The organism is Nocardiopsis mwathae, from assembly GCF_014201195.1.
GTDB lineage: Bacteria > Actinomycetota > Actinomycetes > Streptosporangiales > Streptosporangiaceae > Nocardiopsis_C > Nocardiopsis_C mwathae.
On record NZ_JACHDS010000001.1, the window covers coordinates 5,505,926 to 5,563,139 of the forward strand.

Consider the following 57,214-nt stretch of genomic DNA (forward strand, 5'->3'; position numbering starts at 1 on the left):
GTTGACCAGAGCGGCATCGGAGAGTGGGACGGGGACCGCGACGATGATGTTGATCGTGCCCGGCCTGATCGATTCGGTGCCGCCTGCCGCTCGGGCATGCCCCAGCCGGGCCTCGTCCAGGTCGCTCGGCGCGGCGGCCCAGGTGGGGCGGCCGATGCCGACCGTCGCGACCGCTTCCACCCCGCCGTCGGCCGCGAAGGCGGCGTTCGTGACGTCGGCGGCCGTCATCAGGCCGACCCCGTGGCCCCGGAGCCCCGCGGCCCTCGCGATCTCGGCGAGGTGGTCCCGCGGGTCGGTGCGCCGGTACCCGCCAGGGACCTGTGCGTTGACGACATAGGACCGCGAACCCAGACCACCGCCCAGGACACCCGACGACAGCATCCGCCACCCCGGGCCGGCGTCCCACACCAGAGCTGGCAGACGGTGGCCGCCTTCCCGCCGGTGGACGAGCGATGTATCCAGGAGCCGCCTGTCGGGAAGGTCGGGAAGGTCGGGAAGACCGGCCCGGTCGGTGAAGATGTCGCCCACGTGCACCCGAGAACTCTAGACGGACACCGTCCCGCCCCGGCCCCCGCCCCACGGCAAGCGGGAGTGGGGGCCGGGGCGGCGTCGACGGTGACCGACGGAGGCCGGGGACGGCGCGCGGGCCGACCGGCTACTTGAGCAGCTGGCGGGCCATCACCAGGCGCTGGATCTGGTTCGTGCCTTCATAGATCTGGGTGATCTTCGCGTCACGCATCATGCGCTCCAGGGGGAAGTCCTTGACGTAGCCGGCGCCGCCCAGGAGCTGGACCGCGTCCGTGGTGATCTCCATGGCCGCGTCGGAGGCGTAGCACTTGGCGGCGGCGCCGAAGAAGGAGAGGTCGGCGTCGCCCCGCTCGGACTTGGCGGCGGCGACGTAGACCATCTGGCGGGCCGTCTCCAGCTTCATCGCCATGTCGGCGAGCATGAACTGGATGCCCTGGAACTCGGCGATCGCCTTGCCGAACTGCTTGCGCTCCTTGACGTAGGCGACCGCGTGGTCGAGTGCGCCCTGGGCGATGCCGATGGCCTGCGCGCCGATCGTCACACGGGTGTGGTCCAGGGTCCGCAGCGCGATCTTCAGGCCCTCGCCGACCTCGCCCACCAGCCGGTCGCCGGGGATGCGCATGTCGTCGAAGAACAGCTCGCGCGTGGGCGACCCCTTGATGCCGAGCTTCTTCTCCGGCTCGCCGAGGGTGAAGCCGGCATCGTCGTCGTGCACCACGAACGCGCTGATGTTCCGGCCGCGGGGGCCGTCCGGGTCGGTCACCGCCATGACCGTGTAGTACGTGCTGACGCCCGCGTTGGTGATCCACGACTTCTGCCCGTTGAGGATCCAGTCGTCGCCGTCGCGCTTGGCCTGGGTCCGCATGCTCGCGGTGTCGGAGCCGGCCTCCCGCTCGGACAGGCCGTAGGAGAACATCGCCTCGCCGCGCGCGACCGGCGTCAGGTAGCGCTGCTTGACGTCCTCGGAGGCGCCGAGGATGAGCGGCATCGTCCCCAGCTTGTTGACGGCCGGGATGAGCGACGAGCTGGCACAGGCGCGCGCCACCTCCTCGATGATGATGCAGGTCGCCAGCGCGTCGGCGCCGACGCCGTCGTAGGCCTCGGGGATGTGCGCGGCGTGGAAGTCGGTGGCCAGCAGGGCGTCGTAGGCGGCCTGTGGGAACGCGCTGTGGGTGTCGACCTCCTCGGCGTGCGGGGCGATCTTGTCCTCGGAGACGGCGCGGACGGCCGCGCGCAGTTCCTCGTGCTCTTCGCTCGTCTTGAACAGGTCGAAGTCGCTCATCGGCTCCCGAGCCTCCCTTGTGGCACTACGTGCCTCATCCTGGCATCCAGTGTCACAATACGGGGTGAACGGAGATTCCGCACCCGTCCGTCGGCTAGGTTCGGCGCGAGCGGCACCGAACACGGTGGGCGCGGAGATCACCACGGGCGTGGGGGAGGAGCGGCGCGTGGCGCAGCCGGATCGGCCGGGCACGGAGCCGGCGAAGGGGGGCGGCCGCGGCGGCATGCCCGCCCGCCACGATGTGGTGGTCGCCGCCGTGCGCCTTTTCGAGTCCGAGGGCTACGAGGCGACGACGATGGACGACATCGCGGTCGCATCGGGGGTGAGCCGCCGGACCCTGTTCCGCCACTTCGGCTCCAAGGAGGACATCCTCTTCTCCGGCCACGACGAGCTCTTCGCGACCGTGGCCCGCCACCTGCGGTCCGCGCCCGACGACGACCCCGTTTCGACCGTCCGCGCCGCTGCCCGCATGGTCTTCCAGGGGTATGTGTCCACCCCGGAGATCACCGTCCCCCGCTTCCGCCTGGTGCGCGCCGTCCCTCGGCTGCGCGACCGCGAGATCGCCATGACCGCCCGCTACCAGGCCGCGTTCAGCCGCTACCTGGCGCGGGGTGAGACCGAGGGGGTGCGGGTGCTCGCGGGCGAGGCGCTGGCGGCCTCCGTCATCGCCGCGCACAACCATGTGCTGCGCTCGTGGCTGCGCGACCCGCAGCGCCCGGTCCCCTGGGCGCGGTTCGACCAGGCGATGGACTTCGTGGCCCGCGCCCTCGGCGCGGCCCTGCGCAGGCCGGAGACTCCCGGCGGGGCCGCCGAGTCCGCCGAGTCCGCCGAGTCCGTTCTGGTCGCCGTCTACCCGTCCTCCCTGGGCGGTGAGGACGTCCTGCGCCGCGTCCGCGCGGCGCTGGAACCCGAGGATCCGGACGCCTGAACCGGATGCCTGAGAGCGCCGTGTCCGTCCCGCTACGCTGGCGATATGGCCCACCGGCACCCGATGAAGCTGAACGCGGAACACGTGACGCACAGCGAAGCGCGCCGCCTCCTCCGGGCTGAACTGGCCAACTGCGGCGAGTGCAGAGTCGTGCTCGACCGCTCGGCCCTGCGGGACCTCGAACCCGACGGGGTCTTCGACTCCCTCCTCCACGGATTCCTGGGCAAGCGGTCCGAGCAGTGGCGCACGCGCCATTCCCGCTACCCCGTGACCCTCTACGGCCTGGCCCCGCCTCCCGAGGCGCGCTTCCTCAACCTGCCGACACAGGAGGTGGCCCGCCTGTGCGTGATCGAGGGCCGGGCGGGTGACAGATTCGACACCGGGGCCGCACTGGGGGAACTGCGCACCCTGTCCGACGGCGACCGCGCGCTGGTGCTCGGCGACGTCGTGGACGGGATCCTCGAAGACGAGGGTTGAGGAGGGGCCCGGGGCACGCCCTCACCGCGCACCCGCGACGCGCGCATAGGCTGGTCCGATGCGGTGCCGAACACGGCCGGCACCCGCGGATCCCGACTCCCGCGTTAGGGTGGATCTCCTTGGAAGGGGCGGCGATGTCGCAGCCGGCTGCTCACATGCAGATCGGTGAGGTGGCCGAGCGGACGGACCTGTCCCTGCGGACCATCCGCTACTACGGCGAGGTGGGGCTGGTCGTCCCATCGGCGCGCTCCCGCGGCGGCTTCCGGCTCTACACCGAGGCCGACGTCGGGCGGCTGCTCCTCGTCAAGCGGATGAAGCTGCTGGAATTCAGCGTTGAGGACATGGGCGAGCTGCTGTCCCTGCTCGACCGCCTCGCCGAGGGGGCCGAAGCCGAGGCCGAGCACGCCGCCCTCCTCCACCGCCTGGCCGGGTTCGAGTCGGTCGTGGAGGAGCGGCGCGCCGCACTCCGCAGGCGCCTGTCGGTCGCGGAGGAGTTCGGCGGCCTGCTGCGCGACCAGCGCCGCCCATTCGAAACCCAACCTGCGAGCGAGGAGACGGAACGCCGGTGAGCGTGACAGCGGACAATATGACCCAGCACAGCGGCCAGACCGCGGCCGAGGCCGGGCGGCGCCGGACCTTCGCGGTGATCTCGCACCCGGACGCCGGCAAGTCCACGCTCACCGAAGCGCTGGCGCTGCACGCGGCGGCGATCTCCTCGGCGGGCGCGGTGCACGGCAAGGGCGACCGGCGCGGCGTCACCTCCGACTGGATGGAGATGGAGCAGGCGCGCGGGATCTCGATCACCTCGGCCGCCCTGCGCATCGACTACGGCGACTGCGTGCTCAACCTCCTCGACACCCCCGGTCACGCGGACTTCTCCGAGGACACCTACCGGGTGCTGTCCGCCGTCGACTGCGCGATCATGCTGCTGGACTCGGCCAAGGGCCTGGAGCCGCAGACGCTGAAGCTGTTCGACGTGTGCCGGGCGCGCAGGATGCCGGTCATCACCTTCGTCAACAAGTGGGACCGGCCGGGCCGCGAGCCGCTCGAACTCCTCGACGAGATCGAGCAGCGCATCGGGCTGCGCCCGACCCCCATGAACTGGCCGGTGGGCATCGCCGGGGACTTCCGCGGCCTCATCGACCGGGCCAGCGGCGTCTACACCAAGATGCACCGCACCCCGGGCGGGGCGACCCGTGCCGTCGAGGAGGAGCTGACCGCCGAGCAGGCCGCCGAGGTCGAAGAGGAGACCTGGGTCCAGGCGAGCGAGGAGATCGAACTGCTGGAGGAGATCGGCGCGGGCTACGACGAGGAGTCCTTCCTCGCCGGAGAGTCCTCCCCGGTGCTGTTCGGCGCGGCGCTGCCCAACTTCGGGGTGTCGGCCCTGCTGGACACCCTGGTGTCGCTGGCGCCGCCCCCGGGCGACCTGCTGGACGCCAAGGGCGAGCCGCGCCCGGTCGGCGCGCTGTTCTCCGGACAGGTCTTCAAGATGCAGGCCAACATGGACAAGGCCCACCGCGACCGGATGGCCTTCGTCCGGGTGGCCTCCGGCCGCTTCGAGCGCGGGATGGTGCTGACCCATGCCGAGACCGGCCGCCCGTTCGCCACCAAGTACACCCAGGCGGTGTTCGGCAGCGAGCGCAGCACCATCGACACCGCCTACCCGGGCGACGTGATCGCGCTGATCAACGCCCAGGCGCTGAGCGTGGGCGACACCCTCTACGAAGGCCAGAAGGTCGTCTTCCCGCCCATCCCGAGTTTCGCCCCCGAGCACTTCGTGGTCGCCCGCGCCCTGGACTCGGGCCGCTACAAGCAGTTCCAGCGCGGCATCGCCCAGCTCGACAGCGAGGGCGTGGTGCAGGTGCTGACGTCGGACGTGCGCGGCGAGCAGGCGCCCGTGCTGGCGGCGGTCGGGCCGCTCCAGTTCGACGTCGTCAAGCACCGCATGGAGGAGGAGTTCCGGGCGCCGGTCGAGCTGTCGCACCTGGACTACTGCCTGGCCCGGCGGACCGACGCCGAGTCCGCGCCGACGCTGCACGGGCTGTCGGGCGCGGAGGTCATGAAGCGGCGCTCGGACGGCGAGCTGCTGATGCTCGTGCACAACAAGTGGCGCCTGCGCGTCATCGAGCGCGACCATCCGGACCTGACCATGGAGCCCCTGCTCGCCGGGGGCGTGGAAGAGCCCGCCTAGCGCGCGCTCCACGGTCGCGATGATCACGGCCCCGGGGGGCGGTTCCGACGGTTTCGTCCGGCCGAGGGCCACGGTCATCGCGGACCGGTGCGCCGGGGCCGACGCTCGCGATACTTCCTGGTGCCGTCGCGTTGGCAGCCCCGTTCGCCGGGGTACCAACCGAGGAGTAACGTGAGGACGCGCGGCCGCCACTTGGGTGGTCAGGGGGTTGACGCCGACCGCCGGACCACCGGGGACGGACCGCACCGAGTCGTCTGGTCGGCGGGCGGGAACGGTTGACAGGCGATCGCACGACGAGCCGTGTCCTGGGTATCCCTCTGGGGAGCCCGGGTGGCTCGACGGTGATCGGATCTGTGAACCGTTCCCGTCCGCGACCGTGCGCACGCGGTCACTACGCCTCTACCGGGGTGTGACAAATACGGCAAATATTTCTCGATTCGGCAATTCTCCGCCAGTTGACGCTGTGTCATGCGTCACCTGTTAGCCGGTTCGTGACAATTGTATGATTTCGTTAAACGCGGAGTTTATTAAAACCGAACATTGTCGACACCGAATACGAGGGGCCAGGCGCTACGGCCCTCCCGCACACCCGCGACCCCCGCAAGTCTGGAAAGGTTGGCTCGGCCATGAGCGATGACGGCAAAGAGCGCACGGTAGAGCTGCGGTACGACGGCGGCGAGCAGAAGCTGCCGCTGCTGACCGGCACCGAGGGCGACCAGGCCTTCGACGTGAAGACCCTGCTGGGGACGGCCGGGATGGTCACCCTCGACCCCGGGTTCGGCAACACCGCGTCGTGCCGGTCGGAGATCACCTACATCGACGGCGCCGCCGGGATCCTCCGCTACCGTGGCTACCCCATCCAGGAGCTGGCCACGGGCAGCTCCTTCCTGGAGGTGTGTTACCTCCTCATCAAGGGCCGACTTCCGGAAGCCGCCGAACTCAAGGAGTTCGCCGACGAGCTGCGCTCCAACACGGAGCTGCCCGAGGGCATGCCGGCCATGATCGACGCGTTCCCCCGCAACGCGCACCCGATGACACTCCTGGCCAGCGCCGTCAACACCCTCTCCGCGTTCTACGCCGACAGCGTCGACCCGCAGGACCCCGCGCAGGTCGACCTGGCCACCACCCGGCTGCTCGCCAAGCTGCCGACGATCGCCGCGCGCATCTACCGCAACTCCATCGGCGAGGCGCCGATCGCCCCGGACCCCTCCCTCGACTACGTCGAGAACTTCCTCAACATGACCTTCGGGTCGGCCAAGCCCGAGGGTGAGGTCGGGGAGCTCTTCGCCAAGGCGATGGACCTCCTGCTCATCCTGCACGCCGACCACGAGCAGAACTGCTCGACCGCGACCGTCCGCGTCGTCGGCTCCTCCCAGGCCGACCTCTACGGCAGCGTCTCCGCCGGCATCAACGCCCTCTTCGGCCCGCTGCACGGCGGCGCCAACCAGGCGGTGCTGGAGATGCTGGAGCAGATCCGCGACACCATGGGCGGCGACCTCGACGCGTTCCTCGCGCAGGTCAAGGACCGCGAGAGCAAGACCCGCCTGATGGGCTTCGGGCACCGCGTCTACAAGAACTTCGACCCGCGCAGCCGCGAGATCAAGGGCCTGGCCCGCCAGATCCTGGACCGCCAGGAGAGCCCGGACGAGCTGTTCGAGATGGCGCTGCAGCTGGAGGAGAAGGCGCTGGCCGACTCCTACTTCACCGACCGCAAGCTCTACCCGAACGTCGACTTCTACACCGGCGTCATCTACCGGGCGATGGGCTTCCCGACGTCCATGTTCACCGTGCTGTTCGCGATCGGCCGCCTGCCCGGGTGGATCGCCCACTGGCGCGAGCAGCTCAACGACCCGGCGACGCGCATCTCCCGCCCGCGCCAGCTCTACGTCGGTCCCGCGCAGCGCTCCTACCCCGGGCGCGCCTGACCCGAGGCGGCCTGCGGCACGCACCGGCCGGTCGACCGGGACCCTGCCTCGCGGTGACGGGGGCGCCCTCGGCGCTTCCCCGTCACCGCTTTCTTCATCCACATCCGGTCGCTTTGGGTGACTTTTTCCCTTCGGCTGGTGATCCTTCGGCCGTTCCCCGGGCACAAGCACCACCGTGTGGCCGCGCTCCGTCGATGCCGGCGAAGAGCACCGAACACCGCCGGTCGTTCGGTGCTCTTCGCCGGCATCGACGGAGCGGAAGGACATCGCACACAGGGTGCGATGAGGACGGGGGAGACATGCTCGACTACCTGGCACGCCACTGGTGGGTTCTCACCGTGCGCGGCGCGATCGCGGTGCTGTTCGGCCTGTGCGCCATCTTCTGGCCCGACCTGACGCTGATCCTCCTCGCCATCTTCTTCGGCGCCTACATCCTGGTCGACGGCCTGTTCGCGGGAGTCTCCGCCTTCCGGGCCGAGTCGGGGAACCGGGCACCCTTCGTGGTGGCCGGGATCGCGGGTATCGGCTTCGGACTGATCGTCCTGTCGTGGCCGCAGATCACGGTCGTGGCGATGGCGCTGCTGTTCGCGGCGTGGGCGATCGTCACCGGCGTCTTCCAGCTCGTCGCGGCGGTGAAGCTGCGCAAGGAGATCAGCGACGAGTGGCTGCTGGTCCTGGGCGGCGTGCTGTCGGTGCTCTTCGGTGTGCTGGTCGCCCTCATGCCGATGGTCGGCGTCGTGGTCATCGCCTTCGTGATCGGCGCCTACGCGATCGCCACCGGCGTCCTGCTCATCGGCCTGAGCCTGCGGGTCCGCAAGGCGGACAAGGCGATCCAGGCGCACCGAGCGGGCGAGGTCGGCGGGACCGCCGAGGGCGGAGCCCCCGCCTGACCGGCGGCGTGCGCCCGCGGCCGGTCCGCACAGGCCCCCGGCCGCGCTTCTCGACGCGCCCCCATGCCCGACGACTACATCCGCGGATGTAGGCGCGGTGACCTCCCCAGGCCGACGCGCCGTCGCCGCCAGCTCGCTCACGCTGGGAGCCGCAACCGCAAGAGCGAGAGTGGGGAAGGGGACGTCAGCGATGCAGGTCCTACGTGTACTGGGCGCGGCACTGCTCGGCGCCGTCGGCGGGTTCGTCCTGGGGATCGTGGTGTCGGAGGCCATCGCCATCAGCGCCTTCATGATCGCCGGCGGGGCCGAGTGGATGCGGGTGTTCCGGTTCATCCCGGGGGCCTTGGCACTCGTCGGGCTGGTCGGTGCGCCCCTGCTGGTGCTGCGCACCCGCCGGGCCGACGTATCCGGTAGGTCCGGTGCGCCCGGTGAGACCCCCGGGCGGTGAGCGGCGGCGCGGCGCCGGTTCGCCGAGCGACGGATCGGTATCGTCGGGACCGCCCTGCACCGTCCGTCCCGTGGAGAACCCGACCCATGAGGCTCCCACCCTCTCGTCCGGAACCGGGCGGACGACTCGACCTGCGGCTCGGCGGTCGGCTCACCGGCACGATGATGGACATCGCGTCGGCGGTGGGCGCACTCGCGGTCATGCTCAGCGGGGAGCTGTTCACCTCCGAGGCCACCGCCGAACCGATGCGCGCGGTGCCGCTGCTGCTCCTCCTGGCCGGGGCGGGCTCGCTCGCCGTGCTGAGCCGGTTCCCACCGGTCACGGCGGTCGTGCTTGCCCTCGCCACCCCGCTGTACTACATCCTCGGGCCGGTCGACGCCTGGACGGGGTGGTTCGCGTTCGCCGTCGGCGTGTTCCGCCTGGCCGCCGAGAGCCACCGGCCCTCCGCCATCACCGCCACGGCCGGGGCACTGGCCGTCTTCTCCGCCGGGGAGATCATCGCGTTCCAGCCGGCCAGGTCGCTGATGGTGCTGGCCTGGCTGATCGTCGTCCTCGCGGCCGGGGAGCTCGCGCGCAGCCGACGGGCCTACCTGCGCGAGGTCGAACAGCGGGCGGTCGAGGCAGCGCGCAACCGGGCCGAGGAGGAGCGGCGCCGCGCCACCGAGGAGCGGCTGCGCATCGCGCGCGAGGTGCACGACGTCGTCGCGCACAGCATCTCGCTGATCAACGTCCAGGCGGGGGCGGCGGCGCACCGGCGCGACCCCGAGCAGGCCTACGCCGCGCTGGAGGAGATCAGGCGCGCGAGCAAGGACACCCTGCGCGAGCTCCGGGCGACGCTCGGGGTGCTGCGGCAGGTCGACGAGGACGACGGTGCCGCCGCTTCGGTGGATCCCGCCCCATCGCTGTCCGGAATCGAAGAACTGGCCGACCGGACGCGGGAGTCGGGGATCGCCGTAGAGGTGATGGTGGAGGGCGAGCGATCGGAGCTGACGACGTCGATCGACATGGCCGCTTACCGGATCGTGCAGGAGGCCCTGACCAACGTCCGCCGCCACGCGCAGGGCGCGACCCGGGTGTCGGTTGCGGTGCGCCGCAGTGCGGAGGTGCTGACCGTGCAGGTCGATGACGACGGCGGCGGCGCCGCGGACACTGCGGTCCGGGAAGGCAACGGCCTGCGCGGCATGCGCGAGCGGACGAGCGCCGTCGGCGGCGAGTTCGGCGCCGGGCCGGGGCCGAACGGCGGCTTCCGCGTTCGCGCCGTCCTCCCCATCGGCGAGGACCGCGGTAGTGCTCCCCACACCAGCGGCTGACCTGCTGCCCGGCCTCTTCGCGGCACTCCCCGGCACAGCCTCCCTCCCGGTCCGGAAAGCGGGGAGACTGGTCGGGGAGCCCGGGACGGACCCGCGGCTGACAGTGGAGTGACAGCCGAGGAGCCGACCGATGACCACCCCGACGCCCACCCCGGGGCCGGACACGATCCGGGTCGTGCTCGCCGACGACCAGACACTCGTCCGCGCGGGGTTCCGGTCGATCCTCGACGGGGAACCGTACATCGAAGTCGTGGCGGAGGCGGGTGACGGCGAGGCGGCTGTGCGGGTCGCCCGGGAGCACCGGCCCGACCTGGTGCTGATGGACATCCGGATGCCGGCCGTCGACGGGTTGGAGGCGACCCGGCGGATCGTCGGCGACGAGCGGCTGCGCGATGTGAAGGTGGTCATCCTGACCACGTTCGACCTGGACGAGTACGTGTACGGGGCGTTGAAGGCGGGCGCCGGCGGGTTCCTGGTGAAGGACACCGAACCGATGGAACTGATCCACGGTGTCAGGGTGGTGGCGCGCGGCGACGCCCTGCTCGCGCCGTCGGTCACACGGCGGCTGATCGCCGAGTTCGCGGACCGGATCAAGGAGCCGCCGCCGATGCCGCGGCTGAACAGCCTGACCGAGCGCGAGCGCGAGGTGCTGGTGGCCGTGGCCGGCGGCCTGTCCAACGAGGAGATCGCCGACCGGCTCGTGGTCAGCCACGCGACGGCCAAGACCCACGTCAGCCGCATCCTCACCAAACTCGCCGCGCGGGACCGCGCTCAGCTCGTCGTCATCGCCTACGAGGCGGGCCTGGTGAAACCGGGCTGGCTGGACTGACCCCGCCCTGACACCGCGACCCACTGCTTCCCCGTTGATCTCGGAGATATTGGGGTGAAAATCGCTCGCGAGACCCCGATATCCCCGAGATCAACGGAAGAGCGGGTGGGGCGCGTCGCGGGTGGCGGGGAGACGGCGTAGGGGCGCACCCGGGCGGCTGTTCGGGTAGGTCGCGGGTTCGTGGTCACGGGTGATCGCCCCTTTAGGGCAACAGGCGGTGAGTCGTCGAGAAGGGTGGGTGTCCGCCCGCTCCCCTTCAGCCGGGCGGACACCCGCGGGCGGCGCTCACCGGCCCGCTCTTCCCCTCCACGGTGTGGCAGCGAGCGGGAGCGCCTGTGGGATAGGTTCTGTGGCAGCCGCTCCGGCCCTACTAGTCCTAGGGCCGGAGCGGTTCCCGGGCCGGCGGCCCTCGAAAGGCTCTGCCAGCTCTACGGGGCAGAGGGCCGGTTCGACGAACTGCTGGAACTACGCCGCCAGGCCCGCCAGCCAGACCGGTGGCAACCCTATGAGCCGGAGCGCAACTACCGGACGTACGCCAACCTCGAAGCACAGGCGAGCGCCATCGATGCCTTCGAGTCGCAGCTGATCCCCGGAGTCGTGCAGACCGAGCGCTACGCGCGAGCGGTGATCGAGGCAACGCTCCACCCGAACAGCGACGTCGACCGCGAGATCGAGGTCCGCAGCAGGCGCCAAGAGTTGCCGCACCGCCCAGACAGGCCAGAACTGAGACTCATCGTGTCGGAGGGGGCTGTCCGCCAGGAGGTCGGTGCCCCGGCCGTCATGGAAGAGCAGATTCAGCGGCTCATCGAGCTGGCGGGGGAGCCCGGCATCGCGATCCAGCTGCTACCTTTCTCCGCGGGTGCCCACGTGGCCATGACTCTGCCCGCGTTTATCGTCATTCGGGTTGCTCAACACGGGTTGGCGACGGTCTATGCCGAAAGTCGGGCTTCTAGCCTGTTTCTGACCAATCGGGAAGATCTGGATGAGTACACCTCGCTCTTCAGCAAGCTTCGCGGGGCCGCTCTCGATGAAGGTCGTCCTACTCGACGGCTGCTGGAGGACGTGCTCCAGATCCATGGGAGTCGAAAGGACTGACACATGCATTCCCCCGATGCGAACCGCCTGGGCTGGTTCAAGTCCGGTTACAGCGCATCACAGGGGGCGTGCACCGAGGTCGCGACCTCGAAGAGCAAGGCGCTGGTCCGCGATTCGAAGTACCCCGACCTCGGCCATCTCACCTTCGCGGACAACGAGTGGTCCGCCTTCCTCCAAGCCGTCAAGAGCGATGAACTCGGCCGATGACCACCACCGCGTGTGGGGGCCGGTGGCGGGTTCGTGGAGATCGGATCAGGGCCGCTGTCCCCTGATGGCTGTCACCTGCGGCTCGCTGGGAAGTGGGCCGCTGCTTCACTCACGGTGACGGCGCGGTGGAGCAGGTCACGGGTGGTACTGCTCCGCGCGAAAGGGCGAAGCCGGGCGCGGAGCCGCGACAGGGCGGCGCGGGCACGGCCGCTGCGCAGCGCGGGGTAGTCGTCGAGGAAGCGGTGCCAGTCTGCTGCCGCGCCGTCGAGGCAGCCGCTGTCGAGCTTGAGCTCGGCGAGGCGGGCCAGGCACAGCGCTCGGTAGCGGCGCTTGGCCTCGGGAAGATGCCGCAGGCACTCGGCCAGCGAGGTGACGGCTGCGCTGCGGTCGCCGCTGGAGGCCGCGATATCCGCACGCTGGTGGGCGAGAGATGCGGTGTAGTAGCCATTGTCCCGGCAGCGGGGTCCGGTGGTTCGCCTGAGCATGTGCTCGGCGGCCGCCAGCAGGTGCGTGGCCTGCTGCTGCTCCCCGTTCCGGGCGTGGACGACCGCGAGCTGGCCTAGCAGCAGGGCGCGCGTGCAGGGCGCGGACACCTCGGAGAGGGCCGTGACTCCGGCCTGTGCCAGGTGCAGCGCTGCCCTGGGGTGACCGAGTGCGCAGGCCTGCGAGCTCATCGCGCGCAGCGTGACGGAGTGGCCTGCGGTGTCGCCGGATTCGGCGGTCAGCCGCAGGGCGATGCGGTAGTAGCGCTGTGCGGCACCGTGCAGTCCGTCGTCGAAGTACATGAATCCGGTGAGGCAGCTGAGGCGGGCTCCTGAGGTCAGCAGCCGTCGGCGTACCTCCCCGTTCGCACGGCTCCGCAGCCATGGCCCGACCATGGTGGCCAGATAGCCGACGAGGGGCGAGCGCATGGCTCCGCCCCCGAAAGCGTCGTCGGCCTGGATCGCCAGGTGCAGCATGGCCGTGGCGGATGCGGCCTCGGTCTGCCCGATCCGCACCGGGTGGTGGGGGCGATAAGGCGACCGGTGGACGGACGGCGCCCACATGGGCACATCCAGTGCCGCCATGTTGTAAACGGGGTGTGCGGTCGTGCCCCCCGAGCTCTCCCTGTGGTACAGATCGGCGATCAGGTCGAGCGGGTCGGCCTCCCACCAGGCAGCCGAGCCCCGGGTTCCTTCTGGGGCGGGCCATCCGATGTCGGCAGGGGTGAGGTGGCGTCCGATCCGTCGGGCGAGCGCTTCGGCCACAAGCTCGGGCACGGGAGGACGTGGCCGGGCACCGGAGAGCCACTGCGATACGGAGGCCCGACCGTATGCCAGGCGCAAACCCGCCTCCGCGCCGATCGTGTTCACCCTGCGGGCGAGGGCGTCGCCGCTGAGCCCGGCCCTGCTGATCGCGTTCCGCAGTTCGAGGTTGGGTCGCTGCGCCATTGCCGCCTTCCCGGGAGCCGCGGCCCGAGGCCGTTCGTGCCCTCCGGCCAGGGCGGCACTGCGGCGGACGTCAATTCCGCTGTGGAAATAGACGCCGTCGCTTGCTGATAGGCGTTGGCGCAGCCTCCGTTATCGGTGACATTGATTATTGCAGAGTTCACCTTTTCCTAGTGGGAGTAGAGCGGCCGAGGCCACGCAAGTCTGCCTCGAAGGCGACGGATCTCTTCCGCGATGGAGGCATGCATGACGGATCGACGCACTGGCCCAGTCATCGAGGAATCCGACCGTCCGGGAACGGAAGGGAGGTCGGCGAAGCCAGGTGATGTGCCACGCCGGGTGGTGCTGGCCGCACCCCGCTCGTTCTGTGCGGGTGTGGAACGGGCCATCGAGATCGTCGAGCGACTTCTGCGGATCCGGTCCGGTCCGGTCTACGTGCGAAAACAGATCGTGCACAACTCCCACGTGGTGGCTGATCTGGAATCGCGCGGTGCGGTCTTCGTCGAAGAGATCGATGAAGTCCCGATGGGAGCCACCGCGGTCTTCTCCGCCCACGGCGTCTCTCCCGCGGTACGCTCCGCGGCCGAGCACCGCCGCCTGGACGTGGTCGATGCCACCTGCCCGTTGGTCACCAAGGTGCACGTCGAGGCGCGGCGCTTCGCCGCCCGCGGCGACACCGTGGTGTTGATCGGCCACGCCGACCATGAGGAGGTCGAGGGGACCCTCGGTGAGGCCCCCGGCTCCACGGTGCTGGTCGAGACTCCCGAGGACGTGGCACGGATCGAGGTCGCAGACCCGGAGCGCGTCTCCTACCTGACCCAGACCACCCTGGCGGTCGACGAGACCCGGGAAGTCATCGAGGCGCTGCGCGCCCGCTTCCCTGCGCTGCGCGGCCCCGGCTCCGAGGACATCTGCTACGCCACGACCAACCGGCAGAACGCTGTGGCGGCCGCGGCCGGGGACGCCGATGTGGTTCTGGTGGTGGGGTCGGACAACTCCTCCAACTCCGTGCGGCTCACGGAACTCGCCCGCCGCCTGGGCACCCCCGCCTATCTCATCGACTCCGCCGACGACATCGATCCCGCCTGGGTCACCCATGCCGCGGTGATCGCCGTCAGCGCCGGCGCTTCGGCGCCGCCGTCGCTGGTCGACGAGGTGATCGAGGCACTGGCCCGACTCGGCCCGGTGACGGTCGAAGAGCATTCTGTGGCCACTGAGGACGTGCACTTCGCCCTGCCCCGGAAGGTTCGGTACCCATGACCCCCGGCACCGGTGCCCCGCCTTCACGGACCGGCTTTCCGTTCGGCGGCGGGAGCGACCTGCGGGCCCTGCACACCGAAGAGTTGACCGACCTGGCGGCCCGGATCCGCTCCTTCCTGGTGGAACGGGTCTGCCGTACGGGAGGGCACCTGGGACCCAACTTGGGCGTGGTCGAACTGACCATCGCTCTGCACCGGGTTTTCGACTCTCCGCGCGACGTCCTGCTGTTCGATACCGGACACCAGGCCTACGTGCACAAGATCCTGACCGGACGGGCCGACGGCTTCGACGCCTTGCGCCAGCGCGGCGGGCTGGCCGGCTACCCCAGTCGGGTGGAGTCGGACCACGATGTCATCGAGAACTCCCACGCCTCGACCGCCCTGTCGTACGCCGACGGCATCGCCAAGGCCCTGCGCCACCGAGGGAGACGGGACAGGGCCGTCGTCGCCGTGGTCGGAGACGGGGCCCTGACCGGGGGCCTTGCGTGGGAGGCGCTGAACAATATCGCCACCGCCCCGTACCGCAACCTCACCATCGTGCTCAACGACAACGGGCGCTCCTACGACCCGACGGTCGGCGGTCTCGGTGAGCACCTGGCCCGGCTGCGCGGGGACGGCCGCGTCGCCCCGAAAGCCCCCGCACCGTCGCCCGCCCGGCCCGCGCTCCGCGCCACGGCAGCCCACGCACCCGCGACGGTGTTCGAGGCAATGGGCCTGGCCTACCGGGGCCCGGTCGACGGCCACGACATCGGCGCCATGGAGGTCGAGCTGCGGGCGGCTGCGGCTGCGGAGCGCCCCACTGTGGTGCATTGCGTGACGGTGAAAGGACGCGGGTACGGCCCGGCCGAGAGCGACGAGGCCGACTGTCTGCACGGTGTCGGAGTCCTCGATCCGTCCACCGGCCGTCCGGCCAAGGCCGCTGCACCGACGTGGACGTCGGTGTTCGGCACCGAGATCGCCGCGATCGGTGCCGAGCGCCCCGAGGTCGTGTGCCTGACAGCGGCCATGCTGCGCCAGGTCGGACTGGACACCTTCGCCCGTCGTTTCCCCGAGCGCGTCTTCGACGTCGGTATCGCCGAGCAGCATGCGGTCTGCTCGGCCGCCGGGCTGGCCACCGGCGGCCTGCACCCGGTCGTCTGCGTGTACTCGACGTTCCTCGGCCGTGCCGTCGACCAGTTGCTCATGGACGTCGCACTGCACAGCTTGCCGGTGACGTTCGTGCTGGACCGGGCCGGGATCACCGGACCGGACGGGCCCAGCCACCACGGCATGTGGGATACGGCACTGCTGTCCGTGGTGCCCAATCTGCGCCTGGCCGCACCCCGCGACGCCGCCCGGCTGCGCGGGCTGCTGCGCGAGGCCATCGCCATGGATGAGGGCCCGACCGCCGTCCGCTTTCCCAAGTCTGCTGTGGGCTCCGACATCGACGCCCTCACCCGCATGGACGGTCTGGACGTTCTGCACCGGTCCCGGCGCCTGAGGCTGGACGTGCTGCTGGTCGCGGCCGGGGTGATGGCGGGACCATGCCTGGACGCGGCACGCGAACTGGAGGCGCAGGGCATCGGCGTCACCGTGGTGGACCCGCGCTGGATCATCCCGATCAACCCGACCCTGGCCCATATGGCGGCCCGGCACCGGCTGGCGGTGAGTGTGGAGGACTGCACCCGCACCGGCTCCATGGGCTCGATGTTCGTCCAGGTGTGCGCGGACGCCGGGATCACCACACGCCTGCGCGTACTCGGGCTGCCGCGTGACTTCATCGAGCACGGCTCGCGCGCCGAGCTCCTCATCGAGCACGGCCTGACCGGAACGAGGATCGCCAACGAGGCACGACGTGCCCTTTCGGCGACGGTAGAGCACGGCCGACCACCCGGTGGGCAGGACAAGGAAAGCGAGGGAGACCGACCATGAGCGCCGTTGACCTGGGCATGCCGGGCCATGCAAGCGATGGGCTCGCCCCCCGGCGAGCCTCCCGGCAGGTGATGGTGGGCGATGTCCCCATCGGCGGGTCGGCACCGGTGTCGGTGCAGTCGATGACGACCACCGTCACCGCTGACATCGACGCCACCCTGCAGCAGATCGCCGAACTGACCGCCGCCGGTTGCCAGATCGTGCGGGTGGCGGTCCCCTCGGCCGACGACGCCGCGGCCCTCTCGGTCATCGCGCGCAAGTCGCAGATCCCGGTGATCGCCGACATCCACTTCCAGCCGCGCTACGTCTTCGCAGCGATCAACGCCGGCTGCGCTGCCGTACGGGTCAACCCCGGCAACATCAAACGGTTCGACGACCAGGTGTCCCAGATCGCGCGGGCGGCCGCGGGCGCGGGCATCCCCATCCGCATCGGCGTGAACGCCGGCTCGCTGGACCCGCGGCTGCTCGCCCGCTACGGGGGCGTGTGCGCAGAGGCGCTGGTGGAATCCGCCCTATGGGAGTGCTCGCTGTTCGAGGAACACGACTTCCAGGATCTGAAGATCTCGGTCAAGCACCACGACCCGATGGTGATGGTTCGCGCCTACCGGATGCTGGCCGAGCGGTGCGACTATCCGCTGCACCTGGGGGTCACCGAGGCCGGGCCGCCGCCCCAGGGCACGGTGAAGTCGGCGGTGGCCTTCGGCATCCTGCTCGCCGAGGGGATCGGCGACACCATCCGGGTGTCACTGTCGGCGCCGCCGGTGGAGGAGGTGACCATCGGCATCTCCATCCTGGAGTCGCTGGGCTTGCGTGAGCGCCGTCTGGAGATCGTCTCCTGCCCCTCCTGCGGACGTGCCCAGGTGGATGTCTACCGGCTGACCGACGAGGTCACCGCCGCCTTCGAAGGCTTCCCGTTCCCACTGCGGGTGGCCGTGATGGGATGCGTGGTCAACGGCCCCGGCGAGGCCCGCGAGGCCGACATCGGGGTGTCCTGCGGCAACGGTAAGGGGCAGATCTTCGTCAAGGGCAAGGTCATCCGGACGGTGCCGGAATCCAAGATCGTCGAGACCCTTCTCGACGAGGCCCTGGCCCTGGCGCCGGACGCGGCCGGGGAGGCTGCAGAGGAACTCGGTCCACAGGGAAGAGGGGGCTGAGAGCGGTGATGGAGCCCCGGCTCTTCAAGCGATTGCGCTATCCCTTTCCCACCCTGGTCAACGAGCATGCGGCGGCCATGCAGGAGCATACCGAGCGGCACTGGATCGATGGTGAATGCCGGGGCTTCGTCGCGCCCGATATCGCCGAGGGATTCAAGAGGGCACGCACGGCTTACATGACCTCCTACTTCTTTCCCATGGCGACCTGGGAGCGGCTGCTGCCGCTGGCGCGGATGATGGTCTTCTCCATCTACCAGGACGACATCTATGAGAAGGCCAGTCCCGAGCAGGTTCGACGGATCCGGGAGGGCACGGTCTCCGTCGCCCGAGGTGAGCGCATGCCTGAGGAGACAGGGGTGATGCTCGCAGGTCTTATCGCGGGGGTCCGTGCCGGGGCGCTGCGGTTCATCCCGGAGGACGCGGTGCAGCGGTGGGCCGACGACGTCGACCTGTACTTCGAAGGCTTGGAGGAAGAGACCTACTACGTGAGAACGGGCCGCTTTCCCACGATCGAGCGGTACCAGGTGTTCCGCGAGCGAGCGCTGATGCTGCATCCGTTCATGTCGCTCAAGGAGGTGGAGACGGGAGTCGTCCTGCCGCCCGAGGTGCACGCGCATTCCACGGTTCAACGACTCAAATCCCTGGCCGTGCGGGTCATCGGCCGGTTCAACGAGTTCCAGTCCTACGACAAGGACATCAAGACCGGGATGGGCAACGTGAATCTCATCGGTGTCGTCGCCCACGATCGCGATATCGGAATCCAGGAGGCGTCCGAATACGCGCTCCGGCTGCACGACGAGGAACTCGCCGAGTTCGTCGAGTTGCAGCACGGCCTGCCGGAGTTCGATGGCTGGCACGACGCCGTAGCCAACCATATCCACCACATCAGCTTCGTCATCTCCGGATGGCGGGGGGTCGATTCCAAGATCGACCGCTACGACCCGGAGTTCTACCTCGACCAGGACCGACTGCGAACGAGCGTGCACGTCCCCGACCGGAACCCTCACACGTGATCACACATGCCACACACCGCTGCCGACCGGACAGCGTGACAAGGACAGGACGGCCAGAGGACGGCTCGCCATGGTAGACGAATACCCCATGCCCACCTTGACCTTCCCCTTCCCGACCGTCATCAGCCCATTTGAAACGGACGAGTCGTATCACGATGAAGCTCTCTGGTACGACGAATACTACGGATTTCTGCCCGAAGAGGACCGTAACAAGCTGAAGAAGCATGCCCTCCCTCAGGGGGCGGCATTCATGTCGCCAACCGAGAACGACGCGACCCGGCTGCGCCCCATGGGCAGGTGGTTCATGTTCCTGACTCTCATCGACGACCGCTGCGAATTCCATTCGATGTCGGACCTTGTTTCCGTACGAGATCGGGTATGCGACATAATCCTGGGCGAGGTGCCGCGGAGGGATGAGATCGGCTTCCTGCACATGCTGGGTCGAATGCGGGTGGAATTCCAGGAATTCATGCCCTATCTCTGGTTCGAGCGCCTGGCGAACTCCTTCTACGAGTACTGGACCTATGGCGTGATGGAGGAGAGTCCCTACAAGCTCGGCCATAAGCGGGGAGTGCCACCACTGGCGCCCTACTTGCTCGTGCATGAATATTCGATCGCCATGAGGCCTTACGGAGACCTGGTGGACGTCACGACCCGTGCCCCGCTCTCCGTCGGCACCTTTCGCCACTCGGTGATCAGTCGACTGCGCTCGCTCATTTGCCGGCTCATGTCGATTCAAAACGACCTCTACTCGCTGGGCAAGGAGGAGGCGCGCCCTTCGGAGGTCTTCAATATCGTACCGGTTCTGCGAAATGAGCTGGACTGCTCGCGCAGCGAGGCGATAGACGAAGCAATGCGGATGCTCGATGGGTTCGCAGACGAGATCGTCGCCCTGCGGAATAATGTGCCCGATTTCGGGGATGAGCAGCAGGCGGTTCAGGACTACTTCCACCACATGGAACTGATGGTGACAGGATTGGATAGGTGGTACACGAGCTCCAAATCCATACGCTACAAAGTTCCCGGGGCATTCCCGGAGCCGATGCCGTCCGACCCTTGATCGGTAGCGGCTCGCGACGCCCCCTTAGGTTGCTGATCTTGCGGGTAAGTGCGAAATGGCGCATCCGAAGCCACCGCGGAGTCAGCGGCAACGCGCCCATCATGAAGCCTCGTGGTCAACGGGTGACGGGGTCCGCCGAGAACCAGTGCAGACGTGTGGCGGCAGATGGTGCACCCCCGACCGCGATCCAGGTCCGGCGTACGGACGCGGGAACGAGCGGTCGAGGAGCACCGGCCGCTGCCCGCGGCCAGGGGCGCGTGCCGACGCCGGTCGTGTGACCGGCCTATGGCGGCTGCTGCGGAGGTGGGACGCGGGCCTTCGCATCCACGCCCCGCCCGGGGCGACCGGCGGAATCGGAGGCCGCCGCCTGGAAAAGGGAGGAATCAACAGCATGAGAGCCAATCGTCCCGCGTCCCCTCCTGCACCCGCGAGGAGCCTCGCCTGGAGGCCGGGCGAAGTCGACGAGCTTGTCGCCCCCGCCCTGCGCTCCGCGCTCGGACGCTTGGCCCATCCTGTCCGCACCATTGCCGAGTACCACTTCGGTTGGCGCGACACCGACGGTGCTCCCGCTGACGCGGGCATCGGCAAGATGATCCGTCCGGCACTCGTCCTGCTCAGCTCGCGGGCAGCGGGTGGTCGTGATGCTGACGCGGTTCCGGCGGCGGTCGCAGTGGAGCTGCTCCACAACTTCTCCCTTCTGCACGACGACATCATGGACGGTGACCGAACAAGGCGGCACCGTCCGGCCGCGTGGACGGTCTACGGGGTCCCCCGGGCCGTCCTGGCGGGCGATGCGCTGCTGGCACTGTCGCTGGACGTGCTGGCCGACCGTCCCGCCCGCGAGCTGTCGGTCCTGCACCGCACCCTTCTCGATCTCGTCAATGGGCAGGCCGCCGACATCTCGTTCGAACAGCGTGACGATGTCAGCTTGGCGGAGTGCGAGGCCATGGTCCGCGCCAAGACCGGCTCCCTCATCGCCTGCAGCTGCTCTCTCGGCGCCTTCGCAGCCGGGGCAAGAGCGGAAACAGCGGCAAGTCTGGCGGAGTTCGGATGGCAGCTCGGCCGCGCATTCCAACTCATCGACGATGTCCTGGGCATCTGGGGTGAGCCCGGCAGAACCGGAAAGTCAGCCTACTCCGACCTGGCTGCCCGGAAGAAGACCCTGCCGGTGGCGGCTGCTCTGGCGAGCGACAACGCAGCCGCGCGCGAATTGGCAGCACGGTACCGGAGCCGGAGGCCTCTCGCCGATTCCGACCTTGACAGAGTGGCCTCGCTCGTCGTCCAGGCGGGCGGGCGTGCATGGGCCGAACATCAGGCGGCTGCGGCGCTGCGGGAGGCCACAGCCGCCCTGCACCGAGCCCACCCGGCTGAGGGGCCCGCCCGCCGACTCAACGACCTGGCCGACTTCATCACCCGCCGCGACCACTGAGAAGACCCGGGTGGACACGCCACTGTGGCTGATGGTCCCAGCGCTGCGGAAGGAGCGTGTTCTGTACCGGCCACACGCACCAGCCGCTGAGGCCACGTGCCATAGAGCATGTGTCGGGGCTTCCGGGGCCGGCGTGTAGGGCACCGGTGGGGGCAAGGCGTGTGGCGGTCCCGCCGTTTTCGCGTGTGTCCGGCGGTGATCGGCGGCGAGCTCGGCCATCGGGCGTGTGCGTTCCCGGGCTTGTGCTCCCCGTAGAGGGAGCGTGGGGCGGAGCCTCCCGGTTCAGCTCCTGGACCGGGCGAAATGGCTGGGCCTGGGGAAATGTCTGTGGCCTGGGGAAATGCCTGGGACCTGGGAAAAGGGCGGGTCCAGGGAAGTGGCTGTCTTTTCAACGAATTCGCACCGCGGGTTCGCACCACGCGCTTCAGGAGGCGGATGGATCGGCTTAACGCCCTGTTCACGGCGCTTTTCTACGGTTCCGGAGGGGCAAGGGCGGTGTTATGTGATCATCTGAGTATGATGTCGTCTTTGTTGGCTGGAGAGCCATACGTGGCCGCATCGCATTAGGGGTAGATGTGTCGGCCGCAGTTGACCTGAAAACGGGGGATTCGTGGTCGACTCTGAGAGTGTGTCACGGGTATCCGTGGCCGAAACGTCCAGTTCAGGGGCGGACGAGGTCCGCGATGAACGGCGGCTGCTGTGGCGTGCCGCGCTGGTGCTGGCTGCGGCGATGGGTGTCGGGCGGTTCGTCTACACGCCCATCCTGCCGATGATGGAACAGCAGGCGGGGCTGAGCGCCGTAACGGGCGCGCACATCGCCACCGCCAACTACCTCGGCTACATCGCCGGGGCGGTGCTGCTGAGCGTGCTCCCGTCCCTGGCGAACTCCCGCGCGCTCGCACGGGGCTCGCTGGTGCTCCTGGTCGCCACACTCGCGGCCATGCCGCTGACGGCCAGCCCGCCCGCGTGGATGGCGCTGCGGTTCCTCGCCGGTGTGACCAGCGCGGTCATCTTCATCGTGGCCGCACAGGCGCTCCTGCGGACACTGCGGCGCAGCCCGCACCTGTCCGGCTGGTCCTACGGCGGGGTCGGGCTGGGCATCGCGCTCTCCGGGGCCGTGGTGCTGGCGGCCGGCCCCACGACGTCCTGGCCGGTGTTCTGGTACCTCTCCGCCGCCCTGGCGCTGCTCCTCGGCGCGCCGGTGTGGACGCTGATCGACCGGGCCGCGGACCCGCGGGAGACCGCGAGCGGTGCCGGCGGCGCGGAACCCGCTTCCAAGCGGGCGTTCCGGCTGCTGCTCGCGGGCTACTTCCTCGAAGGTGTCGGCTACATCATCGCCGCCACGTTCCTTGTCGCGGCGCTGTCCGGGGCCGGTCTGACCTGGTTGGGCAACGGCGCCTGGGTGCTGGTCGGTGTGGCGGCCATCCCGTCGTGCGTGCTGTGGGCGTACTGGTCCCGCCGGATCTCGCGGCCCACCCTGCTGGTGGTGGCGCTGCTGGTGCAGGCGGTCGCCGTGGCGCTTCCCGGAGTCACCGACAACGCCGCGATGGTGATGGTCTCGGCCGTCCTGTTCGGCGGCACGTTCATGGGCATCACCACGCTCGCGCTGGCCGCCGGTGCCGAACTCAACGTCCCCCGCTCGGCGGCCGCGCTCACGACCGCCTACGGGCTGGGCCAGGTCGTGGGGCCGCTGGTGGTGCAACCGACGCTCGACCACGGCTACCAGCCGGCGCTACTGATCGGCGGGGCGGTCCTGTCGGTGGGGGCAGTGGTGGTGCTGCTGCTCCGGGTGAGCTCCTGGCCCGGTATCCCTGCCCCCACCCGCCCGGCGCCACCCCGCGCCCGCTAGCGCATCGCCGAATCCGGAGCCGCGGTCCCGTCCGGCGGCTCCGTGCCCTCCTCCGCACAGAGACCGGTTAGAGAACAGAAAAGGCAGCTGTGACCAGGAACATCGCTATCGTCGGGCTCGGCCCGCGAGGATTGTCCGTGCTGGAGAGAATCGCCGAGAACGCACGCATTCACCCACATTCATCCGTGGTCGTGCACGCCATCGATTCGGAGTCACCGGGGGCGGGATCCGTCTGGCGCCCGACGCAGCCCAGGAAATTGCTGATGAACACGGTGGCATCGCAGGTCACGCTGTTCAACGACGACAGCGTCCGGTGCCGCGGCCCGATCGTGCCCGGCCCGAGTCTCTACGAGTGGGTCGAACGCGGTGGCGCGGACGAGCTGGACGACCCGGAACTGCGATCCCAGGCGTCCCGGCTCGCGGCCGATGACTACCCCACCCGCGCCCTCTACGGCCGGTACCTGCACTGGGTGCTCGACCACATCCGCTCGGGGCTGCCCGCCAACGTCCGACTGGTCGTCCACACCGACCGGGTGCTCGCGGTCACCGCGCTGGAGGCCGGCGGGTACGCCGTCGTCCCGGCCCATGCCCACCAGGCGATCACCGTCGACAAGGTCGTGCTGGCACTCGGCCACCTGCCGGCGGGGCTGCGGGAGCGGGAGCGCCGTCTGGAGGCGTTCGCGATCACGCACGGGCTGCACTACATCCCGCCCGCGAACCCTGCCGACATCGACCTGTCCGACGTGACCGAGCGCGACACCGTGCTCATGAACGGCCTCGGACTGAACTTCTTCGACTACCTGACCCTGCTCACCGGCGCCCGCGGCGGCCGCTTCGACGAAACCGCGGACGGCCTGGTGTACCGGCCCTCGGGAACCGAACCCCGGATCATCGCCGGATCCCGGCGCGGTATCCCCTACCACGCGCGCGGCGCCAACCAGAAGGGCGTGGCCGGCCGACACGACCCGCGGTTCCTCACCCCAGAGACCATCGAGCACCTGCGGGACCGGGCGCGCCGCATCGGCGGGCTCGACTTCTTCGAGGACGTGTGGCCCCACATCACCGACGAGGTCGCGTTCGTCTACTACTGCGCGCTGGCACGGCAGTCGGCGCCCGCGGCCGACCATCATGCCTTCGCCGCAGAGCTCATCGAGGCCCTGCCCCACGGGCCGGACCGCACGCGCCCGCTGCTGCGCCGGCACGGCATCGGCGCGGACGCCGAGTGGAACTGGGACCGGGTCTCCCAGCCGCTGGGGGACGGCGGCTTCGCCTCTCCCGAGGCGTTCACCGACCGCCTGCTCGCCTACCTCCGTGAGGACCTCGTCAACTCCCACGGCGGCAATGTGGACAACCCGCTCAAGGCCGCGCTGGACGCGCTGCGGGACCTGCGCAACGAGGTGCGCCAGGTCATCGACCACGGGCAGGTCACCGCGGCGTCCTACCGCGAACACGTCTCCCGCTTCTACACCCCGCTCAACGCGTTCGTCTCGATCGGACCGCCGCCGCACCGCATCGCCGAACTGGTCGCACTGATCGAAGCGGGAGTCGTGACCGTCGCCGGACCCGGGTTCACCGCGACCGCCGATCCGCGCGGCCGATTCACCGGGAGCTCACCCGTCGTGGCCGGCGCCGAGTACACCGGAAACGTGCTCATCGACGCCCGCCTGCCGGACCCCGGTGTGGTCGGGTCGGACGACGTGCTGGTGCGCTTCCTGCTCGACAGCGGGATCGGGCGTCGGCACCGGCTGCGGACGAACGGGACCGAGCACGTCACCGGGGCTCTGGAGGTCACCGACCGGCCCTACCGGCTGATCGACGCCTCCGGCCGCCCGAACCCCGGCGTGCACGCCTTCGGGGTCCCCACCGAGGGGGTCCACTGGGCCACGGCCGCCGGCGTCCGGCCCGGCGTGGACTCGGTGATCCTCGGGGACGCCGACGCGATCGCCCGCTCGGTCCTCGGCCTCGACGACGCCCCGGAGCCGGGGCACGAGGTGCGGCCCGAACCCGTCTCGGTCGGCGAACGACACGCGCTTTCGGCGCACTGACCGCACACACGAATCAACCGAAGGAGCTGAGCAGAACAGTGGAGCCGAGCCAAGGAGACGGTGCGGACCGCTACGCGGCCGGAGACCGGATCCGCCGACAGGTGCTGGGCGACCAGTACGTGAACACCATGCTGCGCGGTTGGGAGCCCGCCAAGCCCCTGCTGGACCTGATCACCGAGTTCTCCTGGGGCACCATCTGGACACGCGAGGGCCTCGACCTCAGGACGCGCAGCCTGCTCAACGTCGGCATGCTGGCCGCCCTGAACCGCCCCGCCGAACTGCGGCTGCACGTCGGTGGCGCGCTGCGCAACGGGTGCACCCCGGAGGAGCTCGCCGAAGTCGCCCTGCAGGCCGCCGTCTACGCGGGGGTCCCGGTCGGGATCGACACCATGAAGATCATCCGTGAGGAAGCCGAGAGCTTCGAAGCGGAGGCGGGGGCGGCGGCGGAGGCCCCGAGCGCCGAGCGCTGACCCCCCTCGGTTCGGCCGTGCACCCGGCGCGTCCAGGTGCACGGCCGGTCATGGCGGGCCCGGTAAGGACGACCCCCGCACCGGATCGGCCCGGACCGAGTGGCCACACTGGCATGGAACGGCGAGTGGCCCCGGCCGTCGCTGCCGCGCGGGTGCGCCGGAGGCAGGAACGAGGAGTGATGACGGGATGAGCCGGTACGCGCGCTTGGCGTTCACGGACACGGTGCGGCAGCTGCAGCAGGACGAGGGCACCCGCCCGGCCCACTGGAAGGACCTCGGCGAGGCCGTGGGCTGGGAGCGCGACCCGCTGGGCGAGCGCGAGACCGAGTTCATCACGGGACGGGACGGCTTCTACCTCGCCAGCGTGGGCGAGACCGGGTGGCCCTACATCCAGTTCCGCGGCGGCCCGCCCGGGTTCGTGCACGTCCTCGACCCGCTGACGCTGGCCTGCGCCGATGTCCGCGGGAACCGGCAGTACATCACCAACGGCAACCTCAAGACCGACGGCCGCGTGGCCCTGTTCTTCATGGACTACGCCCGCCAGTCCCGGCTCAAGCTGTTCGGCCACGCGCACACGCGCCACCTCGACGCGGACCCCGACCTGGCCGAGCGGGTGAGCTCACCCCGCACGGCCGGCCGCGTGGAGCGGGTCATGGTGATCGACCTCGAAGGCTACGACTGGAACTGCCCGAAGCACATCCCGCGTCGGCGCACCGACGCCGAACTCGCGCCGACCTTCGAACGGCTCCGCGCGCTGGAGGAGGAGAACGAACTCCTGCGCAAGCGCCTCGCGGAGCTCGGCGCGGACCCCGAGTCTGCGGTGTGAGGAAGCTCGGCCGCAACGGCCGCGGCGACCGATCAGCCGCGCGGGGCGGTGGGGGAGCGGTCGGGCCTCCGGCGGAGGATCAGCTGGGAGACGGTGACGACCAGGACGACCGGAGCCCCCGTCGCGACGACCCACCACCAGAAGTGGACATTCATGCCGTCTTCCAGGAAACGTCCCGCCGCTGCGCTCAGGATCAGGACCATGGCGATGGACAGCGCGGCGTCGCTGAAGTTCCGTTGTCCTGGCGTCACGCGAGCCTTCCTCCGGTAGTCGTCCGTGCGGCGTCATCGCAAGGGATGTGCTCGCTTACCCGGTGGACTATTCCAATGGTGGACCCCTAAAGGCGGCGTCACCCGCTGTGGCCAGCCGATTAATGATTTGCTTTCGCTGCGGGGCGGTGCGGCAGACTGGCCGCCGACCAGGACGCGGCGATGGGGGAGGCCGCGTCCGTTGCGGGGGCGGGGGCCACGCGTTTTGTCCGAGGCGCAACAGAACATCGACCGCCGCCGCCTGCGGGCCGACTGCACGAACTGCTTCGGGCTGTGCTGTGTGGCGCTGCCGTTCGCCGCGTCGGCGGACTTCGCCGTCGACAAGGACGCCGGGACGCCGTGCGCGAACCTGCGGGAGGACTTCGGCTGCGGGATCCACGCGCGCCTGCGGGACCGGGGGTTCTCCGGCTGCACCGTCTTCGACTGCTTCGGGGCAGGGCAGCAGCTCTCCCAGGTCACCTACGGCGGACAGGACTGGCGGCGGAGTCCGGGGACGGCGCGGGAGATGTTCGACGTCTTCGCCGTCATGCGGCAGCTGCACGAGCTGCTCTGGTACCTGGCCGAGGCCCTGGAGCTGCCGCAGGCCCGCGCCGTCCACGGCGACCTGCGCCGCCTGTACGACGCCACCGAGCACCTGACCCGCGGTAGCACCGCCGAGCTGTCGGCGGTGGATGTGGCGGCCCACCGGCGGGAGGTCGACCGGCTGCTGCTGCGTACCAGCGAGCTGGTCCGGGCCGAGGTCCCGGGGATGGGGAAGAAGCGGAACCACCGGGGAGCCGACCTGGTCGGGGCGAAGCTGAAGGGCGCCGACCTCCGCGGCGCGAACCTGCGCGGGGCGCTGCTCATCGCGGCCGACCTCCGCGGCGCCGACCTGCGCTCCGCGGACCTCATCGGCGCGGACTTCCGGGACACCGACCTGCGCGGCGCCGACCTCACCGGCGGCCTCTTCCTCACCCAACCCCAGGTCAACGCGGCCAGGGGAGACGCCCGGACCGCCCTCCCCCCGACACTGGAGCGCCCCGCCCACTGGTAGGCGGCCCGCCCTCCCTCCCCTCCGTCGGTCTCGGCAATGTGCACCGAACACGAGAAACCACCGGCGATTTTCGGTGCGCTTCGCCGAGATCACCGGAGGGGGCGGGGCGACGTCGTCGGGGAAAGGTCAACCGGTCTCGGGCACTCCGGGTGGGGGCCAGGGGACCTCGCGGAGGACGGGGAGCAGGGTCGCCTCCTCGTAGTCGAGGTGGGCCCGCAGTTCCTCCGACAGCCGCACCAGCTCGGCGCGGAACCGCTCGGGGTCGGCGTCGGCGATGTCCTCCAGCAGCGCGGCGAGGTCGCGCTGGATGCGCGCGACCGTCCGGTGCTCCGCCGTCAGCCGGTCCAGGGCGTCGGCCAGGTGCGGGTGGGACGCGCGCACGCCGGGGAAGAGGTGCGCGTCCTCGCCGGTGTGGTGGAACTCCAGGGCCTGGCAGAACGCCAGGCAGTGCTGGCGGATCTGCAAGCCGAGCCCCGGTGCCGGGGGCGTGCCCCGTCCCCGGCGGGCCTCCACCGCGGCGAAGTGGGCGTCGACCTCGGTGCGCACGTGCCGCAGCTGCGACCGGAGCCAGGCGTGGATCTCCACCATCTTGTCGGCGAGGCTGGTGATCTCGGCGGGGACGTCCGCCGCGGAGTGGTCGGGCCGCTCCAGGGCCACGACCGGCAGCACCCGCTGGGTGCGGGCCTGGTAGTCGGCGTACCCGGGCTGCTCGCCGACGATGTGCCCGAAGAGGCGGTCGCGTCGCGCACCCTCGGCCGGCACCGCGATCGCCTCGAACACCTCGGTGCCCAGCTCCACCTCCACGACCGGGTTGGCGAGCAGGTTGTGGTACCAGGCGGGGTGGCGGGGCGCTCCCGCGGCGGACGCGACGACCAGCACCTCCTCGCCGTGGCGGACGAAGCCGAGCGGCACGGTGTGCCGCTGTCCGGACTTCGCTCCGGTGGTGGTGAGCAGGAGGACGTGGCCCTCCTCCGACGGGTCGCCGACCCGTCCTCCGTTGGCGCGGAACTCCTCGATGATCGCTCGGTTGAAGGCCGCTTGGTCGAATGTCGCGGACAAGTGGAAGGAATCTCCTCGATACGTGTGGGGCCGTGGCGGCCATGGCGACCACGGTGATGGTGAATGACTGCGGTGCGCGGCGCGTGGGCGCACGCGGAGCACAGGTGGCCCTCGCCGGGGAGAAGGCGTCAGGATCGGGAAACGCGCAGCACGAACAGCCTGCGAACAGGGCGGCCGTCAGGAACGGGGAGCGGCTGCGCGGGGCCCGACAGCGGTGCCTGGCACCGCGAGCGGCAAGGGGCGACGCGCGGACGTGACGGCGTCAGCGGCGGTCAGTGGCTATGCGAAGAAGAAAAGCATGGAAATCGCCCCTTCGATCAAGGTGCCCGCCCACCTACCGGCCTACCCAGTGCTCTCTGGCCGGCGGCGCGCGGCACGCGGCCCATTACAGCCATCCGTCCGCCTTCTGTCAACGCCGAAAAAGTGTTGCGGTCACCGCGGTCGAAGCACTAGGGATAGAGCGGTCCACTCGCCGTACCGGATGATCGAGAGAGACGCGCATGCGGAAGTTGACCTACTACATCGCCATGTCCATCGACGGGTGTATCGAGGGGCCCGGCGGGGAGGTGGACTTCTATCCGCTCGGCGAGGAGTTCGCGGCCCACATGTCCGCCGAGTACCCCGAGTGCCTGCCGACGCATGTGCGGGAGCGCTTCGGGATCGACGTGCCCAACCGCCGCTTCGACACGGTGATCCAGGGCCGGACCAGCTACCAGATCGCCCTGCGTGAGGGCATCACCAGCCCCTATGCGCACACCCGGCAGTACGTGGCCTCCACCTCCATGGCCGAGAGCCCCGACCCGGCCGTCCGGATCGTCGCCGACCCCCTCGAAACGGTTCGTGGACTCAAGCGGGAGAACGGCGACCTCGGTATCTACCTCGTCGGCGGCGCCAAGCTCGCCGGTGCGCTGCTCCCCGAGATCGACGAGCTGGTGATCAAGCGCTACCCCGTCGTCGCCGGTGCCGGGACCCCCATGTTCACCGGCGCGCGGTTCGACCCCGCCGAGTTCGCACTCACCGACCGCCGTGTCTTCGGCAACGGAACCGAGTGCTCGACCTACACGCGTGCCTGAGAACGGGCCGTCGGGGCCGCGTCGGCGGTCACCGGGTGTATCGGCGCGTGGGCAGAACAGAACACCAGGGCCGAAACCAGTGCTTTCTGCAGCACACGGTGACACTCCTCTTACTGGCCGGATAAGGCCGATGGTCTCTTGACCCCTTGTGGGGGTTCCCTTGACCGATAACACTTTTCCTAGGACTCACACATGCGAGACGGCCCCTTCTGAAGCCGCCGGTCACGCGGCGGCACACTGAGGAGTGATGCGGCCAGTGGTGGATGTTCCCGGGGCGAATGGGCGAGTAAGGATCCCGGACGACGGCGGCCAGGCCGTCACAGGCGTTGGCGATGGGAGGAACGGCGCACCACCGGACCGAAGCGGGGCGGGGCGATGAGCGGCTGCGCCGAGCGGGGCTGCGCCGGAACGGTCACCGACGGCTTCTGCGACGTCTGCGGCCTGGAACCGCGCGGGTCGCAGCCGGTCGTACCGTCCGTCGACGCGCCGCGCTCCGACCCCCTGCCGACCAGTGGTCCCGACCCCGGTGACGTGGGCTCCGATGGGCCCCCATCCGGCCCGGAGCCACCCTCCGCGCCGCCTGCCTCCGCCGATACGGACGGGCACGACACCTACGCCCGGCTGGTCCCGTTGTTCTCCGGACCCGGAGATCCCATCCCGCCACCGCGCGCCGAAACCCCGGACCCACCGCCCCGAGCGGCGGAGAACCCGGGCGATGCGGACGAGGCCGCCCCCTCCGGGCCCCTGCCCGGATCACCCGGGCACTCCTCCATCGCCACCCCCGGTCCGGCACCCGCACCGCGCGACCACACCGGCCCCTCGGCCGCCGCCCCCGCCCACCAGGCGCACCGCTCGGACCCACCCCGCCGCCTGTTCTTCTCCGACCTCTCCCGCCACGGCGGCTCCTCCGCCTCCGGCCCGCTCAGCTCCCCCTCCGGCCGCAACAGCCGCCGCACCTCCGCATCCTCCGCCCGCGGCATGCTCGGCCTCGGCCTGGTGCAGGTCCCGCCGGTGCCCTACCGCGACCCCGCCACCGCCATCATGGCCAACCCGGTCGTCGCCGAGAAGAACCGCTTCTGCGGCAGCTGCGGCGAAGCCGTCGGCCGCAGGCGCGACAACCGGCCGGGCCGCACCGAGGGCTTCTGCCGCACCTGCGGCACCGAGTTCTCCTTCACCCCCAAACTCAAGAAGGGCGACCTCGTCGACGGCCAGTACGAGGTGCTGGGCTGCCTGGCCCACGGCGGCCTCGGCTGGATCTACCTCGCCCGCGACCACCATGTCAGCGACCGGTGGGTGGTCCTCAAAGGCCTGTTGAACAGCGGCGACGCCGAAGCCCACAAGACCGCCACCGCCGAGCGCGCCTTCCTCGCCGAGGTCGAGCACCCCAACATCGTCAAGATCTACAACTTCGTGCACCACCCCGACCCCAAGACCGGCGTCCCGGCCGGGCACATCGTCATGGAGTACGTCGGCGGCAAGTCCCTACGCGACCTCATCGTGGAGCGCCGGGCCCAGGGCGCCGACTCCGCGGGGCTGCCCGTCGACCAGGTCATCGCCTACGGGGTCGAAGCCCTGCGCGCCATCGGCTACCTGCACAGCAAGGGCCTGCTCTACTGCGACTTCAAGCCCGACAACATCATCCAGAGCGAGGAGCAGATCAAGCTCATCGACCTCGGCGGCGTCCGCCGGATCGACGACCTGGTCAACCCCGTCTACACCACGCCCGGCTACCGCGTCCCCGAGGCCGAACTCCGCAACCCCGGCCCCTCGGTCAGCTCCGACCTCTACTCCGTGGGCCGCACCCTGGCCGTCCTCAGCTTCCGCTTCGGCTTCATGCGCGAGCACCTGCACAGCCTCCCGCCCGGCGAGGAGGAACCCGTGCTGGCGCGCTACGAGTCCTACGACCGCTTCCTCCGCCGCGCCACCCACAACCAGTCCGACCTGCGCTTCCACGACGCCGCCGACATGTCCGAGCAGCTCACCGGCGTGCTGCGCGAGGTCCTTTCCGACATCCAGGGACGCCCGCACCCCGCCACCTCCACCCTGTTCGAGCCCGAGCACTTCGTCGCCGCGGCCGCCGGCGCCGCCGACCCCGACCACGTGCTCTCCCGTCCCGACCCCGCCGACGCCGCCGCCGCTCTGCCCGCCCCGCTGGTCGACCCCGCCGACGCCGCCGCCGGGATCCTCGCCGGGCTGTCGGCCGTGCGCCCCGAAGAGATCGTCGCGACCCTGGAGGCGGCCAAGGCCCCCAGCCCCGAGACCCGGCTGATGCTGGCGCGCACCCTCATCGCGCTCGGTCGCCAGGAGGAGGCCGAGGAACCGCTGCAGGCGTTCTGCGCCCGCGCCCCCGGCGACTGGCGCACCTACTGGTACCTGGCCGTGCTCGACCTCAGCGTCGGCAGGTACGACGAGGCGCGGGCCAGGTTCGAGGAGCTCTACGACCACCTGCCCGGCGAGGCCGCACCCAAGCTCGGGCTGGCCCTGGCCTGCGAGGGCAGCGGCGACGCCGACGCCGCCGCCCGCCACTTCGAAACCGTGTGGCGGACCGACCACTCCTACGTCGGGGCCGCGTTCGGCCTGGCGCGCATCCGGCTCGTCCAGGGACGGCGGGACGCGACGGTCACCGTGCTCGACTCCGTCCCGGAGCTGTCCACCTTCTTCCCCAACGCCCAGATGGCCGCCGTCACCGTGCTGGTCGGCGACCGCGACGTGGGCGAGCTCGACGAGCAGGTGCTCGTGGACGCCGGAGCGCGGTTGGACCGGCTGCGCTGGAACGGCCTCTACGGCGAGGCCACCGACCGGCTGGCGGTACGGGTGCTGGAAGCGGCCCTCGCCTGGGTCTCGTCCGGCCGCAGGCCCGCCCGCAGCACTTGGCTGCTCGACGCCGAACTGGACGAGGAGGGCCTGCGCTGGAACCTGGAGCGGATGTACCGCGGACTGGCCCGGCGCTCCACCGGGCGGGCCGACCGCCACCGGCTCGTGGACAAGGCCAACAGCCTGCGGCCGAGGACGTGGCTATGACGATGGTGCGCACGTGTCCCTCCTGCGAGGAGCGGGTCGCCACCGGCGACGTGTACTGCGAGCGCTGCGGCCACCGGGTCGCCGCCGGTCTCGCGGGGCCCCCCGCACCCCCCGCCGTGCCCGCTCCGCGCGACGCCGCCGCGGCGGACCGCGGCGCAGGGACCGACCAAGGGGAGAGCACCACCGCCGGCACCGAGGTGCACACCGGCCCGATGCCGGCGGTCGACCCGTGCACCTGGTGCGGCGCCGCGGTGAGCGCCGGGTACTGCAACGAGTGCGGCATGAGCCAGCCCGGCGACCGCGACCACGTCGAGGTCCGCGCCGAGACCGCCGCCGGCGTGAGCGACCGGGGCCTGCGCCACCACCGCAACGAGGACGCGATGGCGGTGCTCACCTCCGACGACCCCGCACCGGTCGTGGTGGCGGTCGTCTGCGACGGGGTCTCCACCTCCCCCCACCCCGAAGAGGCCGCGCACGTCGCCGCCGAGACCGGCGCCGCCGTGCTGGCCGACGGGCTCGCCGCGGGCAGCGGCCCGCGGGAGGCCACCGAGGCGGCGCTCGCCCAGGCCGCCTCCGCAGTCGCCGAACTGGCCGAGACCGAGCAGGCCGCGCCCGCGTGCACCTACGTGTCGGCCGTCGTCCCCGCGGACGGCGGCGCGATCACCGTGGGCTGGGTGGGCGACAGCCGCGCCTACTGGCTGGCCGGGTCGCCGTCGGCCACCCCCTCCGCCGTGCTCACCCGGGACGACTCCTGGAGCGAGGCCATGGTCGCGATGCGGGTGATGACCCCGGCCGAAGCCCGCGCCTCCGCCTACGCGCACGCGCTCACCGCCTGGCTCGGCGCGGACAACGCCGCCGGGGCGTCCGGCCACGTCGCCACGGTCACCCCCGCCGGCCCCGGCGCGCTGGTGCTCTGTACCGACGGCCTGTGGAACTACTTCCCGGATCCGGGCGCGCTGTGCGCCGCGGCGCCGGGCGCCGCCGCGGACCCGCTGGGGGCGGCGCAGGCGTACGTGCGCCGCGCACTGGACGCCGGAGGGCGGGACAACATCACCGTGGTGGTGATCGCCGTCCCCGGGCCCCAGGACGGTCCGGGCGACGACGTGCGGGGAAGCGGGGGGAACGCCGGGTGACACGGGAAGACGGCGGGGCGGTGCGGCCCCGCGCCGACGGGGGCGGGGCCGCGGCTCGGACACCCCCGCTGCCCCGGTTCCGCCTCGACGTCGCGCAGAACCCCTACCTGCCCCTCGGCGCGACCGAGGTGCAGGCGATCGTCACGGTCTCCGCCGAGGCCGGTGTACCCGAGCCGGACGGCGCGGCCGGTGAGCCCGCTCCTGCCCCCGAGGCGGCGGTGGTCGTCATCGTCGACACCTCGGCGTCGATGTACGGGGAGAAGATCCGCGCCGCCCGGCGCGCCGCCCGCGCCGCCGTCGACACGCTGCGCGACGGCGTGTCGTTCGCCATCGTCTCCGGTGCCGGCGAGGCGGCGATGGTCTACCCCGACGCCCCGCGCCTGGTCCCCGCCACGGACGACACCCGGGCGGAGGCACGGCACGCCCTCGACACCCTGGCCGCCGACGGCGGCACCCGCATGGGCGCGTGGCTCCGGCTGGCCGCCGACCTGTTCACCCCCTTCGCGGCGCCGGGGGCGCTGCGGCACGCGATCCTGCTCACCGACGGCCAGAACAACGAGCAGCCCGACGTCTTCGAGTCCGTCCTGGACATGTGCGCCGGGCTGTTCGTGTGCGACTGCCGCGGGGTGGGCACCGACTGGAACGTCGCCGACCTGCGGTGGATCTCCTCGGTGCTGCTCGGCAGCGTCGACATCGTCGCCGACCCCGCCGATCTGGAGGCCGACTTCCGGTCCATGGCCGCGGCGGCGATGGCCAAGGGCATCGCCGACGTGCGGCTGCGGCTGTGGACGCCCGACGCCGCGCGCGTGCGGTTCGTCCGCCAGGTGGCGCCGACCGTCGAGGACCTGACCGCCCGCCGCGCCGACAGCGGGCCGCGGAGCGGCGACTACCCCACCGGCGCGTGGGGCGGTGAGACCCGCGTCTACCACATCGGCGTGGTCGTGCCCATGGGCGCGCCCGGCCGCCGGATGCGCGCCGGGTGGGTGCGCCTGCTCGGCCCGGCGTCCACCGAGGACACCCCGCTCGCCGCGGGCAACATCCTCGCCGAGTGGACCGGCGACGAGGTGAGGGCGACGCAGATCGATCCGCGCGTGGCGCACTACACCGGCCAGGTGGAGCTCGCCCGCGCGATCCAGGAGGGCCTGCGGGCGCGGCGCGACGGCGACGAGGCCACCGCGACGCAGCGGCTGGGCAGGGCGGTGGTGCTGGCCCGGCGGTCGGGCGACCAGGCCACGGCGTCCCTGCTGCGCAAGGTGGTCGACGTCATCGATCCGAAGACGGGGACGGTGCGGCTGCGGCCCGTGGTGGACAGGGTCGACGAGATGACGCTCGACACCCATTCGACCAGGACCGTGCGCACTCGCGGCGGCGACGATTTCCCGGGGGCAGGATAGAGAGAGGAACCACGACATGCCGACCTGTCCGGCCGGGCACGCCTCGGCCGCGGGAGACTTCTGCGATTTCTGCGGGATCGGCATCCCGACGCCTCCGTATGCCCGGCGCACCGAGGTCGCGTCGGCCCCGCGCTTGGAGAACTGCCCCGAGTGCGCGACCCCGCGCACGGGCCGCTTCTGCGAGGAATGCGGCTACGACTTCGCGCTCGCCGACCAGACGGTGGCGTCCTCTCTTCCCATCTCTCCCCCGGGCGACCCGGCCCCCGACGGTCTGAGCGACCCCGCGCCCTCGCCGCTGGTCCGCCCGGAGGGCGGCCCCTGGCACGCCGTGGTCACCGCCGACCCCGCCTACTACCAGGTCATGGCCGACCGCGGCCTGCTGGACCCCGACGTCCTCCGGTTCCCGGCCAGCCCGCGCCGCCGCCGGGTCCCGCTGAACAAACCGCAGGTCTACATCGGGCGGCGCAGCGCCTCGCGGCAGATCCTCCCCGAGATCGACCTCGCCGGCCCGCCCGAGGACCCCGCCGTCTCCCACCTGCACGCCGTGCTGCTCGCCCGCCGGGGCGGGGCGTGGGCGCTGGTGGACGTCGGGTCCACGAACGGGACCACCATCAACGGCACCGACGACCCCATCGAGTCCGACCGGGAGGTACCGCTGCATGACGGCGACCGAATCTATGTGGGCGCCTGGACGGTCATCACGGTGCAGAGGGGATGAGCGGCCGTGCTGAAGGGGACGTCGGGGGACCCCTCGATCGCCGACACCCTCGCCCACCAGGCCATCGAGCGGGTGCGCAGCGAGGGCCAGATGTCGGATGCGTTCTGGCCGCAGACCACGCCCTCGCGGGTGCGCGCGCTCGCGCTGGCGTCGCTGGGCATCCTGCTGGTCCTGTTCCTGATCATCGGCCTGGCGATCGGGCAGGCCCGCGACGGCATGCGGATCATCGGCACGGAGGCCGGCCCGAAGGTCATGGCCACCTCCGACCTGTACTACGCGCTCAGCGACATGGACACCCAGGTCGCCAACATGCTGCTGATGAGCGGGCAGGGGCAGGAGGCCGACGCCGGCGCGGCCATGCGCGCGTTCGAGGAGCGCCGCCGCGCCGCCGACGAGGCCTTGATGGGCGCGATCCAGCTCGTCGAGGGCGACGACACCCAGGAGCGCAACCTGCGCGACATCCTCGACGGGATCGGCCGCTACGAGCAGCTGGTCGCCGAGGCGCGACTGCTGAGCAGGATGGCGGACTCCGACGAGCCGACACCGGACGAGGTCGTCGACCGGTACCGGACGGCGACCTGGGTGATGCGCTACGACCTGCTGCCCAAGGCGCACAACCTCACCCTGCGCGGCGGCTGGGAGATCGAGCAGACCTACGACGAGAAGCGCACCGGCGCGCTGGTCGGCCTGACCTGGGTGGCGGCCGTGGGCCTGCTGGCCGTGGGTGTGATGGGGGTGCTGCACCACTACATGGCGGTGAAGTTCCGCCGCCGGGTCAACATCCCCATCGCCCTGGCCACCTCCGGGACGCTGATCCTGACGATGATGGCCGCGACGATGCTCGGCGTCCAGGCCGAGCACCTGCGGGCGGCCAAGGAGGACGGGATCGACTGCGTGCTCGACCTCGCGCGGGCGCGCTCGGCCAGTACCAACATGCAGGGGGACCAGAGCCGCTTCCTGCTCGATCCGCGCCTGCGGCCCAACTACGAGCAGCTGTATCTGGAGGAGGCGCAGCGGGTCGTCCACCTGAATCCGGACAAGGGCGACGTCCCCGGCAACGTCGGGTCCTACACCGACGAGTTGGACACGTTGGTGAACACCTACACCCAGTACCCGGGGACGCTGTACGGCTTCCTCGGGGAGCGGGTGGGCCGCGACGACCTTCCCGGCCAGGACGCGGCTCAGGAGCGGGTGATCCGCGAGTACGCCGCGTTCCACCGCGCCGACCAGGAGATGCGCGACCTGGCGGCCAAGGGCGACGCCGAGGAGGCGGTCGCGCTGCGGATGCGGGAGGTCGAGGAGGCCTTCATCGCCTACGAGGCGGCCCTGACCGACCTCATCGGCCTGCACAAGGACGCCTTCGAGGAGGCCGTCGCGGTGGGGGAGCAGGGCCAGGGCGGGTGGGGCGTGGTGCTGCCCGTGGTGGCCCTGTTCATCGCGCTGCTGGTGGTCGCGGGTATCTACCCGCGACTGGCCGAGTACCGGTAGGCGGTCCGGGCGGCAGACACGGCAGACACGGCAGACACGGAAGACACGGCAGGCGCGGCGGAAACCACGGGCAGGTCGGGAACGACGGGCACGACGGCACGGCAGTGGAACGACGGAAGCGGGACCGGGACGACGACGGAGGAGCAGCCGTGAGGCAGTGGGGGACGGGAGTACTCGCCGCCGGGATGTCGGTGGTGCTGACCGCGTGCGCGGCGGGGCTGGCGGAGACCGATTCGATCGCGGCCGGCCAGGGTGAGTTGCGTATCGGAGTCAAGGGCGACCAGCCGAGTATCAGCGCGGCCACCGACGACGGCGGCTTCGAGGGGTTCGATGTGGACGTCGCCCACTACATCGCCCAGAGCCTCGGGTACGGGCCGGAGGACGTGACGCTCGTCGAGGTCGCGTCCAAGGAGCGGGAGCAGGCGCTGCTCGACCGGAACGAGGAGACCGGCGTCGACCTGGTCGTGGCGAGCTACTCGATCACCCCCGAGCGCAAGACCCGGGTGGCCTTCGGCGGCCCCTACTACGTCGCCCACCAGGACATCCTCGTCGCGGCCGACGACGACTCGGTCGCCGACGTGCACGACCTGGAGGGCAAGACGCTGTGCCAGGAGAAGGGGTCGAACTCCGCCAACCGGATCACCCGGGAGCGCGGCATCGAGGTGGCGGAGGTCGTCGAAGCGCCCAGCTACGGCGGCTGCACCGCCCAGCTCGCCGACGGCGACGTGGACGCCGTCTCCACCGACGACCTCATCCTGGCCGGGTACATGGCGCGGGCCCCCGGAAAGTTCCGGCTGGTGAACGCGCCCTTCACCGACGAGAGGTACGGGGTCGGGGTGGCCAGGGACGACCGGGCCGGCTGCGAGGCCGTCAACACCGCGATCACCAGGATGTACCAGGACGACACCGCGGGAAAGCTGCTGACCAAGTGGTTCGGCGCGACCGGGCTGCGGGTCACCGAGAGCGTGCCGCAGTTCGAGGGCTGCGCGTGACCGGCGGCCCGCGGGCACGGTGGGGCGGAACGGCATGAGCGCGGGCGGTCGGCGGCCCGATCCGGCCGGAACCGCAGGGGGGTACACCACGTCACAACGGGTGCGCCCGAAGGGAGTCCAGCACGGTGACCATCGTCGAGTTCCTGAGTGCCCGCCTGGCCGAGGCCGAACAGGTGGCGCACGCCGCATCCCCCGCCACCGGCGGACCACCGCGCGCGCTGGCCGACGTGCAGGCCAAGCGGCGCATCATCAACGGCTACGGCCACGCCTACCGCGCCTGCATGGGCGCCCTCGAACACCCTGGGAGCAGCGACGCCAGCGGGGCCTGGTCGGCCCTGCACGCCTGGCGCCGCGCCCTGGAGTGCCTGGCCGCCGTCTACGACGACCACCCCGACTTCGACCCGTCCTGGAAGGCGGGCGTCTGACGGGGCGGCGCGGGCGCCGCGGTCACTCCTCGGGGAGCTCCAGCAGCCTGCCGACCACGGACTCCAGGCCCTGGCCGGTGGCGTCGGGTTCGTCGAAGACGCTGGGGAACCGGCCCTCGAAGTGGTCGGACCAGCCGGTGGTCAGGCCCGCGCGCTTGGCGCCGTGGGCGTCCCAGGCGTGCGCGGTGACCAGGGCCAGGCGGGCGGGGTCGACGTCGCATCCCGCGGCGGCGTGGTGGTACAGGTCGGGGGCGGGCTTGAAGCGGCGGGTGGCCGCGGCCGAGAACACCTGCTCCACGTAGGCGGTGAGCCCGGCCCGGTCCAGCAGGGAGCGGCCGGTCTCCTCCGAGGCGTTGGTCAGCACCACCACCCGCGCCCCGGAGTCGCGGGCCAGGCGCATCGCCGCATCCGCGTCGGGTCGGACGTCCAGTGAGGCGAGCGCCTGCACGATCGACTCCACCGCGCCCGCCGAGATCTGGTAGCCGGTGATGTCCAGCAGCGCACCGCGCGCCAGGTCGCCGAAGGGCCGGTAGCCGTCGGCCGCGGTCAGTGCGAACGCGTCGCGCAGGACGTGGGCGAACCACCGGTACATCAGCACCCGGGGGATGCCCGCCTCGCGGAACCGCCACTCCAGGGGTTGGAGTGGGAACAGGGTCTCCATCACATCGAAGGCGATGACGTGTGGACGCCTGGCTTCGGTCACGGCATACTCCCGTTCTGATCCGCCCGTTTCGGCCCGGCGCGGTGGCCGGTGCCGTCCCGCCCCACGCGGGACCGCGCTCCTAGGACGTGTTCGACGGATCATTCCCGGCTCGCGGCCTCCGGAACGACGCTCGCTGCGCCGCTCCACTCGTGAAGCCGACCTGGATCGACTTCGTGAAGCGGCTTGCGAGCGCCGCCCCGGACGGCCGCTCGCTCAGGAGGAAAGCATCCGCCGAACACGCCCTAGCAGATCCATACCCCGCGGGTAACACGCGTCCCGGTCTCGTCGGCGGCACGCTCCCATAACGACCGGGGGATCTTCGGGCCGTTATGTGACCGCGGTCACAGAATGCGGCGTCGTAAGCGCGGAAGCTAAGTTGCGCAGGCACTCCCTCTACGGCCCGAGGGGGCCGTGATTTGGAGGTGGATGTCGATGTCCACGATCGCTCACGCCCGCTCGCACGCGGTCACGCACGCCTGGAGGGGCGTGCTGGCGGGAATCGGCGGCGGCATCGTCTTCGGCGTTCTCATGGCGATGACCGGGATGCTGGAGTCCGTCGCGATGCTGGTCGGTGCCGACGACGCCATTATCGGCGGCGTGGTCCACCTGATCATCGCAGCCGCTTTCGGCCTCGTGTTCGGGCTCGTCATGGGGGCCTACTCCGACAAGGTGTGGACCCTCCTCGGCGCGGGCGTCGTCTACGGCCTGGTGCTGTGGGTCGTCGGTGGGCTCATGATCATGCCTGCCTGGCTCGGCATGGAGATGTTCGTGTTCGACCAGATGGCGTGGATGAGCCTCGCCGGTCACCTGCTCTTCGGCATCGTCCTGGCCGGAACGATGTTCGCCCTCAGTAAGGGTGATGCGTAAGGGATCCCCGCCCCGGCGCAGCGCTCGTCCGCGATCGGGACCCCGCCGCCCCGGGGTGAAGGCAGGGCGGCGGGGCCGCGCCGCTGTGGTCCATTCGGATCGTGTGCGGCGCTCCCTCGCACACAGGCCGGCGGGTCCGCGGACCCGCCGGCCGTCCGTTCAGCGCGTGCCGACGGCCGCGGCCAGCGCCTCGAACTGCGCGTCGCTCAGCTCGACACCGGCGGCGGCGATGTTCTCCTCGACGTGGGCCACCTTGGACGTGCCCGGGATCGGCAGCATCACCGGGGAGCGGCGCAGCAGCCAGGCCAGCGCGAGCTGGGCCGGGGCCGCCCCCGTCTCCCGGGCGATACGGTCCAGCGGGCCGCCGGGTTTGGCCAGTTCGCCGGTGGCGATCGGGAACCACGGGATGAACGCGATGCCCTCGCGCTCGGCGTGGTCGAGCAGATCCTCGGCCTTGCGCTCGGCGAGGTTGTACAGGTTCTGCACCGAGGCGATCTCGGTGATCTTCCGCGCCGCCTCCAGCTCCGCCACCGACACCTCGGACAGGCCGATGTGCCGGATCTTGCCCTCCTGCTTGAGCTGGGCCAGCTCGCCCACCTGGTCGGCGAGCGGCACCTCGGGGTCGATGCGGTGCAGCTGGTAGAGGTCGATGCGCTCCAGGCCGAGGTGGCGCAGGCTCATCTCGGTCTGCTGGCGCAGGTAGGCGGGGCGGCCGACCGGGCGCCAGTCGCCGGGGCCGCACCTGGTCAGCCCTCCCTTGGTGGCGATGACGAGGTCGTCGGCGTACGGGTGGAGGGCTTCGCGGATGATCTGCTCGCTGACGGCGGGGCCGTAGGAGTCGGCGGTGTCGATGAAGTTCACGCCGAGCTCGACCGCGCGCCGCAGCACGCGGACGGCCTCGGCGCGGTCGGCGGGCTCGCCCCAGACGCCCTCGCCGGTGAGCTGCATGGCGCCGTAGCCGAGGCGGGTGACGGGGAGGTCGCCGCCGATGGTGAACGTTCCGGAGGCGGCCGCGGTGGTGGTGGCGGTGTCGTCGATGGTCACGCTGGCTCCTCGATCGTGTGCTGCGTGATGCCCATGCTGGATCGCGGGTGCCGCGCGGAGCAGGGTGGAGCGGCGCGCGGCGCACCCACCGAACCAGTTGGTTCGTGAAATGGACACTACGCCCGCTCGCTCCGGCCGGTCAAACCATCTGGTTTGCGATACTGGTCGCATGCGAGCACAGGGAGAGGCGACACGCGCACGTATCCTCGCCGCCGCGGCCGAGGAGTTCACCGTGCACGGCGTGGCCGGTGCCCGTATCAACCGCATCGCCGAGACGGCGAAGGCCAGCAAGGAGCGCCTCTACGCCTACTTCGGCACCAAGGAGGAGCTGTTCGGCGAGGTGATCTCGGCCGGAGTGGCGCAGATCGTCGAGGCGGTGCCGATCGGCGAGGACCTGCCCGACTACGCCGGTCGGCTGTTCGACCACCTCCACGCCGACCCGCGGCGCCAGCGGGTCATGGCGTGGGCCTGGCTGGAGGGGCCGCGCGAGCACCTGGCCGAGGGGCACCCGCGGGTCGAGGCCTACCGGACCAAGATCGCAACGGTGCGCCGGGCCCAGGAGCGCGGCCTTGTCGACCCGGCGTGGGACCCCTACGACCTGCTGTCGATGTTGTGCGCGCTGACCTCGGCGTGGCTGATGGCGCCGCATGAGCTGCGGGCGCTCGCCGACCGGGACACCCCCGGCCGCGGGGCCGACGAACGCCGAGCGGCCGTGGTCGAGGCCGCCCGGCGGCTGGTGGCCGCCCCGCCGGCTGCGGGGCGGGACGGTCGCTGAGGGGGGCTACTGGGGCGGCGGGGTGCCGTCCCCCTGTGCCATCCACCAGATCAGCGCGATGACGGCGGCCGCCACGAGGAGGGCGAAGAGGATCTTCGTGCCGCTGTAGGGGCGCTCGCCCTGCACCTCGCCGCTGCACCCGTTGATGAGGACCTGCCAGTTCTTGCCCTTGTACAGGTAGCAGCCCATCCACACCGGCAGCAGCATCAGCTTGTAGGTGATGTCGGAGTAGGTCGTGTCGACCGACGTGACCTGCTGCTCGTCGCCGCCGATGTCGTTGCAGCAGTCCTTCTCGATCACCGGGGCCATCCGCGCCTTGGCCTCGGTCAGCCCGTCCTCGGGCTCGACGTCGTAGCGCAGCGCCTGGTGGCCGGCGAGGTACTCCGGCCGGTAGGCCACGGCCTGCTTCTTCAGCGGCCACGGCTCCAGGGCGTCGAGGCGGGCGTTGTCGACCTGGGTGGTGGCGGGGACGAGGACGTCGTCGAAGTCCCGCCGCACCGTGCCCTTCGCCGGGTACCAGCGGGTCTTGCGCACCTTGCGGGTGCGCTCCTCCTGCTTGCCGTCGACGGTGACCGTGTAGGTCTCGGTGACGTAGTAGTACTCCCCGCGCTTGCCCTTGTAGTCCGAGACCGTCCGGGTGTCGAACGTCCAGTGCGGCAGGTAGGTGCTCCGCATGGTCTCGGCCTCGGACACCTTCTTCAGCCGGTTCGGGGCGAACCAGCGGGTCTTGACCCAGGACCGCAGCGCGTCGCGGGCGCCGTCGCGGTCGACCGCGAACGGCAGCACCGCTTCGGGCTCGACCTGCAGGTCCTGCGAGGTGTCGGCGACCAGGGGCGCGGCGCAGAACTGGCAGCCGCGCGCGAGCACGTCGCCCTGGGTGTGCGCCCCGCACCCCTGGCAGAGGAACCGCTGCGGGGCGAGCTCCGCGGCCGGTCGGCGCTGCTTGGCCATCAGCTCGTCGTAGGAGTGCTCGCGCACCTTGCGCCGCGGTGCGGCGATGGCCTGCTGCCCGCCGCAGTAGGGGCACTGCAGGTGGCGCGTGCCCGGTGCGAATTCGAGCCGCGCACCGCAGCCCTGGCAGGGGGCCGAGTACGGCGATGAGGCAGGGGGAACGGCGGTGTTGTCGGTCATGGAGCTCTTCGCTGTGGGGAGGGGACGGGGCGCGGGGGAAGGTCAGTGGGAGGGGGGCAGCGGGGGCGGGGTGGGGCCGAAGAGCCGGGCCAGCTCCGGCAGCTGGCCGGCGGGCACCCACTGCTGCATCCCGGTCTTCCACACCAGCGTGTCGGGCCGCAGGGCGCCGCTGCCGACCTGCGCGCTCAGGTCGGCCGGGCCGAACGGGCCGAGCTGCTGCCCGTTGGCGCCGATGTACCACTGCTCCTGCGGGGGCAGGGGCGGTGGAGCCGCGGGGCCGCCGTGCTGGGGCGCCGGAGCCGGGTGCGCGGGCTGTGCGGGCTGTGCGGGCTGCTGGCCCTGGTACGGGGCGGGGTGGCCCGGGTGCTGCGGGCCGCCGTGCTGGGGCGCCGGAGCCTGCGGGGCGCCCCCGCCGAGTGCCGAGGCCATCTGCTGACCGGCCGCGATCCCCATACCGAGCCCCATGCCCTCGCTCGCACCGCCGCCCGGGTTCTGCGCGGCGTCCTCCAGCGCGTTGGCCGCCTGGAACCGCGTGTACTCCCCGAGGTCGCCCAGGATGCCCATCTGCGAGCGCTTGTCGAGGGCCTCCTCCACCTCCTTCGGCAGGGAGATGTTCTCGACGATGAACCGCGGGATCTCCAGGCCGACGTCGGCGAGGTCGACGCTGAGCAGCTCGGCCAGCCGCTCACCGATCTCGTGCTGCTTCGCCGCCAGCTCCAGCACCGGCACGTCGGCGGTGGCCGTGGCCAGGGCCCCGGCCAGGCGGCCCACGATCATCTGCCGCAGGTACTCCTCGACCTCCTCGGTGCGGAACTGCGGGTCGGTCCCGGCCAGCTCGCCGATCAGCCGCGCAGGGTCCAGGACACGCACGGCGTAGCCGCCGAACGCGCGCACCCGCACCGGGCCGAACTCCGGGTCGCGGAGCATGACGGGGTTCTGCGTCCCCCACTTCATGTCCGTGAACAGCCGGGTGTTGACGAAGTACACCTCGGCCTTGAAGGGCGACTCGAAGCCGTACTTCCAGCCCTTGAGCGTCGACAGCACCGGCATGTTCTGCGTGTGCAGCGTGTAGGTGCCCGGCGGGTAGACGTCGGCCAGCCGCCCCTCGTTGACGAAGACCGCGACCTGCGACTCGCGCACGATGAGCTGGGCGCCCATCTTGATCTCGTTGTCGTGGCGCGGAAAGCGCCAGACGATGGTGTCGCGGCTGTCGTCCAGCCACTCGATGATGTCGACGAGTTCGCCCCGGATCGCGTCGAACAGTCCCACTACCCACTCCTTCGTCCTCATGGCCGTCCGGCCGCCGGGCGCACCGCTGACCGTCAGGGGCGCGCACGGGAATCCGACCATGCGAGTGGCCGCTGTGGTTCCCTTGGTTCCCGGATTGTGGCGATTCTGGCGCCAGGTGCGGTCCAGCGCCACCGCAACAGGGGGTCCTGGCCGGAACCGGCCGAGAACGCGCGGGACAGGTCGGGCTTCCGGCTCCGCCGGGTCAGCCCCCGGCGACGGACGGCAGCACCCGAACCTCGGTGCCCTCGGTGACCGGGGTGTCCAGGCCCGACAGCGTCCGGCACTCGTCGGAGTCGACGAACACGTTCACGTAGCGCCGCAGGCGGCCCTGTTCGTCGCGGATCCGCCGGGCCAGCCGCGGATGGCGGGTCGCCAGTTCGTCGAGGACGCCGCCCAGCGGCATCGTGCCGCCGTCGCCCAGCGGGATGTCGACCTTGGCCACCCCGCCCGAGTCGGTCCGCAGCGCCTGGGGCAGGAAGACGGTCGCGCCCATGGCCCCTACACCTCCACCGCGCGTACGCACAGGACGTCGGGCAGGTGCGAGGTGACCGGGCGCCACTCCTCGCTCTCGTCGGTGGCGGCGTACACGTCCCCCGCCCGGGTGCCGAAGTAGAAGCCGGGTACGTCGGCGCCGTCGGTGCACGCGGCGTCGCGCAGCACGATGCTGTAGTAGGGCTCCGCGGGCAGCCCCCGGCTCACCGAGCGCCAGCTCCCGCCGCCGTCGTCGGTCCGGTACACCCGCAGCCGGTAGTCGGGCGGCAGGTGCACCTCCTGGCTGATCACCGGGAAGTTCAGCACGGTGCCGGGGAGGCGCGGGTGGGTCACCAGGGCGAACCCGAAGTCGGAGGGCAGGCCGTCGGCGATGGACGTCCATCCCGCGGCCGGATCCGCGGTGCGGTAGACGCCGTGGTGGTTCTGCAGGTAGAAGGTGCCGTCGGCGGCGACGGCCAGCTTGTGCACGCACTGGCCGTACTCGGGCGAGTCCTCGGGCAGGAACACCGCGCCGATGCCCTTGTTCACCGGCGTCCAGGACGCGCCGTCGTCGAGTGTCCGGTAGACACCGCCGGTGGACATGCCCACGGTGACGGCGTGCGGGTCCTTGCCGTCGGCGGTCGCGCGGCGGGGGAGCACGGTGTGGATGGCGGCGCCCCCGGCCCCCGGCCACCAGTCGGTGCGGTGCGGGTGGTCCCACAGCGCGCGCACGATCTCGTAGCTCTCACCGCCGTCGGTGGAGCGGAACAGGCCGTGCGGCTCGACCCCCGCGTACACGACGCCGGGCTCGTCGTCGAAGGCGAACTGCCAGACGCGGGCGAAGGAGGTGTCGGAGTCCGGAGGGAAGGCGATGGGCGGCTCCCCGGGCTCGCTCCAGGTCGCCCCCAGATCGTCGCTGAACCACACGCTGGGGCCGAAATGCGAGCTCTCCGACCCGGCCAGGATGCGCCGCGTGTGCGGGTCGATGCCGACGGCGTAGACCCCCATCATGTTCGCGTAGTCCTCGGGGTCGAGCCGGTGCGGACCGTCGACCTCCCAGTGCCTCCGGTCCTCGCTGCGCGCGGTGAACAGGCCTTTTCGTGTACCTATGACCAGGAGAAATGCCATGACGGGCTCCCAAAAGAATCGCTAGAGCCCACTGTGACACACGCCACTGACATTCGCCCGGTGCGACCCGTTCGGACGCGCGGTGGCCGGGGGGCGCGGCGGGCGCCGGTGGCCGGCGCCCGCCGCGCGTGATCCCGGAGGGACGCAGGGACGCGGGGGGTCATCGGCCCGCGCCCTCCGGGAGGATCGGTCGACCCGGACCGCCCGGGGCGGGCGGCCGCCGTCAGGGTCCGTCGACGACGATGACCCCGGCGGCGGGGGCCTGTCCGGCCGTTCCCCGGCCGTAGTTGGCCTCGACGCGCGCGCGTTCGACCGCGTTGGGCGTGGCGTTCTTGCAGTTCACGCCGCCGGTCGAGCCGGACATCAGCGAGGAGCAGGGACCCGGCTTCCTGTCAGGGAGGCCCAGGCTGTGGCCGAACTCGTGCGCGGCGATCCGGACCGGGTCGTGGCCCTGGTTCACCGCCTGGCGGCCCATCTCGATCCACACGGATCCGCCGGGGCGGACCGGCCCGAGGACGGCACGCGGCCACCCGTTGCTGGCGAAGACCCGGATCTCCGCGCGCTGGCCCGGCCGGGCGCGCACCAGGGTGACGTTGTCGACGCTGTCGTTCCACGCCTGGGCGCCGGCCGCGACGGCGCCGCGGAACTCCGCAGCCTGGCTGTCGTCGTAGTAGAGCGTCGTGGTCCGCTGCGCCTGGACCTGGTCGGCCTGGGCTGCGGTGGGGGAGGCGGCGGCGGTGGCGCTGGACGCTCCGCCGACGAGGGCGAGGGAGGTGATGGCGGCGGCGATCAGCGCGCACACCGAGGATCTTCGCAGCATTCGTGTCTCCTTGGGGGATGAGAAAGAGCCTCGACTGCGGATGACCCTGTGGGGTCTCGGTGAGCGTACGTGTGCGGACTTATCGCGACAAGAAGTCCAAATGCGAATTTTTCCGTCTTCAACGACGCGAGTGGCGGCCCACCGTCTGTCGTCCCTGCTCGGAGTGGGCCGCGTGGGAGAATCCGGCCATGAGAGTCATCGAACCGCCGACTCCGCCGGCCGGCGTCAAGCGGTGGCTGGTGCGGCTGCCCATCCACCTGTTCCGGGCGCGGCTGGGCTGGGTCTTCGGCACCCGGATGGTGCTGCTCACCCACACCGGCCGCAACTCCGGGCGCCGGCGGCAGGTCGTCCTGGAGGTCGTCAACCACGACGACATCCGCTCCGGCGAGATCATCTGCAGCTCGGGCTTTGGCAAGCGGTCCGACTGGTACCGCAACATCCTCAAGGACCCGGCCGTCACCGTCCAGGTCGGAACCCGGGCCCGGGCCGCGACGGCGACGCCCATGTCGGCCGACGAGGGCGAGGAGGCGATGGCCCGCTACGCGGCGCGGCACCCCCGCATCGCGCGCGGCCTGTGCCGCGCCACGGGCTTCGAGGTCGACGGGAGCGACGCCGACTTCCGTGCCGTGGGGCGCGAGCTCCCCTTCGTCCGGTTCACGCCGCGGCGCTGAGCCACCGGCCCCGGCCCTCCGCCTCAGCCGCGGACGGCCCTCACAGCCGTTCCAGAAGCTCGGCCTTCTTGGCCCCGAACTCCTCGTCGGTCAGCAGGCCCTCGGCGTGCAGGCGGCCCAGCTCGCGGATGCGGTCGTAGATGACCTGGGCGTCGGTGTCCGTCCCGCCGTCCGGCCGGACGGCCCGTGCCAGGCCGGACGCGATCTCGGCAACCGCCGCCCCCGCGGTCACGGCCGCCCCCGTGTTCGCCCCCGCGTCCAACGCCGGGGCCTCCTCGCCGCCGCGCGCGGCCCACAGGTGGGCGGTCACGGTCGCCGCCATCAGCAGCGACAGCGCCTCCTCCCGCTTGCCGTCGTTGAGCAGGCAGCACAGGTTCTTCTCCGGCTTGCCGGTCGAGTCGTCGCTCGCGTCGCGCGGCACCACCCGCAGGAAGCCGTAGTTCCACCCGTCCGACGGTGTCGTCTCCACCCGCCGGATGCTCCCCAGTTCGAACTCCCGCCGCTGCAGCTTGCGCTTGGCCGCGCTCCCGTCCGACCAGCCCAGGCGCAGCGACGTGCCGTCGAAGGAAGCCGTTCCCTCGGTGGTCTGGATGTGCAGCGGCGGCGGTGGGACCAGGCCGAGCGCGACTTTCTCCGGGTTCGGGCACGCCGCGGAGCCGCCGTCCTGCTCCCGCTCCCGCATGGCGTCGACGGAGAAGGCGAGCTGGTCGGCGTAGTACTCGGCGACCAGGTGGTTCTTGGCGTCGCCCGCCAGCAGGAACGGCTGGCCGTCCTCGGTGAGCATCGCGCCCACGGCCGCGAACGGGTCGGCCCGGTCGCGCAGCCGGAGCCGGATCTGCCACTTCTTGCCGCGGCCGCTGCCCGGAGTGAACTCCACCGCGGCGATGGCCGCCACCGGGACGTCCACCTGGGCGAGTTCCTTCAGCAGCGGATGGACGCGCCACCCGGTCGCGTACCGGATGAAGACGGTCTCCCCGTCGAACCGCCACGTGGCCTGTCTGCCGCGCAATTCGTCCATTGGATCATCCTAGGACCGCGCCTCGGTGCCGCACCGCCGTCGGGCGCGTCGGAACGTGGCCGGATGTGGACGATTCGCCTCCCTTGGTGCCGCCCCCACCCCCGGTGCCCCGTCCCACGCCCCCGCACGGCACCTCCGAACGCCCCACCGCGCCCGGTCGACGGCTGACGCCGCTCGATACGCTGCAAACAGCGGGACCCGCGGCGCCGTCCCCGCCCCGGCGCGGGCGGACGCGCGCGGTCCCCGCGCTCCTCTCCGTCCAGTAGGGGCGGAGTCGGCGAGAGGGAGGTTCCCATGGGGATACCGCGACCGTCCGCCCTCTGGCTCCCGTTCGCGGCCGAGCTGCGCGAGGCCCGCACCGGCGCCGGCGCGTCGATCGAGCGCCTCGCCGCCGACACCGGCGCCTCACCTCAGCTGCTCGACGCCGCCGAGCGCGCCCGGCGGCGGCTGTCCCGGACCGTCGTCGCCGACATCGACGACGCCCTGGGCACGGGCCGCCGACTCAGTCGGGCGTGGGCGGCCGCCCTGCAGTACGAGGCCTTCCCGCAGACCTACACCGACCTGCGGACGCTGGAGGTGCACGCTTCGCGGATCCGGGAGTGGGAGGTCCTGAGCGTCCCCATCTACCTGCGGGACTTCGACTACGCGCGCGCCCACCGGCCGCCGCTCACCGTCGGCCGCGATCCCGTCAGCGTGGCCGAGTGGATCGAGGAGCAGCGGCGCGCCCGCGAGGTCCTGACCGGCCCGGCCGGCCCCGAGCTCGCGGTCATCATCGACGAGCCGGTGCTGTCGCTGTCCGTCGGCGGCCCGGGTGTCCACGCGGCACAGCTCGACACCCTGTGCGACCTGATCGACGCCGCGGTGGTGGACCTGCGCTACGTCCCCATGGACACGGTGGACCACCCCGGCCTGAGCGGCAGCTTCCGCATCATGGACTTCGAGGGCCGCCCCAGTCTGGGCTCGGTCTACGGCCTGGCCGGCGTCCGCCTCGTCGCCGACGAGGAGGACCTGCGCCACTTCGAGGTGCTGTGGGACCGGCTCGGCGACGTCTCCCGCCCCCTGACCGCCGAACGGCTCCAGGGCTTCAAGCGCCACCCGGCCGACGGAGCCGCCTGAGCCGCCTGAGCGGCCGGAGCCCGGCGAACCGCGAGCAGAGCGCCGCACCGGACCCGGCACGTAGCATGATGCCCGGCGGATGCCTCTTCGCCGGAGCCACCAGAACGGAAGGTCCTGTTGAGCGCACGCTTCGAGGAACTCGACCGGCGTCCGACACCGATGGGCGTCATCAGCCTGCGCCGACGGTGGGACCCGGTCTTCCGCACGGACGCCTACGAGATCAAACTCGACGACGAATACCTCATGTCCAGCCTGTTCACGGTGGCGGAGATCGAGGTGGCGCGGCTCGCGCTCGCGGAGCTGGCGGGGCGGGACGGCCTCGACGTCGCCGTCGGCGGTCTCGGCCTCGGTTTCACGGCCGAAACCGTGCTGGAGGACCCCGGCGTCCGCTCCCTGGTGGTCATCGACGCGCTAGGCGAGGTGATCGACTGGCACGAGCGCGAGCTGATCCCCGCCGGAGCCACACTCAACGCCGACCCGCGCTGCCGCCTGGTCCACGGCGACTTCTTCGCCATGGCCGCCGGCGACCCGGGGCTCGACCCGCAGGAGCCGGGGCGCCGCTTCCACGCCGTCGTCGTCGACATCGACCACTCGCCGCGGCACGTTCTGCACCCGAGCCACGCGCCCTTCTACGAACCGGCGGGACTCCGGCGCCTGACGGAACTCCTGCACCCGGGCGGAGTCTTCACCCTCTGGTCGAACGACCCGCCGGACGAGGAGTTCACGGCCGCACTCGCCGACGCCTTCGCTGCGGCGCGCGCCGAGGTCGTCACCTTCCCCAACCCCCTCCAGGGCCGGGAGGCCGCCAACACCGTCTACGTCGCCACCACTGCGGCGCCCTGACCCCTGCCCCTCCGTTGATCTCGGAGATAGTGGGGTTTCGCGAGCGATTTTCACCCCGATATCTCCGAGATCAACGGAGGTAGGGGACGGCTCCGGCGCCCGGGGGGGCGGACTCCGGAGCCGTCGACCACGGTCAGCCCCGGCCCCGTACCCCGGCCGCACCCTCCGCCGCCGCGGCGGGTGCGGACAGACCGCCTGATCGGCCGATCAGTACCAGCCCCAGCGCGCCCACGGCGCCCAGGGCCGCCAGGGCGAGCCAGGGCACGGTGGCGGCGATCGGCGCACCGAACCCCAGCATCGCGCCGACCGCCAGGTTGCCCCCGGTGATCGCCAGGCCGGAGACCGTGTTGTACAGGCCGTAGTGCGTGGCGACCAGCCGCTCCCCGGACAGCCGGACGACCGTGTCCATCTCGAAGGGGTACACGAGCACACCGCCCAGCCCGAGGAGCGCCGCGGTGAGGAGCGCGGGCGCCACCACCAGTGCCACGGCGGGCAGGGGCGCCAGCCCCGCCGCGCGCACCGCCTCCCCGATGGGAGGGACGGCCAGCATGGGCAGGAACGCCGCCGCCATCACCGCCAACCCGCGCGGCAGCGCCTGGGCGGCGTCCCACCGGCGTTTGGCCCAGTCGGTGATGCGGACCTGCCCGGCGATCGCGACCAGCGCCGACACCGCGAACAGTGCGGCCACCGCGACGCTGCCGACATCGAAGCCGGGGCCGCCACCACTGCCCCCGCCTGCGCCCGCGCCCGTCGCCGCAACGGCGTCCTGCACCGTGAGCGGCAGCGCCAGGTAGATCTGGAAGTTCAGCACGTACGAACCGGCCATGGCGACGGTGAACACCACGAAGCCGCGGTTGGCCAGGACCACCCGCCAGTCGCCCAGCACCCCGATCACCCCGGCGCGCCGGTCCTCGGACACCTCCGCGTGCCGCGCGGGCAGCGCGCGGGCCTGCAGCACCGTCAGCGCGAGGAACAGCGCGGCGGCGACACCCGCCACGGCCCGGAAGTCGACCGCGATCAGGGCCATGCCGATGAGCGGGCCGATGAGGATGCCGGTCTGGTAGAAGACGTTGAACAGCGCGAACGCCTCCACCCGCCGCGGTCCGGCGTCGGCGGCGAGGTAGGCGCGCACAGCCGGGTTGAACAGCGCGCCGGCGAAGCCGGTCGCGGCCGAGGCCAGGAGCAGCACGGGCAGCGAGTCGGCGAACCCGAGCGCGGCGAACCCCACCGTCCGCAGCGCGCAGCCGGCCAGGATCGCCGGCTTGTAGCCGAGCCGGTCGGCGATGCTGCCCCCGACGAGGAACATCCCCTGCTGGGCGAGGTTGCGCACGCCCAGCACGAGACCGACCGCCCACACCGCCATGCCCACGCTGTCGGTGAGGTGGAAGGCGAGGTACGGCATGAGCATGTAGAAGGACGTGTTGATGGTGAGCTGGTTGATCATCAGCAGCCGCACACTGCCGTCGAAACCGAGGAACCTCCGCCAGGTGGTGATCACCGCCGCGCCTCCTCGGCGGAGGCCGCGAACGCGCGCGGGTCCACGACCCGGGCGCAGCGCGTCCACCGGGTCACCGTCCGGTCCCGGGTGTCGCCGATCTCGTCGGGTTCGTCGAGCGGCGCGCGACCGAGCACGCCGTGCTCACCGCAGTAGTCGTCGTTGAAGACGGTGTCGAAGTATCGGTGCGGCCCGTCGGGGAAGACCGCGACGATGCGTTCGGTGGCGGGGCGGGTGCGCGACAGCCAGCGGGCCACCGTGGCGACGGCGCCGACGCTCCATCCGCCGGTCGCGTAGTGGGACGAGGCCAGGACCCTGCAGGTGGCGACCGCCTGGGCCGGGTCGACCCAGTGCACCTCGTCGAAGGCGCCGTAGTCGACGTTGCGCGGGTGGATGCTGCTGCCGAGCCCGCGCATGATGCGGGTCCCGGCGGGCTGGCCGAAGATGGTCGAGCCGGTGGTGTCGACGCCGATGACCCGCAGGTGCGGGCAGAACGTGCGGAGGACGCGCGCGACCCCGGCGGAGTGCCCGCCGGTGCCGACCGCGACGACGAGCACGTCGATCCGCCCCACCTGGGCGATCAGCTCGTGGGCGAGTGGTCCGTAGGCGGCGACGTTGTCGGGGTTGTTGTACTGGTCGGGGCAGAACGCCGCGGGGTCGTCGGCGAGCAGCTCGGCCACCCGGTCGCGCCGTGCCTGCTGCCAGCCCCCGGTCGGGTGCGGTTCGGTGACGGTGTGGACCTCCGCGCCGTGGGCGGCCAGCAGCCGCGCCATCAGCGGTTCCATCCCGGGGTCGGTGACCAGGCGGACCGGGTGGCCGTGGGTGATCCCGGCCAGAGCGAGCCCGAGGCCCAGCGTGCCGCTGGTCGATTCGACGATCGCGGCGCCGGGCGCGAGCCGTCCGCGCTCGCGCGCCCGCTCGACCATGTAGAGGGCGGTCCTGTCCTTGATGCCGCCGGGGTTGTGCCCCTCCAGCTTGGCCCAGAAGCCCTGCCGGGTGTCGCAGAACGGTTCGCCGATCCACAGCATGGGGGTGTTGCCGACGACCCCGGCGGGGGTGTGCTGCGGCAGGGTCGGCGGCAGGGTGAGGAGGCGGCCGGGGCTGGTCGCGGGCATGGCCGCGCCAAGGGTGTGAGTACTCATGGGTGCCTGGGTCTCTTTCGACTCAGCGTGTCGGTGACGGGACACGTCGACGTCCATGGCCGTGCGCTCGGGGCACGGCGCATGGAGGAGAAGGGTGTGCGGGACAGGGAGTACGACCTTTTCCCGCACGGTGGGGACGCGCCGGGAAACCGGAAGTCCGGCGCCGTCCCGTGGCCCGGGTCACTCACCCGGGGAGCAGTGGAGGAGGGCTCGGCGACGGGCACCGAGGCCCGTCAGCCCGTCGAGTGGGGCGAGCACACACGGCTCGCCGGTCATCTAGACCCGCCAGGTACAGAGGGCCAGGAGAAGATGCGCGGCACGCCGCCGCCGCGTGCGTCGTTCACCGCGTGCGAGGAACGGCCGGACCGGGGCCGAAGGCGCCCACACCACGACGAGAACGGCGAGGCCGACGGCGAGCAGCAGTGACAGCGGGTTCGGGGTCGAGCCGCGCTGGTCCGCGTTGCCGTCCGTGGCGCCGACGCACTCATGGGCCTCCCCGGCCTGGTGTGCGCCGAACGTCATGGCATCGAGGGCCGGCCCCATGTTGGCGACGAATGTCGACGGCGCGGCGAGGGCGCCGTTGGACCCCTCGGACGGCGATGCGCCCACGCCCGATACCGACGCCGACCCCGTGGCCGACGGCGGCGCGTCGGCGGAGGCCATCTCCACGGCCGCCGCGGGGTGCCCGGCGGAGCAGAGCATGTGGAACACGACGGCGCACAGCAGCACCACGGCCAGTCGGCCGTATCGCGTGAGTGACGTCGTCATTACCCGCACGCGCCGCATCCTACATAACGAATAACGAGGCGGTATCGCGCCGATCACATTTCCGCGGTCGAATCGTCCGGGTAGCGGGGTGTTCACGCAGGTCGGCCGGTCCCGGCGAACTCTTGGAAGTTTTTCCGCCCCGGCCGGTGCCGGCCCTATTCGATCGGCACGTCCTCGAACTCCCCGAACGGCCCCGCGTCGAAGGTCACCGAACTCACCCCGGGCGGCGGGGCCGGCAGGTACAGGGACAGGTCGTTGGTGCCGTCCGGGTCCTTCAGCCAGGGGAAACCGGCCGCCTCCACGTAGTGCCGGTCGTCGCGCTTGCCCTCCTCGCCGATGCGCACGGCCCGGTAGACGACCCCGGTCTCCGGATCCACGGCGCTGAAGCCGGCGAACCGCGACCCCTGGTAGTCACCGTTTCTGAAGTGCGCGTCCGTCACGACGTTGAACTGGGTGTCGGAGGTGTTGGTGATCCGCAGGTTGGCCACCAGGTAGGCGCCGTCGCGGAAGAACGGCAGCACCTCCAGCTTGTAGGAGACGCGGCGGGTCGACGCCGTGCCGGTGCCGACGACCTCGCCGCCCGCCTCCTCGCGGAAGGGCGCGGGCGGGGCGACGGTCCCCTGCGCCCGGTCTTCGGACTTCTCGTCGGTCTCGGTGAGCTCGGTGGTCACGCGGGTCTCCTTGATCTTGTAGGAGATCTCCACGCGGCGGTTGCGGGCGCGGGCCTTCTCGTCGTCGCGCCCGCCCTCCTCGGCGATCGGCTCGGAGCTGCCGCGGCCCTCGGTTTCGTACTCGTAGTCGGAGCCGAGCTCGTCCTTGAGGAACTCGTGGACGGTCTCGGCGCGCTCCTCCGACAGCTTCCGGTTGTAGTCGTCGTCGCCCTTGCCGTCGGTGTGCCCGACGATGGTGATCGGCGGCTTCTCGGGGTCGGCGCGCTCGCGGGTCTCGGCCGCGACCTGCTTGAGGACGTCCTCGGCGTCGTCGGCCAGGTCGGCCTTGTCGAACTCGAAGAGCACGTCGGCGTTGAGCGCGACCTGCTCCTCGGTCGCCGAGGTGTCCTTCTGCACGGCGGTGCCCTCGGTGATGCCGTAGAGGTTCCAGCCGTAGCCGTCGGACACCTCGCCATCGTTCACCGGTACCACGACGGTGTCGCCCTCTTCGACGCGCCGGTAGCTCGGCGGCTCCTCGGTGGGTACCTCGCGCGGGCCGTCGGCGTCGGTGACCGGGATGCCGGTGAACGGCCCGGTCGTGCCGGGCGTGATGACGGTGATGCGCTCGACGCCGTCGGGCAGCCGCGGGTAGTGCGCCTCCATCTTGTATGCGGCGCCGCCGACGACCGAGCCCGGCAGCTCCGAGCCGATGAGGTCGCCGTCGTCGTGTGCGGGGTAGTAGAGCCGTTGCCCCACCGGGTCGACCAGCCAGACGTTGCTCGGGCTGCGGCCCAGGATCCCGCCGGAGTAGAACTCGGTGCCAGTACTGCCGCTGTCGTTGAGAGACATCGTGGTGAACCGGAGCACCGTGCGGTCCTCGTACCGCTCCACCGCGTCGACCTCGAAGGAGGCCTCGCGCTCCTGGAAGTTGCCGAACGTCCCCTCGCGGACGAACGGGCCATCGGAGTACTCCGGCGCCGCGTTCGGCGTCTCCTCGCCGTCCTCGTCGGGACCCGGGCGGTCCCTGTCCCCGACCAGGCCGCATCCGGTGGCCAGCAGCAGCCCGGCCGTGAGGACACCGCCCAGGCGGAGCGGTGTCGCGTGCAGGAGGTGTCGGGTCATGGGGGGCGTACTCCACAGGTCGGGGGATCGGGGAATGGGCGGGTGGCGATGCAGGTCCGGGCACGTGCCGTACAGCCACGCGACCGTACCGGCCGGCCATTCTCCGCGTCCAGTGGAAAAGGTGGCCGATCACGGACATCAAGTGTCCGCAATCGTTTCTAGGGTCAGGGCCATGGAATCCAGGGAGAACCCGATCACCCCGTTCCGGATCGACATCCCGCAGGCGGACCTCGACGACCTCGCACGGCGGTTGGAGCACACCCGCTGGCCCGAGGAGCCGCCCGGCATCGGCTGGGACCACGGGATCCCGGTCGGGTACCTCAGGGAGCTGGCGGAGTACTGGCGCACCCGCTACGACTGGCGGGAACAGGAGCGCAAGCTCAACGAACTCCCGCAGTTCACCACCGAGATCGACGGGCACGGCGTGCACTTCGTCCATGTCCGATCGCCCGAGCCGGACGCGGTGCCGATCGTGCTCACGCACGGCTGGCCGAGCTCGATCGTGGAGTTCCTGGATGTGATCGGCCCGCTGGCCGACCCCCGCTCCCACGGCGGCGACCCGGCGGACGCGTTCCACGTGGTGGTGCCGTCGCCGCCGGGCTTCACCCTGTCCGGTCCGACCCGCGAGACGGGGTGGACGGTGCGGCGGGTGGCCGAGGTGTGGGCCGAGCTGATGCGCCGCCTCGGCTACACCCGCTACGTCGCCCACGGCGGCGACTTCGGTGCGCTGGTCTCGCGCGAACTGGGGCTGATCGACGCCGACCACCTGGCCGCGATCCACCTCACCTCGGTCTTCTCCGCCAGTCCGGCACCTGAGGACGCCGACATGTCGGTCGAGGCGGAGCGGCGCAGCGTCGAGAAGGCCTACCGCTACGAGTACGAGCTCGGCGGGTACGCGGGGATCCAGGGCACCAAGCCGCAGCTGGTCTCCTACGGGCTCACCGATTCGCCGGTCGCCCAGCTGGCCTGGATCGCCGACGGGTTCAAGGACTGGACCGGCGC

At 71.3% G+C, this 57,214-nt stretch carries 53 protein-coding genes (2 of these 53 cut by a window edge); 36 read left to right on the forward strand and 17 right to left on the reverse strand.

Annotation, left to right across the window (positions count from 1 at the left end; translation table 11 throughout):
* On the reverse strand, positions 1–534 hold the 5' portion of the coding sequence (locus HNR23_RS24175) for an adenosylcobinamide amidohydrolase (RefSeq protein ID WP_394353805.1). It extends 243 nt beyond the left edge of the window; the window shows 534 of its 777 coding nt (coding positions 1–534); the start codon lies at positions 532–534; its stop codon lies beyond the left edge, outside the window.
* 121 nt (positions 535–655) lie between these two features.
* Complete coding sequence (locus HNR23_RS24180; RefSeq protein WP_184079031.1) at positions 656–1,810, reverse strand: acyl-CoA dehydrogenase family protein; 1,155 nt, start codon at positions 1,808–1,810, stop codon at positions 656–658.
* Between the two features lie 223 nt (positions 1,811–2,033).
* On the opposite strand from HNR23_RS24180, the gene HNR23_RS24185 reads away from it, so the two are divergent.
* The 11 genes from HNR23_RS24185 (at position 2,034) to HNR23_RS24235 (ending at position 12,110) form a co-directional block, all read left to right on the forward strand.
* Positions 2,034–2,738: a TetR/AcrR family transcriptional regulator gene (locus tag HNR23_RS24185; RefSeq protein ID WP_184080811.1), complete on the forward strand. Its 705-nt coding sequence runs from the start codon at positions 2,034–2,036 to the stop codon at positions 2,736–2,738.
* Positions 2,739–2,783: 45 nt separating this feature from the next.
* Positions 2,784–3,215 carry a hypothetical protein gene (locus HNR23_RS24190; protein ID WP_184079033.1) on the forward strand — a complete coding sequence of 144 codons (432 nt, stop codon included), beginning with the start codon at positions 2,784–2,786 and terminating at the stop codon, positions 3,213–3,215.
* A 134-nt stretch (positions 3,216–3,349) separates the two neighbouring features.
* Complete coding sequence (locus HNR23_RS24195; RefSeq protein ID WP_246421848.1) at positions 3,350–3,784, forward strand: MerR family transcriptional regulator; 435 nt, start codon at positions 3,350–3,352, stop codon at positions 3,782–3,784.
* A 17-nt stretch (positions 3,785–3,801) separates the two neighbouring features.
* Entirely contained in the window at positions 3,802–5,406 is a 1,605-nt protein-coding gene (locus HNR23_RS24200) for a peptide chain release factor 3 (protein WP_184080815.1), read from the forward strand.
* Between the two features lie 626 nt (positions 5,407–6,032).
* Complete coding sequence (locus HNR23_RS24205; protein ID WP_184079040.1) at positions 6,033–7,331, forward strand: citrate synthase; 1,299 nt, start codon at positions 6,033–6,035, stop codon at positions 7,329–7,331.
* A 299-nt stretch (positions 7,332–7,630) separates the two neighbouring features.
* Positions 7,631–8,221 carry an HdeD family acid-resistance protein gene (locus HNR23_RS24210; RefSeq protein WP_184079042.1) on the forward strand — a complete coding sequence of 197 codons (591 nt, stop codon included), beginning with the start codon at positions 7,631–7,633 and terminating at the stop codon, positions 8,219–8,221.
* Between the two features lie 190 nt (positions 8,222–8,411).
* Positions 8,412–8,669 carry a DUF5957 family protein gene (locus HNR23_RS24215; protein WP_184079044.1) on the forward strand — a complete coding sequence of 86 codons (258 nt, stop codon included), beginning with the start codon at positions 8,412–8,414 and terminating at the stop codon, positions 8,667–8,669.
* A gap of 86 nt (positions 8,670–8,755) precedes the next feature.
* Entirely contained in the window at positions 8,756–9,979 is a 1,224-nt protein-coding gene (locus tag HNR23_RS24220) for a sensor histidine kinase (RefSeq protein ID WP_184079046.1), read from the forward strand.
* A 130-nt stretch (positions 9,980–10,109) separates the two neighbouring features.
* The gene (locus HNR23_RS24225) at positions 10,110–10,808 is read left to right on the forward strand and encodes a response regulator transcription factor (RefSeq protein ID WP_184079048.1); all 699 of its coding nucleotides are present in this window, start codon (positions 10,110–10,112) and stop codon (positions 10,806–10,808) included.
* A 234-nt stretch (positions 10,809–11,042) separates the two neighbouring features.
* Positions 11,043–11,903, forward strand: coding sequence for a DUF5753 domain-containing protein (locus HNR23_RS24230; RefSeq protein ID WP_343070697.1), 861 nt, complete (start codon positions 11,043–11,045; stop codon positions 11,901–11,903).
* A 3-nt stretch (positions 11,904–11,906) separates the two neighbouring features.
* Entirely contained in the window at positions 11,907–12,110 is a 204-nt protein-coding gene (locus HNR23_RS24235) for a DUF397 domain-containing protein (RefSeq protein ID WP_184079050.1), read from the forward strand.
* Between the two features lie 71 nt (positions 12,111–12,181).
* On the opposite strand, the gene HNR23_RS24240 is transcribed toward HNR23_RS24235, so the two are convergent.
* Positions 12,182–13,540 (reverse strand): hypothetical protein, encoded by a 1,359-nt coding sequence (locus tag HNR23_RS24240; RefSeq protein WP_184079053.1) that lies wholly within the window; start codon positions 13,538–13,540, stop codon positions 12,182–12,184.
* A 324-nt stretch (positions 13,541–13,864) separates the two neighbouring features.
* Between HNR23_RS24240 and ispH the strand changes: the two genes are divergently transcribed.
* From ispH to HNR23_RS24290, 10 genes are all read left to right on the forward strand, one after another.
* Positions 13,865–14,797 (forward strand): 4-hydroxy-3-methylbut-2-enyl diphosphate reductase, encoded by a 933-nt coding sequence (gene ispH / locus HNR23_RS24245; protein WP_343070698.1) that lies wholly within the window; start codon positions 13,865–13,867, stop codon positions 14,795–14,797.
* Positions 14,794–16,707 (forward strand): 1-deoxy-D-xylulose-5-phosphate synthase, encoded by a 1,914-nt coding sequence (locus HNR23_RS24250; RefSeq protein WP_184079057.1) that lies wholly within the window; start codon positions 14,794–14,796, stop codon positions 16,705–16,707. Before ispH ends, HNR23_RS24250 begins: the two co-directional genes overlap by 4 nt.
* Positions 16,704–17,861 (forward strand): flavodoxin-dependent (E)-4-hydroxy-3-methylbut-2-enyl-diphosphate synthase, encoded by a 1,158-nt coding sequence (gene ispG / locus HNR23_RS24255; protein ID WP_184079060.1) that lies wholly within the window; start codon positions 16,704–16,706, stop codon positions 17,859–17,861. The genes HNR23_RS24250 and ispG overlap by 4 nt, the downstream gene beginning before the upstream one ends.
* Before the next feature lie 8 nt (positions 17,862–17,869).
* The gene (locus HNR23_RS24260; RefSeq protein WP_184079062.1) at positions 17,870–18,874 is read left to right on the forward strand and encodes a terpene synthase family protein; all 1,005 of its coding nucleotides are present in this window, start codon (positions 17,870–17,872) and stop codon (positions 18,872–18,874) included.
* Between the two features lie 70 nt (positions 18,875–18,944).
* Positions 18,945–19,934, forward strand: coding sequence for a terpene synthase family protein (locus HNR23_RS24265; RefSeq protein WP_184079064.1), 990 nt, complete (start codon positions 18,945–18,947; stop codon positions 19,932–19,934).
* 391 nt (positions 19,935–20,325) lie between these two features.
* Entirely contained in the window at positions 20,326–21,363 is a 1,038-nt protein-coding gene (locus HNR23_RS24270) for a polyprenyl synthetase family protein (RefSeq protein ID WP_184079066.1), read from the forward strand.
* A 643-nt stretch (positions 21,364–22,006) separates the two neighbouring features.
* On the forward strand, positions 22,007–23,212 hold the full coding sequence (locus HNR23_RS24275) for a YbfB/YjiJ family MFS transporter (RefSeq protein ID WP_343070699.1): 1,206 nt from the start codon (positions 22,007–22,009) through the stop codon (positions 23,210–23,212).
* An 89-nt stretch (positions 23,213–23,301) separates the two neighbouring features.
* Positions 23,302–25,257: an FAD/NAD(P)-binding protein gene (locus tag HNR23_RS24280; RefSeq protein WP_184079068.1), complete on the forward strand. Its 1,956-nt coding sequence runs from the start codon at positions 23,302–23,304 to the stop codon at positions 25,255–25,257.
* Positions 25,258–25,295: 38 nt separating this feature from the next.
* Positions 25,296–25,727: a carboxymuconolactone decarboxylase family protein gene (locus HNR23_RS24285; protein ID WP_184079070.1), complete on the forward strand. Its 432-nt coding sequence runs from the start codon at positions 25,296–25,298 to the stop codon at positions 25,725–25,727.
* 187 nt (positions 25,728–25,914) lie between these two features.
* On the forward strand, positions 25,915–26,553 hold the full coding sequence (locus HNR23_RS24290) for a pyridoxamine 5'-phosphate oxidase family protein (protein WP_184079072.1): 639 nt from the start codon (positions 25,915–25,917) through the stop codon (positions 26,551–26,553).
* A gap of 32 nt (positions 26,554–26,585) precedes the next feature.
* Here the strand turns inward: HNR23_RS24290 and HNR23_RS24295 are convergent, their stop codons facing one another.
* Positions 26,586–26,804, reverse strand: a complete 219-nt coding sequence (locus tag HNR23_RS24295; RefSeq protein WP_184079074.1) for a hypothetical protein — start codon at positions 26,802–26,804, stop codon at positions 26,586–26,588.
* Positions 26,805–27,027: 223 nt separating this feature from the next.
* Between HNR23_RS24295 and HNR23_RS24300 the strand changes: the two genes are divergently transcribed.
* A complete protein-coding gene (locus HNR23_RS24300; RefSeq protein WP_221308236.1) occupies positions 27,028–27,855 on the forward strand; it encodes a pentapeptide repeat-containing protein in 828 nt (275 codons plus the stop codon).
* A gap of 126 nt (positions 27,856–27,981) precedes the next feature.
* On the opposite strand, the gene HNR23_RS24305 is transcribed toward HNR23_RS24300, so the two are convergent.
* A complete protein-coding gene (locus HNR23_RS24305; protein ID WP_184079076.1) occupies positions 27,982–28,914 on the reverse strand; it encodes a nitroreductase/quinone reductase family protein in 933 nt (310 codons plus the stop codon).
* 500 nt (positions 28,915–29,414) lie between these two features.
* Here HNR23_RS24305 and HNR23_RS24310 point away from each other — a divergent pair, with 500 nt between their 5' ends.
* The 8 genes from HNR23_RS24310 (at position 29,415) to HNR23_RS24345 (ending at position 39,158) form a co-directional block, all read left to right on the forward strand.
* Positions 29,415–29,987: a dihydrofolate reductase family protein gene (locus HNR23_RS24310; protein ID WP_184079078.1), complete on the forward strand. Its 573-nt coding sequence runs from the start codon at positions 29,415–29,417 to the stop codon at positions 29,985–29,987.
* Between the two features lie 375 nt (positions 29,988–30,362).
* Complete coding sequence (locus tag HNR23_RS24315) at positions 30,363–33,008, forward strand: serine/threonine-protein kinase (protein ID WP_184079080.1); 2,646 nt, start codon at positions 30,363–30,365, stop codon at positions 33,006–33,008.
* On the forward strand, positions 33,005–34,141 hold the full coding sequence (locus tag HNR23_RS24320; protein WP_184079082.1) for a PP2C family protein-serine/threonine phosphatase: 1,137 nt from the start codon (positions 33,005–33,007) through the stop codon (positions 34,139–34,141). Before HNR23_RS24315 ends, HNR23_RS24320 begins: the two co-directional genes overlap by 4 nt.
* A 68-nt stretch (positions 34,142–34,209) precedes the next feature.
* Positions 34,210–35,535: a vWA domain-containing protein gene (locus tag HNR23_RS24325; RefSeq protein WP_184080823.1), complete on the forward strand. Its 1,326-nt coding sequence runs from the start codon at positions 34,210–34,212 to the stop codon at positions 35,533–35,535.
* A 16-nt stretch (positions 35,536–35,551) separates the two neighbouring features.
* The gene (locus HNR23_RS24330; RefSeq protein WP_184079084.1) at positions 35,552–36,253 is read left to right on the forward strand and encodes an FHA domain-containing protein; all 702 of its coding nucleotides are present in this window, start codon (positions 35,552–35,554) and stop codon (positions 36,251–36,253) included.
* 6 nt (positions 36,254–36,259) lie between these two features.
* Positions 36,260–37,741 (forward strand): MCP four helix bundle domain-containing protein, encoded by a 1,482-nt coding sequence (locus HNR23_RS24335; protein ID WP_184079086.1) that lies wholly within the window; start codon positions 36,260–36,262, stop codon positions 37,739–37,741.
* Positions 37,742–37,890: 149 nt separating this feature from the next.
* The gene (locus tag HNR23_RS24340; protein WP_343070700.1) at positions 37,891–38,733 is read left to right on the forward strand and encodes a glutamate ABC transporter substrate-binding protein; all 843 of its coding nucleotides are present in this window, start codon (positions 37,891–37,893) and stop codon (positions 38,731–38,733) included.
* A gap of 125 nt (positions 38,734–38,858) precedes the next feature.
* Positions 38,859–39,158, forward strand: coding sequence for a DUF6221 family protein (locus tag HNR23_RS24345; RefSeq protein ID WP_184079088.1), 300 nt, complete (start codon positions 38,859–38,861; stop codon positions 39,156–39,158).
* Between the two features lie 22 nt (positions 39,159–39,180).
* On the opposite strand, the gene HNR23_RS24350 is transcribed toward HNR23_RS24345, so the two are convergent.
* Positions 39,181–39,861 (reverse strand): HAD-IA family hydrolase, encoded by a 681-nt coding sequence (locus HNR23_RS24350; RefSeq protein ID WP_343070701.1) that lies wholly within the window; start codon positions 39,859–39,861, stop codon positions 39,181–39,183.
* A gap of 432 nt (positions 39,862–40,293) precedes the next feature.
* On the opposite strand from HNR23_RS24350, the gene HNR23_RS24355 reads away from it, so the two are divergent.
* A complete protein-coding gene (locus HNR23_RS24355; protein ID WP_184079092.1) occupies positions 40,294–40,728 on the forward strand; it encodes a hypothetical protein in 435 nt (144 codons plus the stop codon).
* Between the two features lie 159 nt (positions 40,729–40,887).
* Here the strand turns inward: HNR23_RS24355 and HNR23_RS24360 are convergent, their stop codons facing one another.
* The gene (locus tag HNR23_RS24360; protein ID WP_184079094.1) at positions 40,888–41,772 is read right to left on the reverse strand and encodes an oxidoreductase; all 885 of its coding nucleotides are present in this window, start codon (positions 41,770–41,772) and stop codon (positions 40,888–40,890) included.
* Between the two features lie 169 nt (positions 41,773–41,941).
* Between HNR23_RS24360 and HNR23_RS24365 the strand changes: the two genes are divergently transcribed.
* A complete protein-coding gene (locus HNR23_RS24365; protein ID WP_184079096.1) occupies positions 41,942–42,547 on the forward strand; it encodes a TetR family transcriptional regulator in 606 nt (201 codons plus the stop codon).
* 6 nt (positions 42,548–42,553) lie between these two features.
* Here HNR23_RS24365 and HNR23_RS24370 read toward each other — a convergent pair whose 3' ends face one another.
* From HNR23_RS24370 to HNR23_RS24390, 5 genes are all read right to left on the reverse strand, one after another.
* Entirely contained in the window at positions 42,554–43,678 is a 1,125-nt protein-coding gene (locus HNR23_RS24370; protein ID WP_184079098.1) for a hypothetical protein, read from the reverse strand.
* A 42-nt stretch (positions 43,679–43,720) separates the two neighbouring features.
* Positions 43,721–44,947, reverse strand: a complete 1,227-nt coding sequence (locus HNR23_RS24375) for an SPFH domain-containing protein (RefSeq protein ID WP_184079100.1) — start codon at positions 44,945–44,947, stop codon at positions 43,721–43,723.
* A 223-nt stretch (positions 44,948–45,170) separates the two neighbouring features.
* Entirely contained in the window at positions 45,171–45,461 is a 291-nt protein-coding gene (locus tag HNR23_RS24380) for a MoaD/ThiS family protein (protein WP_184079102.1), read from the reverse strand.
* A gap of 5 nt (positions 45,462–45,466) precedes the next feature.
* A complete protein-coding gene (locus HNR23_RS24385; RefSeq protein ID WP_184079104.1) occupies positions 45,467–46,567 on the reverse strand; it encodes a WD40/YVTN/BNR-like repeat-containing protein in 1,101 nt (366 codons plus the stop codon).
* 223 nt (positions 46,568–46,790) lie between these two features.
* Positions 46,791–47,387, reverse strand: a complete 597-nt coding sequence (locus HNR23_RS24390) for a snapalysin family zinc-dependent metalloprotease (protein WP_184079106.1) — start codon at positions 47,385–47,387, stop codon at positions 46,791–46,793.
* Between the two features lie 188 nt (positions 47,388–47,575).
* Here HNR23_RS24390 and HNR23_RS24395 point away from each other — a divergent pair, with 188 nt between their 5' ends.
* Positions 47,576–48,058: a nitroreductase family deazaflavin-dependent oxidoreductase gene (locus HNR23_RS24395; protein ID WP_184079108.1), complete on the forward strand. Its 483-nt coding sequence runs from the start codon at positions 47,576–47,578 to the stop codon at positions 48,056–48,058.
* Between the two features lie 40 nt (positions 48,059–48,098).
* Here the strand turns inward: HNR23_RS24395 and HNR23_RS24400 are convergent, their stop codons facing one another.
* Complete coding sequence (locus tag HNR23_RS24400; RefSeq protein ID WP_184079110.1) at positions 48,099–49,076, reverse strand: DUF4429 domain-containing protein; 978 nt, start codon at positions 49,074–49,076, stop codon at positions 48,099–48,101.
* A 294-nt stretch (positions 49,077–49,370) separates the two neighbouring features.
* Between HNR23_RS24400 and HNR23_RS24405 the strand changes: the two genes are divergently transcribed.
* Positions 49,371–50,192: a helix-turn-helix domain-containing protein gene (locus tag HNR23_RS24405; RefSeq protein ID WP_184079112.1), complete on the forward strand. Its 822-nt coding sequence runs from the start codon at positions 49,371–49,373 to the stop codon at positions 50,190–50,192.
* Between the two features lie 117 nt (positions 50,193–50,309).
* Entirely contained in the window at positions 50,310–51,035 is a 726-nt protein-coding gene (locus HNR23_RS24410) for a spermidine synthase family protein (RefSeq protein WP_184079114.1), read from the forward strand.
* A gap of 133 nt (positions 51,036–51,168) precedes the next feature.
* On the opposite strand, the gene HNR23_RS24415 is transcribed toward HNR23_RS24410, so the two are convergent.
* From HNR23_RS24415 to HNR23_RS24430, 4 genes are all read right to left on the reverse strand, one after another.
* Entirely contained in the window at positions 51,169–52,533 is a 1,365-nt protein-coding gene (locus HNR23_RS24415) for an MFS transporter (RefSeq protein ID WP_184079116.1), read from the reverse strand.
* Positions 52,530–53,672 carry a PLP-dependent cysteine synthase family protein gene (locus HNR23_RS24420; protein WP_281381897.1) on the reverse strand — a complete coding sequence of 381 codons (1,143 nt, stop codon included), beginning with the start codon at positions 53,670–53,672 and terminating at the stop codon, positions 52,530–52,532. The genes HNR23_RS24415 and HNR23_RS24420 overlap by 4 nt, the downstream gene beginning before the upstream one ends.
* Before the next feature lie 276 nt (positions 53,673–53,948).
* Positions 53,949–54,440, reverse strand: coding sequence for a hypothetical protein (locus tag HNR23_RS24425; protein WP_184079118.1), 492 nt, complete (start codon positions 54,438–54,440; stop codon positions 53,949–53,951).
* Between the two features lie 155 nt (positions 54,441–54,595).
* Complete coding sequence (locus tag HNR23_RS24430; RefSeq protein ID WP_184079120.1) at positions 54,596–56,212, reverse strand: OmpA family protein; 1,617 nt, start codon at positions 56,210–56,212, stop codon at positions 54,596–54,598.
* Positions 56,213–56,384: 172 nt separating this feature from the next.
* On the opposite strand from HNR23_RS24430, the gene HNR23_RS24435 reads away from it, so the two are divergent.
* Positions 56,385–57,214: the 5' portion of an epoxide hydrolase family protein gene (locus HNR23_RS24435; RefSeq protein WP_184079122.1), read on the forward strand. The gene runs 355 nt beyond the window's last position; the window shows 830 of its 1,185 coding nt (coding positions 1–830); it begins with the start codon at positions 56,385–56,387; its stop codon lies off the right edge, out of view.

Coding starts and splice junctions, on each gene's coding strand:
- HNR23_RS24225 (WP_184079048.1), top strand. CDS start 10,110: ATGACCACCCCGACGCCCACCCCGGGGCCGGACACGATCCGGGTCGTG.
- HNR23_RS24380 (WP_184079102.1), bottom strand. CDS start 45,461: ATGGGCGCGACCGTCTTCCTGCCCCAGGCGCTGCGGACCGACTCGGGC.
- HNR23_RS24425 (WP_184079118.1), bottom strand. CDS start 54,440: ATGACGACGTCACTCACGCGATACGGCCGACTGGCCGTGGTGCTGCTG.
- HNR23_RS24390 (WP_184079106.1), bottom strand. CDS start 47,387: ATGCTGCGAAGATCCTCGGTGTGCGCGCTGATCGCCGCCGCCATCACC.
- HNR23_RS24420 (WP_281381897.1), bottom strand. CDS start 53,672: ATGAGTACTCACACCCTTGGCGCGGCCATGCCCGCGACCAGCCCCGGC.
- HNR23_RS24235 (WP_184079050.1), top strand. CDS start 11,907: ATGCATTCCCCCGATGCGAACCGCCTGGGCTGGTTCAAGTCCGGTTAC.
- HNR23_RS24220 (WP_184079046.1), top strand. CDS start 8,756: ATGAGGCTCCCACCCTCTCGTCCGGAACCGGGCGGACGACTCGACCTG.
- HNR23_RS24265 (WP_184079064.1), top strand. CDS start 18,945: ATGGTAGACGAATACCCCATGCCCACCTTGACCTTCCCCTTCCCGACC.
- HNR23_RS24290 (WP_184079072.1), top strand. CDS start 25,915: ATGAGCCGGTACGCGCGCTTGGCGTTCACGGACACGGTGCGGCAGCTG.
- HNR23_RS24195 (WP_246421848.1), top strand. CDS start 3,350: ATGTCGCAGCCGGCTGCTCACATGCAGATCGGTGAGGTGGCCGAGCGG.
- HNR23_RS24355 (WP_184079092.1), top strand. CDS start 40,294: ATGTCCACGATCGCTCACGCCCGCTCGCACGCGGTCACGCACGCCTGG.
- HNR23_RS24395 (WP_184079108.1), top strand. CDS start 47,576: ATGAGAGTCATCGAACCGCCGACTCCGCCGGCCGGCGTCAAGCGGTGG.
- HNR23_RS24365 (WP_184079096.1), top strand. CDS start 41,942: ATGCGAGCACAGGGAGAGGCGACACGCGCACGTATCCTCGCCGCCGCG.
- HNR23_RS24310 (WP_184079078.1), top strand. CDS start 29,415: ATGCGGAAGTTGACCTACTACATCGCCATGTCCATCGACGGGTGTATC.
- HNR23_RS24315 (WP_184079080.1), top strand. CDS start 30,363: ATGAGCGGCTGCGCCGAGCGGGGCTGCGCCGGAACGGTCACCGACGGC.
- HNR23_RS24320 (WP_184079082.1), top strand. CDS start 33,005: ATGACGATGGTGCGCACGTGTCCCTCCTGCGAGGAGCGGGTCGCCACC.
- HNR23_RS24400 (WP_184079110.1), bottom strand. CDS start 49,076: ATGGACGAATTGCGCGGCAGACAGGCCACGTGGCGGTTCGACGGGGAG.
- HNR23_RS24250 (WP_184079057.1), top strand. CDS start 14,794: ATGACCCCCGGCACCGGTGCCCCGCCTTCACGGACCGGCTTTCCGTTC.
- HNR23_RS24240 (WP_184079053.1), bottom strand. CDS start 13,540: ATGGCGCAGCGACCCAACCTCGAACTGCGGAACGCGATCAGCAGGGCC.
- HNR23_RS24430 (WP_184079120.1), bottom strand. CDS start 56,212: ATGACCCGACACCTCCTGCACGCGACACCGCTCCGCCTGGGCGGTGTC.
- HNR23_RS24385 (WP_184079104.1), bottom strand. CDS start 46,567: ATGGCATTTCTCCTGGTCATAGGTACACGAAAAGGCCTGTTCACCGCG.
- HNR23_RS24190 (WP_184079033.1), top strand. CDS start 2,784: ATGGCCCACCGGCACCCGATGAAGCTGAACGCGGAACACGTGACGCAC.
- HNR23_RS24210 (WP_184079042.1), top strand. CDS start 7,631: ATGCTCGACTACCTGGCACGCCACTGGTGGGTTCTCACCGTGCGCGGC.
- HNR23_RS24215 (WP_184079044.1), top strand. CDS start 8,412: ATGCAGGTCCTACGTGTACTGGGCGCGGCACTGCTCGGCGCCGTCGGC.
- HNR23_RS24205 (WP_184079040.1), top strand. CDS start 6,033: ATGAGCGATGACGGCAAAGAGCGCACGGTAGAGCTGCGGTACGACGGC.
- HNR23_RS24260 (WP_184079062.1), top strand. CDS start 17,870: ATGGAGCCCCGGCTCTTCAAGCGATTGCGCTATCCCTTTCCCACCCTG.
- HNR23_RS24180 (WP_184079031.1), bottom strand. CDS start 1,810: ATGAGCGACTTCGACCTGTTCAAGACGAGCGAAGAGCACGAGGAACTG.
- ispG (WP_184079060.1), top strand. CDS start 16,704: ATGAGCGCCGTTGACCTGGGCATGCCGGGCCATGCAAGCGATGGGCTC.
- HNR23_RS24405 (WP_184079112.1), top strand. CDS start 49,371: ATGGGGATACCGCGACCGTCCGCCCTCTGGCTCCCGTTCGCGGCCGAG.
- HNR23_RS24330 (WP_184079084.1), top strand. CDS start 35,552: ATGCCGACCTGTCCGGCCGGGCACGCCTCGGCCGCGGGAGACTTCTGC.
- HNR23_RS24185 (WP_184080811.1), top strand. CDS start 2,034: ATGCCCGCCCGCCACGATGTGGTGGTCGCCGCCGTGCGCCTTTTCGAG.
- HNR23_RS24200 (WP_184080815.1), top strand. CDS start 3,802: ATGACCCAGCACAGCGGCCAGACCGCGGCCGAGGCCGGGCGGCGCCGG.
- HNR23_RS24270 (WP_184079066.1), top strand. CDS start 20,326: ATGAGAGCCAATCGTCCCGCGTCCCCTCCTGCACCCGCGAGGAGCCTC.
- HNR23_RS24370 (WP_184079098.1), bottom strand. CDS start 43,678: ATGACCGACAACACCGCCGTTCCCCCTGCCTCATCGCCGTACTCGGCC.